General features: G+C 60.9%; 76 protein-coding genes, 1 pseudogene and 1 other annotated feature (1 of these 78 running past the window's edge). Of the genes and pseudogenes, 37 read left to right on the top strand and 40 right to left on the bottom strand.

Annotated features, from left to right (window positions below; genetic code table 11):
• A protein-coding gene (locus SALMUC_RS06325) for a MarR family winged helix-turn-helix transcriptional regulator (protein ID WP_020042124.1) crosses the window boundary here: on the bottom strand, positions 1-407 show its 5' portion. Its footprint begins 115 nt before the window's first position; the window shows 407 of its 522 coding nt (coding positions 1-407); the start codon lies at positions 405-407; the stop codon falls past the left edge of the window.
• 540 nt (positions 408-947) lie between these two features.
• Here SALMUC_RS06325 and SALMUC_RS06320 point away from each other — a divergent pair.
• Positions 948-1,280 (top strand): GYD domain-containing protein, encoded by a 333-nt coding sequence (locus SALMUC_RS06320; protein WP_037371429.1) that lies wholly within the window; start codon positions 948-950, stop codon positions 1,278-1,280.
• 459 nt (positions 1,281-1,739) lie between these two features.
• Here SALMUC_RS06320 and SALMUC_RS06315 read toward each other — a convergent pair whose 3' ends face one another.
• The 11 genes from SALMUC_RS06315 to SALMUC_RS06275 form a co-directional block, all read right to left on the bottom strand.
• Entirely contained in the window at positions 1,740-2,090 is a 351-nt protein-coding gene (locus tag SALMUC_RS06315) for a hypothetical protein (RefSeq protein WP_020042126.1), read from the bottom strand.
• A gap of 24 nt (positions 2,091-2,114) precedes the next feature.
• Entirely contained in the window at positions 2,115-2,387 is a 273-nt protein-coding gene (locus SALMUC_RS06310) for a hypothetical protein (protein WP_020042127.1), read from the bottom strand.
• A gap of 26 nt (positions 2,388-2,413) precedes the next feature.
• A complete protein-coding gene (locus tag SALMUC_RS06305) occupies positions 2,414-2,626 on the bottom strand; it encodes a hypothetical protein (RefSeq protein WP_020042128.1) in 213 nt (70 codons plus the stop codon).
• 13 nt (positions 2,627-2,639) lie between these two features.
• Positions 2,640-2,792, bottom strand: a complete 153-nt coding sequence (locus tag SALMUC_RS29540; RefSeq protein WP_020042129.1) for a hypothetical protein — start codon at positions 2,790-2,792, stop codon at positions 2,640-2,642.
• A gap of 40 nt (positions 2,793-2,832) precedes the next feature.
• Positions 2,833-3,207: a hypothetical protein gene (locus SALMUC_RS06300; protein ID WP_020042130.1), complete on the bottom strand. Its 375-nt coding sequence runs from the start codon at positions 3,205-3,207 to the stop codon at positions 2,833-2,835.
• Between the two features lie 2 nt (positions 3,208-3,209).
• Positions 3,210-3,434, bottom strand: coding sequence for a hypothetical protein (locus SALMUC_RS06295; RefSeq protein ID WP_020042131.1), 225 nt, complete (start codon positions 3,432-3,434; stop codon positions 3,210-3,212).
• Positions 3,434-3,697, bottom strand: a complete 264-nt coding sequence (locus SALMUC_RS06290) for a hypothetical protein (protein ID WP_020042132.1) — start codon at positions 3,695-3,697, stop codon at positions 3,434-3,436. The genes SALMUC_RS06295 and SALMUC_RS06290 overlap by 1 nt, the downstream gene beginning before the upstream one ends.
• Positions 3,694-4,011 (bottom strand): hypothetical protein, encoded by a 318-nt coding sequence (locus SALMUC_RS06285; protein WP_020042133.1) that lies wholly within the window; start codon positions 4,009-4,011, stop codon positions 3,694-3,696. The genes SALMUC_RS06290 and SALMUC_RS06285 overlap by 4 nt, the downstream gene beginning before the upstream one ends.
• Positions 4,012-4,020: 9 nt before the next feature.
• Complete coding sequence (locus tag SALMUC_RS06280) at positions 4,021-4,230, bottom strand: hypothetical protein (RefSeq protein ID WP_020042134.1); 210 nt, start codon at positions 4,228-4,230, stop codon at positions 4,021-4,023.
• 22 nt (positions 4,231-4,252) lie between these two features.
• Positions 4,253-4,399 (bottom strand): hypothetical protein, encoded by a 147-nt coding sequence (locus SALMUC_RS29535; protein WP_021119917.1) that lies wholly within the window; start codon positions 4,397-4,399, stop codon positions 4,253-4,255.
• A gap of 71 nt (positions 4,400-4,470) precedes the next feature.
• Positions 4,471-4,761 carry a hypothetical protein gene (locus tag SALMUC_RS06275; protein ID WP_020042136.1) on the bottom strand — a complete coding sequence of 97 codons (291 nt, stop codon included), beginning with the start codon at positions 4,759-4,761 and terminating at the stop codon, positions 4,471-4,473.
• 167 nt (positions 4,762-4,928) lie between these two features.
• On the opposite strand from SALMUC_RS06275, the gene SALMUC_RS06270 reads away from it, so the two are divergent.
• Positions 4,929-5,300: a hypothetical protein gene (locus tag SALMUC_RS06270; protein WP_020042137.1), complete on the top strand. Its 372-nt coding sequence runs from the start codon at positions 4,929-4,931 to the stop codon at positions 5,298-5,300.
• Positions 5,301-5,337: 37 nt separating this feature from the next.
• Here the strand turns inward: SALMUC_RS06270 and SALMUC_RS06265 are convergent, their stop codons facing one another.
• The 13 genes from SALMUC_RS06265 to SALMUC_RS06205 form a co-directional block, all read right to left on the bottom strand.
• Positions 5,338-6,750 carry a phenylacetate--CoA ligase family protein gene (locus SALMUC_RS06265; RefSeq protein WP_245584675.1) on the bottom strand — a complete coding sequence of 471 codons (1,413 nt, stop codon included), beginning with the start codon at positions 6,748-6,750 and terminating at the stop codon, positions 5,338-5,340.
• Positions 6,751-6,882: 132 nt separating this feature from the next.
• Positions 6,883-7,683 (bottom strand): metallophosphoesterase, encoded by an 801-nt coding sequence (locus tag SALMUC_RS06260; RefSeq protein WP_020042139.1) that lies wholly within the window; start codon positions 7,681-7,683, stop codon positions 6,883-6,885.
• Positions 7,680-7,979 carry a hypothetical protein gene (locus SALMUC_RS06255; protein WP_156883394.1) on the bottom strand — a complete coding sequence of 100 codons (300 nt, stop codon included), beginning with the start codon at positions 7,977-7,979 and terminating at the stop codon, positions 7,680-7,682. Before SALMUC_RS06255 ends, SALMUC_RS06260 begins: the two co-directional genes overlap by 4 nt.
• Positions 7,980-8,144: 165 nt before the next feature.
• Entirely contained in the window at positions 8,145-8,558 is a 414-nt protein-coding gene (gene parS / locus SALMUC_RS06250; protein WP_020042141.1) for a type II RES/Xre toxin-antitoxin system antitoxin, read from the bottom strand.
• Between the two features lie 120 nt (positions 8,559-8,678).
• Entirely contained in the window at positions 8,679-9,083 is a 405-nt protein-coding gene (locus SALMUC_RS06245; protein WP_020042142.1) for a hypothetical protein, read from the bottom strand.
• A 79-nt stretch (positions 9,084-9,162) separates the two neighbouring features.
• Complete coding sequence (locus SALMUC_RS06240; RefSeq protein ID WP_020042143.1) at positions 9,163-9,555, bottom strand: hypothetical protein; 393 nt, start codon at positions 9,553-9,555, stop codon at positions 9,163-9,165.
• A complete protein-coding gene (locus tag SALMUC_RS06235; protein ID WP_020042144.1) occupies positions 9,542-9,835 on the bottom strand; it encodes a hypothetical protein in 294 nt (97 codons plus the stop codon). The genes SALMUC_RS06240 and SALMUC_RS06235 overlap by 14 nt, the downstream gene beginning before the upstream one ends.
• Positions 9,832-10,104 carry a hypothetical protein gene (locus SALMUC_RS06230; RefSeq protein ID WP_020042145.1) on the bottom strand — a complete coding sequence of 91 codons (273 nt, stop codon included), beginning with the start codon at positions 10,102-10,104 and terminating at the stop codon, positions 9,832-9,834. Before SALMUC_RS06230 ends, SALMUC_RS06235 begins: the two co-directional genes overlap by 4 nt.
• Entirely contained in the window at positions 10,101-10,283 is a 183-nt protein-coding gene (locus SALMUC_RS06225; protein ID WP_020042146.1) for a hypothetical protein, read from the bottom strand. Before SALMUC_RS06225 ends, SALMUC_RS06230 begins: the two co-directional genes overlap by 4 nt.
• Positions 10,283-10,567, bottom strand: a complete 285-nt coding sequence (locus tag SALMUC_RS06220) for a hypothetical protein (protein ID WP_020042147.1) — start codon at positions 10,565-10,567, stop codon at positions 10,283-10,285. The genes SALMUC_RS06225 and SALMUC_RS06220 overlap by 1 nt, the downstream gene beginning before the upstream one ends.
• 4 nt (positions 10,568-10,571) lie before the next feature.
• Complete coding sequence (locus tag SALMUC_RS06215) at positions 10,572-11,435, bottom strand: hypothetical protein (protein WP_020042148.1); 864 nt, start codon at positions 11,433-11,435, stop codon at positions 10,572-10,574.
• Between the two features lie 20 nt (positions 11,436-11,455).
• The gene (locus SALMUC_RS06210; protein ID WP_020042149.1) at positions 11,456-12,013 is read right to left on the bottom strand and encodes a hypothetical protein; all 558 of its coding nucleotides are present in this window, start codon (positions 12,011-12,013) and stop codon (positions 11,456-11,458) included.
• Between the two features lie 47 nt (positions 12,014-12,060).
• The gene (locus SALMUC_RS06205; protein WP_156883393.1) at positions 12,061-12,993 is read right to left on the bottom strand and encodes a hypothetical protein; all 933 of its coding nucleotides are present in this window, start codon (positions 12,991-12,993) and stop codon (positions 12,061-12,063) included.
• Positions 12,994-13,054: 61 nt separating this feature from the next.
• Here SALMUC_RS06205 and SALMUC_RS06200 point away from each other — a divergent pair, with 61 nt between their 5' ends.
• From SALMUC_RS06200 to SALMUC_RS06180, 5 genes are all read left to right on the top strand, one after another.
• Positions 13,055-13,312: a hypothetical protein gene (locus SALMUC_RS06200; RefSeq protein WP_156883392.1), complete on the top strand. Its 258-nt coding sequence runs from the start codon at positions 13,055-13,057 to the stop codon at positions 13,310-13,312.
• 452 nt (positions 13,313-13,764) lie between these two features.
• Complete coding sequence (locus SALMUC_RS29530; protein ID WP_021119907.1) at positions 13,765-14,022, top strand: hypothetical protein; 258 nt, start codon at positions 13,765-13,767, stop codon at positions 14,020-14,022.
• 62 nt (positions 14,023-14,084) lie between these two features.
• Positions 14,085-14,140 (top strand) — a sequence feature (sul1 is cis-regulatory element that is thought to sense ions involved in sulfur or methionine metabolism; They are found in Alphaproteobacteria).
• A 74-nt stretch (positions 14,141-14,214) separates the two neighbouring features.
• Positions 14,215-15,711 carry a SulP family inorganic anion transporter gene (locus SALMUC_RS06190; protein WP_020042153.1) on the top strand — a complete coding sequence of 499 codons (1,497 nt, stop codon included), beginning with the start codon at positions 14,215-14,217 and terminating at the stop codon, positions 15,709-15,711.
• An 11-nt stretch (positions 15,712-15,722) separates the two neighbouring features.
• Entirely contained in the window at positions 15,723-16,574 is an 852-nt protein-coding gene (locus SALMUC_RS06185; RefSeq protein WP_020042154.1) for a universal stress protein, read from the top strand.
• Positions 16,575-16,796: 222 nt separating this feature from the next.
• Positions 16,797-17,210: a universal stress protein gene (locus tag SALMUC_RS06180; protein WP_020042155.1), complete on the top strand. Its 414-nt coding sequence runs from the start codon at positions 16,797-16,799 to the stop codon at positions 17,208-17,210.
• A gap of 135 nt (positions 17,211-17,345) precedes the next feature.
• Here SALMUC_RS06180 and SALMUC_RS06175 read toward each other — a convergent pair whose 3' ends face one another.
• From SALMUC_RS06175 to SALMUC_RS06155, 5 genes are all read right to left on the bottom strand, one after another.
• Positions 17,346-17,762: a hypothetical protein gene (locus SALMUC_RS06175; protein ID WP_020042156.1), complete on the bottom strand. Its 417-nt coding sequence runs from the start codon at positions 17,760-17,762 to the stop codon at positions 17,346-17,348.
• Between the two features lie 62 nt (positions 17,763-17,824).
• Complete coding sequence (locus SALMUC_RS06170) at positions 17,825-18,763, bottom strand: hypothetical protein (RefSeq protein ID WP_020042157.1); 939 nt, start codon at positions 18,761-18,763, stop codon at positions 17,825-17,827.
• 338 nt (positions 18,764-19,101) lie between these two features.
• On the bottom strand, positions 19,102-19,800 hold the full coding sequence (locus SALMUC_RS06165; RefSeq protein WP_020042158.1) for an RES family NAD+ phosphorylase: 699 nt from the start codon (positions 19,798-19,800) through the stop codon (positions 19,102-19,104).
• Entirely contained in the window at positions 19,794-20,207 is a 414-nt protein-coding gene (locus SALMUC_RS06160; RefSeq protein WP_020042159.1) for an MbcA/ParS/Xre antitoxin family protein, read from the bottom strand. The genes SALMUC_RS06165 and SALMUC_RS06160 overlap by 7 nt, the downstream gene beginning before the upstream one ends.
• 199 nt (positions 20,208-20,406) lie before the next feature.
• Complete coding sequence (locus SALMUC_RS06155) at positions 20,407-21,294, bottom strand: PGN_0703 family putative restriction endonuclease (RefSeq protein ID WP_020042160.1); 888 nt, start codon at positions 21,292-21,294, stop codon at positions 20,407-20,409.
• Positions 21,295-21,489: 195 nt separating this feature from the next.
• Between SALMUC_RS06155 and SALMUC_RS06150 the strand changes: the two genes are divergently transcribed.
• The 4 genes from SALMUC_RS06150 (at position 21,490) to SALMUC_RS06135 (ending at position 25,349) form a co-directional block, all read left to right on the top strand.
• Positions 21,490-22,698, top strand: a complete 1,209-nt coding sequence (locus tag SALMUC_RS06150; RefSeq protein ID WP_020042161.1) for a Fic family protein — start codon at positions 21,490-21,492, stop codon at positions 22,696-22,698.
• Between the two features lie 106 nt (positions 22,699-22,804).
• Positions 22,805-23,173 (top strand): hypothetical protein, encoded by a 369-nt coding sequence (locus SALMUC_RS06145; RefSeq protein ID WP_020042162.1) that lies wholly within the window; start codon positions 22,805-22,807, stop codon positions 23,171-23,173.
• 85 nt (positions 23,174-23,258) lie between these two features.
• Positions 23,259-24,482: an AAA family ATPase gene (locus SALMUC_RS06140; RefSeq protein WP_020042163.1), complete on the top strand. Its 1,224-nt coding sequence runs from the start codon at positions 23,259-23,261 to the stop codon at positions 24,480-24,482.
• A 114-nt stretch (positions 24,483-24,596) separates the two neighbouring features.
• Positions 24,597-25,349 carry a DUF5131 family protein gene (locus tag SALMUC_RS06135; RefSeq protein ID WP_020042164.1) on the top strand — a complete coding sequence of 251 codons (753 nt, stop codon included), beginning with the start codon at positions 24,597-24,599 and terminating at the stop codon, positions 25,347-25,349.
• Between the two features lie 105 nt (positions 25,350-25,454).
• Here SALMUC_RS06135 and SALMUC_RS29525 read toward each other — a convergent pair whose 3' ends face one another.
• Entirely contained in the window at positions 25,455-25,601 is a 147-nt protein-coding gene (locus SALMUC_RS29525; protein ID WP_156883391.1) for a hypothetical protein, read from the bottom strand.
• Positions 25,602-25,724: 123 nt separating this feature from the next.
• Between SALMUC_RS29525 and SALMUC_RS06130 the strand changes: the two genes are divergently transcribed.
• The gene (locus SALMUC_RS06130; RefSeq protein ID WP_020042165.1) at positions 25,725-25,916 is read left to right on the top strand and encodes a hypothetical protein; all 192 of its coding nucleotides are present in this window, start codon (positions 25,725-25,727) and stop codon (positions 25,914-25,916) included.
• A gap of 29 nt (positions 25,917-25,945) precedes the next feature.
• On the opposite strand, the gene SALMUC_RS06125 is transcribed toward SALMUC_RS06130, so the two are convergent.
• Genes SALMUC_RS06125 through SALMUC_RS06115 form a run of 3 tightly spaced genes read right to left on the bottom strand, consistent with a single transcriptional unit; the run spans position 25,946 to position 27,138 of the window.
• Positions 25,946-26,323: a hypothetical protein gene (locus SALMUC_RS06125; RefSeq protein WP_020042166.1), complete on the bottom strand. Its 378-nt coding sequence runs from the start codon at positions 26,321-26,323 to the stop codon at positions 25,946-25,948.
• Positions 26,324-26,340: 17 nt separating this feature from the next.
• Positions 26,341-26,739, bottom strand: coding sequence for a hypothetical protein (locus SALMUC_RS06120; RefSeq protein WP_020042167.1), 399 nt, complete (start codon positions 26,737-26,739; stop codon positions 26,341-26,343).
• A gap of 9 nt (positions 26,740-26,748) precedes the next feature.
• Entirely contained in the window at positions 26,749-27,138 is a 390-nt protein-coding gene (locus tag SALMUC_RS06115) for a hypothetical protein (RefSeq protein WP_020042168.1), read from the bottom strand.
• Between the two features lie 181 nt (positions 27,139-27,319).
• Between SALMUC_RS06115 and SALMUC_RS06110 the strand changes: the two genes are divergently transcribed.
• The 12 genes and pseudogenes from SALMUC_RS06110 to SALMUC_RS06065 all read left to right on the top strand — a co-directional run bounded on the left by SALMUC_RS06110 (position 27,320) and on the right by SALMUC_RS06065 (position 33,656).
• Complete coding sequence (locus SALMUC_RS06110; protein WP_020042169.1) at positions 27,320-27,508, top strand: hypothetical protein; 189 nt, start codon at positions 27,320-27,322, stop codon at positions 27,506-27,508.
• Positions 27,509-27,563: 55 nt separating this feature from the next.
• Positions 27,564-28,349: a hypothetical protein gene (locus SALMUC_RS06105; RefSeq protein WP_020042170.1), complete on the top strand. Its 786-nt coding sequence runs from the start codon at positions 27,564-27,566 to the stop codon at positions 28,347-28,349.
• 58 nt (positions 28,350-28,407) lie between these two features.
• Complete coding sequence (locus SALMUC_RS06100) at positions 28,408-29,217, top strand: hypothetical protein (RefSeq protein ID WP_020042171.1); 810 nt, start codon at positions 28,408-28,410, stop codon at positions 29,215-29,217.
• Between the two features lie 27 nt (positions 29,218-29,244).
• Positions 29,245-29,409 carry a DUF1737 domain-containing protein gene (locus SALMUC_RS29520; protein WP_198014505.1) on the top strand — a complete coding sequence of 55 codons (165 nt, stop codon included), beginning with the start codon at positions 29,245-29,247 and terminating at the stop codon, positions 29,407-29,409.
• A 119-nt stretch (positions 29,410-29,528) separates the two neighbouring features.
• Entirely contained in the window at positions 29,529-29,966 is a 438-nt protein-coding gene (locus SALMUC_RS06095) for a hypothetical protein (protein WP_020042173.1), read from the top strand.
• Positions 29,967-29,976: 10 nt separating this feature from the next.
• Positions 29,977-30,681: pseudogene (locus SALMUC_RS31775) on the top strand (DarT1-associated NADAR antitoxin family protein).
• 347 nt (positions 30,682-31,028) lie between these two features.
• Positions 31,029-31,532 carry a hypothetical protein gene (locus tag SALMUC_RS06085; protein WP_020042176.1) on the top strand — a complete coding sequence of 168 codons (504 nt, stop codon included), beginning with the start codon at positions 31,029-31,031 and terminating at the stop codon, positions 31,530-31,532.
• Between the two features lie 56 nt (positions 31,533-31,588).
• Positions 31,589-31,807 carry a hypothetical protein gene (locus SALMUC_RS06080; protein WP_020042177.1) on the top strand — a complete coding sequence of 73 codons (219 nt, stop codon included), beginning with the start codon at positions 31,589-31,591 and terminating at the stop codon, positions 31,805-31,807.
• Between the two features lie 37 nt (positions 31,808-31,844).
• A complete protein-coding gene (locus SALMUC_RS06075; protein ID WP_020042178.1) occupies positions 31,845-32,303 on the top strand; it encodes a hypothetical protein in 459 nt (152 codons plus the stop codon).
• 27 nt (positions 32,304-32,330) lie between these two features.
• Complete coding sequence (locus SALMUC_RS29510) at positions 32,331-32,501, top strand: hypothetical protein (protein ID WP_020042179.1); 171 nt, start codon at positions 32,331-32,333, stop codon at positions 32,499-32,501.
• A gap of 3 nt (positions 32,502-32,504) precedes the next feature.
• On the top strand, positions 32,505-33,107 hold the full coding sequence (locus tag SALMUC_RS06070) for a hypothetical protein (protein WP_020042180.1): 603 nt from the start codon (positions 32,505-32,507) through the stop codon (positions 33,105-33,107).
• Positions 33,108-33,140: 33 nt separating this feature from the next.
• Positions 33,141-33,656, top strand: a complete 516-nt coding sequence (locus SALMUC_RS06065) for a hypothetical protein (protein WP_020042181.1) — start codon at positions 33,141-33,143, stop codon at positions 33,654-33,656.
• Between the two features lie 4 nt (positions 33,657-33,660).
• Here the strand turns inward: SALMUC_RS06065 and tnpA are convergent, their stop codons facing one another.
• Positions 33,661-34,077, bottom strand: a complete 417-nt coding sequence (gene tnpA, locus SALMUC_RS28715) for an IS200/IS605 family transposase (protein WP_245584687.1) — start codon at positions 34,075-34,077, stop codon at positions 33,661-33,663.
• A 1-nt stretch (position 34,078) separates the two neighbouring features.
• Here tnpA and SALMUC_RS06060 point away from each other — a divergent pair, with 1 nt between their 5' ends.
• From SALMUC_RS06060 to SALMUC_RS06035, 6 genes are all read left to right on the top strand, one after another.
• Positions 34,079-35,392, top strand: a complete 1,314-nt coding sequence (locus SALMUC_RS06060; protein ID WP_021119900.1) for an RNA-guided endonuclease InsQ/TnpB family protein — start codon at positions 34,079-34,081, stop codon at positions 35,390-35,392.
• A gap of 2 nt (positions 35,393-35,394) precedes the next feature.
• The gene (locus tag SALMUC_RS06055; RefSeq protein WP_156883390.1) at positions 35,395-35,877 is read left to right on the top strand and encodes a hypothetical protein; all 483 of its coding nucleotides are present in this window, start codon (positions 35,395-35,397) and stop codon (positions 35,875-35,877) included.
• Between the two features lie 81 nt (positions 35,878-35,958).
• Positions 35,959-36,723 (top strand): hypothetical protein, encoded by a 765-nt coding sequence (locus SALMUC_RS06050; RefSeq protein WP_156883389.1) that lies wholly within the window; start codon positions 35,959-35,961, stop codon positions 36,721-36,723.
• Positions 36,723-37,025, top strand: a complete 303-nt coding sequence (locus SALMUC_RS06045; RefSeq protein WP_020043703.1) for a hypothetical protein — start codon at positions 36,723-36,725, stop codon at positions 37,023-37,025. The genes SALMUC_RS06050 and SALMUC_RS06045 overlap by 1 nt, the downstream gene beginning before the upstream one ends.
• Positions 37,026-37,143: 118 nt before the next feature.
• Positions 37,144-37,665, top strand: a complete 522-nt coding sequence (locus SALMUC_RS06040; protein WP_020043704.1) for an acyloxyacyl hydrolase — start codon at positions 37,144-37,146, stop codon at positions 37,663-37,665.
• 348 nt (positions 37,666-38,013) lie between these two features.
• Entirely contained in the window at positions 38,014-38,241 is a 228-nt protein-coding gene (locus SALMUC_RS06035; protein ID WP_020043705.1) for a hypothetical protein, read from the top strand.
• Between the two features lie 55 nt (positions 38,242-38,296).
• On the opposite strand, the gene SALMUC_RS06030 is transcribed toward SALMUC_RS06035, so the two are convergent.
• The 3 genes from SALMUC_RS06030 to SALMUC_RS06020 all read right to left on the bottom strand — a co-directional run bounded on the left by SALMUC_RS06030 (position 38,297) and on the right by SALMUC_RS06020 (position 41,766).
• Positions 38,297-39,433 (bottom strand): hypothetical protein, encoded by a 1,137-nt coding sequence (locus SALMUC_RS06030; RefSeq protein ID WP_021119898.1) that lies wholly within the window; start codon positions 39,431-39,433, stop codon positions 38,297-38,299.
• A 367-nt stretch (positions 39,434-39,800) separates the two neighbouring features.
• Positions 39,801-40,688, bottom strand: coding sequence for a helix-turn-helix transcriptional regulator (locus SALMUC_RS06025; RefSeq protein WP_037371295.1), 888 nt, complete (start codon positions 40,686-40,688; stop codon positions 39,801-39,803).
• 145 nt (positions 40,689-40,833) lie between these two features.
• Entirely contained in the window at positions 40,834-41,766 is a 933-nt protein-coding gene (locus tag SALMUC_RS06020) for an IS5 family transposase (protein ID WP_021119896.1), read from the bottom strand.
• A gap of 110 nt (positions 41,767-41,876) precedes the next feature.
• Between SALMUC_RS06020 and SALMUC_RS06015 the strand changes: the two genes are divergently transcribed.
• The 6 genes from SALMUC_RS06015 (at position 41,877) to SALMUC_RS05990 (ending at position 47,632) form a co-directional block, all read left to right on the top strand.
• Positions 41,877-42,842: a CBASS oligonucleotide cyclase gene (locus tag SALMUC_RS06015; protein WP_020043206.1), complete on the top strand. Its 966-nt coding sequence runs from the start codon at positions 41,877-41,879 to the stop codon at positions 42,840-42,842.
• Between the two features lie 9 nt (positions 42,843-42,851).
• Positions 42,852-43,364, top strand: a complete 513-nt coding sequence (locus SALMUC_RS06010) for an HORMA-1 domain-containing protein (protein WP_021119895.1) — start codon at positions 42,852-42,854, stop codon at positions 43,362-43,364.
• Positions 43,364-44,308, top strand: a complete 945-nt coding sequence (locus SALMUC_RS06005; protein WP_020043204.1) for an AAA family ATPase — start codon at positions 43,364-43,366, stop codon at positions 44,306-44,308. Before SALMUC_RS06010 ends, SALMUC_RS06005 begins: the two co-directional genes overlap by 1 nt.
• Before the next feature lie 9 nt (positions 44,309-44,317).
• Complete coding sequence (locus SALMUC_RS06000; protein WP_020043203.1) at positions 44,318-45,847, top strand: SAVED domain-containing protein; 1,530 nt, start codon at positions 44,318-44,320, stop codon at positions 45,845-45,847.
• An 85-nt stretch (positions 45,848-45,932) separates the two neighbouring features.
• Complete coding sequence (locus SALMUC_RS05995) at positions 45,933-46,598, top strand: DUF6088 family protein (protein WP_021119894.1); 666 nt, start codon at positions 45,933-45,935, stop codon at positions 46,596-46,598.
• Positions 46,595-47,632: a nucleotidyl transferase AbiEii/AbiGii toxin family protein gene (locus tag SALMUC_RS05990; protein WP_020043201.1), complete on the top strand. Its 1,038-nt coding sequence runs from the start codon at positions 46,595-46,597 to the stop codon at positions 47,630-47,632. The genes SALMUC_RS05995 and SALMUC_RS05990 overlap by 4 nt, the downstream gene beginning before the upstream one ends.
• Before the next feature lie 31 nt (positions 47,633-47,663).
• Here the strand turns inward: SALMUC_RS05990 and SALMUC_RS05985 are convergent, their stop codons facing one another.
• Positions 47,664-49,133 carry a PIN domain-containing protein gene (locus SALMUC_RS05985; protein ID WP_020043200.1) on the bottom strand — a complete coding sequence of 490 codons (1,470 nt, stop codon included), beginning with the start codon at positions 49,131-49,133 and terminating at the stop codon, positions 47,664-47,666.
• Positions 49,134-49,392: 259 nt separating this feature from the next.
• On the bottom strand, positions 49,393-50,226 hold the full coding sequence (locus SALMUC_RS05980; RefSeq protein WP_245584686.1) for an EamA family transporter: 834 nt from the start codon (positions 50,224-50,226) through the stop codon (positions 49,393-49,395).
• Between the two features lie 177 nt (positions 50,227-50,403).
• Between SALMUC_RS05980 and SALMUC_RS05975 the strand changes: the two genes are divergently transcribed.
• The coding region (locus SALMUC_RS05975) for a LysR family transcriptional regulator (protein ID WP_156883388.1) at positions 50,404-50,645 on the top strand (242 nt) is incomplete at its 3' end.

The raw sequence follows: 50,645 nt of genomic DNA, 5'->3' as shown, positions 1-50,645 counted from the left end.
ATGTCCCGGACTGTCGCTGCGAGCTCGTGCCCGGCGTCGGTGATGTACAGGCCGGAAGCTCGGCGTTCGTTCGGGGATTCCACCTTTTCGACCAGCCCGTTCTTCAGCATGTGACTGACGATCCGGCTGATGCTCGGGCGGTCCCGGAGCGTTGCCTGGGCGATGGCCGATGGCCGGATTCCAGGATGGCTGTCGATTAGCAGCAGGGCCGTGATCTTGCCCGTTCCCCGGGCGACTTCGAGGCTCTCCAGGCGAGCATCGAGATCAACCGACAAGGCATAGTTGACGGACCGGACGTAGAAACTGAGAAGATCTTCGAGGCAGTCGAGGTCTTCGATACCAAGCGATTTCAGGCTTTCGCTTGGCCTTACGCCGGAGGCGCTTGAGGGGGGCGTGTCGGTCGTCATGCAGATACTGCACGCTACAATGGTTGCGATTCGCAACAGTTGTTTTTCTTAACTGTCATCCAGCTGAGATGTTCTGGCGAAAAAGTCAGATCTTGTGCATGACGTGGCGACGTTTGATGGGCCGGACGGCGATGCTCGCAATCCGAATGCAGGCTGGACGGCCGCGTGTCGGCGTCGCGCATGGCTGCTCGCAAGGCGACAGCAACGCCGACAGTCCTACCGGTCGCTGCGGATGCTCAAGTCTCGCGGCGACTGGGAAGGGCATCTGAGGGAGGACGGTGTCTGGACTTTCTGTGCAGGTGCGAAATGGCTGGGTGGCGCATCGCCTCGACACCCTATTCATTTCAGCGTCGCCGCCAGTCGGATCCCAACCTAAAATCGAACACGGGACCGAGAGCTCTGACACGCTCGCGCTCCGTGAATTCAGAAGTTCCCGTCAAGAAAATGTGGTAGGATTTTGTCAGGCACACATTGGCCTGCTCAACCGAAGTGGTTTCGGTTGAAAACGAATATTATTGCGGTTTCAGCATGGAGGAGAAGATGCCGAGATTTATCATTTCTGGGAATTACACGGCCACTGCAATGAAAGGGATGATCGACACCCCCAGCGACCGCGAGGCCGCGACCAGGGCACTGGTCGAGGCAGCCGGTGGCAAGCTGGAAACCTTCTATCTGACAACGGGTGACAACGACTTTTCCTTGAAAGTCACCATCGACGACGCGTCTGATTTGTTGGCCGCGTTGATGGTCGCCGGCGCAAGCGGTGCAGCAAGCAATCTCAAGACCGTGCGTGCATTCACTTCGGAAGAGTTCACCGAAATCCAGAAGAAGGCCGGCAGTATCGCGAAGGCTTACAAGGCGCCCGGAAGCTGATTGAAGGAAGCTCCACGAATGACGTGACTGAGAGTGGCTTGGTGAGCCGCCGCTCACTGAGTGAGCGGAAATCACGGCTGACGTACCGTCATCTTTGCGTGTGGCGGGCAAGGGATCTCGAGCTGCTTGCGCCGCCGTAAAGCGCCATTATGTCTGAAGGCGTCCGGCCGCCAAAGCTCCTCCAGAGGCGACCGGACTGAGGCAAGATGGCGCCCTCCCCCGGCGGCATCTCACGATTGGTCGGCCCGCCTTGCTCCTCCCGGCGGGTCGGCCTGCAACTTATGGTGGCACCAGACACGACTCGAGCCATCGAGTCCAGAGTCGATTTCACGAGAGCGTGAGGACGACTGCCGACAGTCTTCGCCCAGCGCACCTTGGTGTCAGTCGGGGTCGTATTCCTTCTTCGCCGACTGGCTTTCGACCAGGTCAGTCCCCCTGTCGTGTGTGGATTGGCCCAAGTCAGCGCCCGAACCGCATGCTGACACCGCCGCCGAGGTCGACATGACCAGGATCCGCTGTCTCGAGCGGGCCGATCACCGAGCGGATCCTGGCGTACTTGTCGCCGGCCATGCGGATGTCCTCCCAGTGCTCGACCAGGGTGGCCCAGTACGCGTTGACCTGGGCCATCTCCGGGAGCCGCTCCCGGAGCTCGGGCACGGCCTCGAGCAGGCTCTCGCAGCGCCGAAAGTCACCGCCGTCGTGTGGATAGGCGCCGCTGGTTGGCATACCCAAGAAATGGCGCGCCATCGTTTCGGCCGAGGCGCCGGTCGTCCCGCTCAGGGCCCATTTGGCGATTGCTTCGTAATCCATTGAATTCCGATTCCTTCTTCCTGATCAGAGGCCGGGGCCCTTGGCGCCTGGACGAGGTCCTGCGGTCCCATCCTCCCCGGTCAGGTGCCCGAAAACAGTGTCGATGGAGATCCCGGGGTAGTGCCGGCGGGCACTGTCGATCACCGCCTGCTTGCTGTCGCCATAAAGACGGTCACAGATCGTGAAGCCGGACAGGTTCCCGCCGCCATCCTCGGCCGGGTGGTAGCCGATCTCGGCAGTCCACTGGCCATCAGAGGCGCGAATACGTGCGGTCTCGGCGAAAGCGGGTGTCGTCATGATTACAATCCTTTTATCTGATGCGGTCAGTATCGCGGCAGTTCGTTCTTGGCCTCGGCCGCCGTATCGTACAGTCGCGAAACTGGAAGAAGGCAGCTGCCCTCGACGTCGGCGTCCTTCCTGAATTTGCGGGTGGCGCGCCGGATCTCTTTCTTGGAGAGGTCGATGTCTGTCCAGGCAAGTGGTTGGACGGTTCCGTCATCCAGTCGCAGGCAGAGTACCCTGGTTTCCTTGGTCATCGGATTGGTCCTTTCAGGTCCCTTTTTCTTCGTGCTGCTTGGCCGCGAACCACCCGAGGCGGAAGGCGTCGGAAAGCTGGCTCGGCGTGTCCGGCGACAGGCCATTTCTGAGGAGTTCGTCACGCAGTTCCGGCGGATTCCATTCGGGTTTGTTGTGAAAGCTCATGATCGTTGTCCTTCGTGCGGCTGGACGGCGTTTTCGAACATCAGAGAGCGGCTCCGGCCTGAGCCTGGATGATGTCTTGGAAATGATCCGCGGCCGGCCGCAAGCGCTCGATCAGGGCGCCATCTTCCACGAGATCGACGACCCCATCGTAGCCGACCTCGTCCCAGAGCACTTCGAGCGCATCCGACCAGGCTTCGTGCTCCTCATCATCGTAGGCCGGAAACCCTTTCGGTTGGGTGGCCTCGATAACCTTGAAAAATCGCGCCCAGCCAAGCTCATCCGTCGCGTCGAGGTCGAAAGCAAGCCGCAGGTCCTCGGCGCAGGAGTTGCGCCCGATAGCCTCGCTTGTGCTGCCCGCCGCGAATTCCCATTCGGCCACCAACCCGCACAGCTTCTCGCGTTCCTTCTGGCGCATTTTCAGGATCCTTCCTCGGGCTTGGTTAGAAACGGCGGCAGATGCCGCGGATGAATGGCGCGCTCTTCGGGAACCCACCCATCGGCATCCTGCTTCGGAAAGTGCCCATGCCAGGTGCCAGTGCGGCATTCCGAGCAGATGGCGTCCTCGAAGCTCTTTGCGCACCAATACCAACCGACGGCGGTGTTCTCGATGGCATTGCAGTTCTGGCAGGCAAAAAGAGGCATTAGTAGGGTTCCTTCGCTAGGTTGCCCGTGAGCCCGAGCGGAAGCTCGTCGATCAGGCTGTCGACCTCCCGCCATGCAAGGATCGGGGTCGCGAAGTCGAAATGGAAAAGGCCGTCGATGACGGACAGGTGGCCATTGGAGATCTCGAAACCCTTCGAAAGCGCCAGGCGGCTGCCATGACGCTCCTCGGCAAGCCACAGGAGAACCGCCCGGTCCTTGGGAACCGGCTTGTCCTTCGTCGGGATCCAGGGGCTGTTGCTCATCCTTTCGACCCTTTCGGCATCGTAGGCTGATCCGCATCCTCATCGAGATCCGCTCGGTCAATGGTGACCGTGGGACGTCCGTCAGTCGCGGTCAGATTTCGTTTCAAGCGAGCGATGAGTGTCTGCATGTTGGTCTCCTTCAGGGCCGAAAGGATGTCCTTGCCCGGATCGCTGATTGCGCGCTGACGGTGTTCCGGGTCCAGCAGTGCCAGAATGCGCTCGTGCACGTCCCGGTCTTCCTCGCTTTCGTCATGGAAGGCGGCCGCGGCGCGACGGATTCCGATCTCGTAGCCGGTCTCGAGGCTGGTTTGCATGATCTGCTTTTAGCGAGCCTCAAATTCCTGGCGAAGCGAGGCTTCCCGTTTTGGCGCCACCTCGTCGAGCATGCGAGCCATCTCTTTCAGGATATCCCGGAAGCTCGCGGCACCGGTGGCATTCCAAGTTGCCTGCTCGTCGAACTTCGCGGCGATATCCAGCTTGCGCGCGAGCGGTGCAACGAGATCTTTCCAGGTTTTGGCGGTGTTTTCTGTCATCGTTATTCCTTCCGCATCAGGATCAGATCCCGAACAGGGACCACGCAAGCCGTGCCAGAGAACTGTTCGGACGCTTGAGACTGACCAGGCGCTGCTGGCGCTCGATCTCCGAGATCTCTCCGCGCTCGAACTTGTCCTGAATTCGCCGCACTTCACGCGACTCGAGCACGGCGCGTCTCTTCTTGCGCATCCTGCGGGACAGGACGGAACCACGGATTGCCGAACCAAGCATCGGCGCGCTCAAAGGTCGAACAGCGTGATCGCGAAGCGCTTCATTGTCTGAGCGCCCAACGGCGCCCATGCCTTGAAGCCCTCCTTGCGGGCGGCCTCGGCGACCTCGTGCGCGGAGAACTCGATGACGAAGCTGTCCATGCGACCGGCCAGCCGCTCGAGATCGTCGCGCTGGGCGGTCTCATTTTCCGAGAACCAGCAGCACGCGAAATGGGTATTCCAGGTGGCATCGTTGGGCCGCAGCATCCAGGCATAGTTCTTGTTTCCGGCGCGACCGCCTTCGATGCGTGAGATCTGCATTGGAAGCTCCCTTTGCTTGATAGAAGTGTTAACCGCATAATGAATAGATGGCAAGGCTGGCCGCATTTAATCCTTCAGGTCGTGCGCAATTTCTGCCATGAGACCGGACAGGGAGCAGATCATGACGTCGATCAAGGAAGAGCTTTTGGAAGAATACATCGGCCGCGATGATGATTACTGGGGGGATCGTGCCGAACGAGCACTCCGGCGCCACGTTCCCGAATGGCGCCGGTCTGTACTGCACCGGGTTCGCGCTCGAGATCCAGGAAAAGCTCGGCGACCGCGTGGCCGTCTACGGCTTCTTCGCCGAGGACAACCCGGGGACGGTCTGGGATCGCCTCGCGAATGGCCATGATTTCGCGGTCATCGACGACCGGTTCATCGTCGACCCCTGGGTGTCCGACATGGAGCAGGAAGGGCAGGGGGTCTATGATCTGGAAGACGACGACGACACCGCCGAGATCGCACGCCTCTATGGGGCCCGGGCGAACTGGGACGTCGTGTCGCCGGCGCCCACTCCGGGCAGGCCGGGGCCGTAGGTCCGTTGGCTGGTGAGAACGGCCACCCAAGCCGCCATCATGTCACTTTCCGTGCATCGGAACTCTGCAGGGGCAATATTTCGTGGAACTTGCCGCTTGGAGTGAATTCCAGCGGGTCTCGACTTGCCCGCACCGCGACGTTCTCCAGGCGGTTTTCGGCGAAAACCCGTTTCACGGAGGCAATGACCTCTTCGAAGACGATCTCTGCCGATGCCGCCTCGGCCGCTTGTACGCGCACCTCGAACTCCGTTTCGCCTGTTTGGACCAACTGAACGCGCTGGGCATTCTCGTGCTCCAGCTCGAAGACGAGCGGCGACAGCGTTACTTCACCGACACGGACGAGCGTGGCCTGTCGCCCTTCCACCTCGAAACTGTGAAACGGTGATCCACAGGGGCACGCGTCCTGAAAATATCGGACACAGTCCCCGAGATCGTACCGGATGAAAGGCTGAACTTCGTTGGCGAGAACGGTTAGGAGCACGGTCGCTGACAACGTTCCATCGGGAACGGACTGCATCTTTTCGTCGACCGCTTCTAGGATGACCCAGTCTTCGTTCACGTGTTTCCGCCCGTGGCTGCAGGTGAACGCGAGCGCAAGGCACTCGGTGCACCCATAGAAATCAGCGATACCGTACTTCAGAGATGGAAAGGCCTCCGTGACCCTCTTGCGGAGATCGTTCGTCAGCGTCTCGCCTCCTGTACTGAAGAGTGCCGGTTCGATCCGCAACCGACCGTTTTCCTTTTCTCTGGCAAGAATGGTCAGCATGCTGGGGTAGGTCACGATCCAGGCAACGTTCGGGATCGCATTCAGGGTGCGAATGAGCCTTTCAATCGGCTGCTCCGCCTCGACGAAGGTCAGCCCCAATCCCTTCGCCAGTGCTGGATTGAGCCTTTGCATCAGCTTGTTGAACCCGTTGCCGGCAAAGTGACCGTTCCCGCCGGTGATCGTCACCCTCACGCCAAGCCTCCGGACTTCGCGGATGAGCCTCCAATGGTACCGCTCGAAGCGTGCCATCATGATCCCGTAGTAGTATTCCACGAAGGACGAGGGCAGAACGATAATGGCCGGTTCTCCCGATGTCCCCGAGGTCTGGAAAACGGCGACATCGTCAATCGGCACTCCCACATTTTCGAAGTCTCGGAGGTGCTCGCGGGCCCTATCGAGAGGAAGCGAGCGGATCGTCAGCCAGTCATTGAATTCCCTCATGAGATCGGGTTTGCGCGTCACCGGCAGATCGGCCAGATTGATCTCGCTTGATGGCGGCAGATCCGCGTAGAGCCTGCGGAACAACGGTGAGGCGCTCCGAGCCTTTTTCACGAGACGCCGGAGATTGCGACGTTGCCTGGCCTCGATACGCGGTCGCCCGCCCCAGCCTGTCCAAAGTCCGTCAGCGAAATATCCCAATGCTTTCAGAACGCTGAAACGCATATCTGCTACGATCCCCTTCATGGCATGGCGTGTGACCGCCAATGAGGAAAGCATACCACGAAAATGGCAAGCCGACTGCCGGCAAATCGGGCAGGTGCTGGCGTCTGCGTCAGCTGCTAGAAAACTCTGAAATTAGCGGGCCATAGATCCTGATCAGACTTCGAAGACGAACTGCGGCGGTTGGCCTTCGAGGTCGCGTTGCCCCGGGTAGCCGACCGACACGTTGGCCAGATCGCATCCGGAGATCCTGAAATTGGCAGGCGTGTGCGTGTGGCCGAAGAGCCAGCGCCTCGGTCCGTACCGTTCGATCACTTCGCCGAGGTCAGACGCGTAGGCGGCGGAAACGTCGCTGTCCGGGGTCGAGATGGCGTCGGGATGCGGTGCATGGTGCGTGACCACGGTTGTCTCCCCGATGAACCCGTCAGCCAGCTTACCCTTGAGCCACGAAAGCTGTCGTTTGTGCAGGTCGAGGAGGTCTTCTGGTCGGATCCGCCGGTAACCGTCTCTGCTGATCCTGATTTTCCTGAAATCGTTCATGCGCTGCTTCACATCGTACATGTTGGCATAGACGAGGTTTCTGCCGCCCAGCGCGTAGTCCGTCCACAGAGTGCATGCCAGGACGCGGCGGCTGTCGTCGATCCTGATTTCTGCATTCTGCGCGAAATGACACCCGAGGTCATCGCAGGCCGCCTTCAGCTTGTCTTCCCGGTCGAGGTGATGCCCGTAGTAGTCATGGTTCCCCGGGATCACGTGAACCCGGTCGGGATCGACCCGGTCCAGAACCGCGGGGAGCATCCGGTGCCACTTCTTGGCACCGTTGTTGGAGATGTCGCCGGCCAGGACGACAATGTCGGATTTCCAGATCTCGGGATCCAGGTGCTCGAACGGATCGAGGTGGGCCTCTGCCCAGAGATCCAGGTGCAGGTCTGCGATGGCCGCCAGTTTGGTGGTCATAAGTCGAAGACCAGCACGGCCAGTTTCCGGGAGAATTGCGCGCCGACCGGCGCAAGGCCGTCCCAGCCCTTTTCCTGAGAGGCCTCGAGTACCGACTTGGCGTCGAAATCGACCAGCTCGCCGCCAACCTTGGCATGCAGGGTTTCCAGATCGTCACGACCGGACAGGAGGACATCCGAGCTCTCGGTCCACCATTGCACCGCGTAGTAGCCGTAGGTCTTTTCGGCGCCCGGCATCAGCATCCGTGCGTAGTTCCGACCTTTATAGCCAACGTGGATATTCGAAAAACTCGGCATTCCATCACTTCGATCCGTGTTAACATTTTGGTAGCACACCAAAGAACAAGATCCCAATAGAAAAGAATAGATCATCAATGTTGACAATTCTTACGGAGTGGTCGTTGCCAATCTTGGATCCAGTGCGAGGCGCTCCTGAACTTCACCTTCCATGACGTCGCCCACTCACGCGTAGACGCCGTACTCGAGGCGCGTGAGGTGATCCTCGACTGCTTCGCGGCCGGCGTGCGTTTTCAGCAGGTCGATAGGCTTTCGGTGGTCGAGAGCCATCGCCGGCGTCTTCAGCCACTCCTCTGCTTCTTCACGGCCACCCATGAGGTCTTCTACCCGGCCGAGGATCTCGGCGAACTGCCAGACACGACTGCTCTGCTCGGCGTCGAGCGGATCGGATTCCGACATCGCCTGGAGCGTGCGCAAGCTGATCCCGATCAGGTCCTCGATGTTGCCTTTCAAGAATGGAACGGACGACACAAGGTGACGAAGCACCGGCGACGGAAGTCCGCGCGACAGCAGGTCGTGTGCTTCGAGCGCATTGTGGACCCGCAGCTCCGGCAGAATGTCACCCCCGAGGACCTGCACGGTTCGGGCGACGTCGGGATCGACAGTTCGACAGTTAGGGTCTTCGCTTGCGTGGTCACGGGATCCTCAGCGCCATTGCGACAAGTGACAAAGAGAATTTTACACTCATCGCAATGGCTTTCAACGGTCACGTAGGCCTTCACGGACATCCGCCACCCGAACTGATGAGCGCTGACAGAAGTCGCGGAAACTGATCGGGATCGCATCCGAGACTTCCTGGAAATGCCTGTAGCGCGCCTGGCTCCGGCCGGTGGCAATGACGTCGGAGGCATGGCCGTCGAAGGTCACCACGAATTTGCGATGCGGATCGCCGATTTTCTCGAGGTATGCCGCCAGCGCCGCCCGGCCGCAGTCGGTGACATGAAAGGCTTCGCTATCACCCAGCCACCGCCGGCCGTCTGTCCAGTAGGGTGACCGGCGAAGCTCCTCCGCCTCCGGTCCCTCGTAGCTGGTCAGGAAGCCGTTTCGGTCCGTTTCCTGCGTCGGGTCGAGCGGCCGGCCCAGCGCGTGGTCGATGCGATCCATTTCGGGGTCACAAAGTGTCCGGTTAATGTACATCTGGCGTCCTTCTTCCGTTTCAGGGTGCGCCCGCCCGGGCGATGCATCAGATCTCGTTGACATCCCGCAGGTCGTACCGCGGGTACGCGTGCCTGGCTGGATCTTCCAGGATCTTGCCGGTCACTGGATGGGTTATCGGTTTGTTGTTCAGAACGCGATCTGACACCTCTGGAGCGAGGTCGACGTCCCTATCGTCACTTCGGAGCACGATCCGCGCCCTGAAAATCGCGCACCTGCAACTGGACAGGAACACCGCCGCGGACACTGTCCTCGTATCCAGCTCGTCTCTGCCGGCGAGCTCCAGCAGGTCACCGATGGTGTAGGTCTCACGCTCGCCAACTCCTTCGACAATCGCGAGCGCGTCCGGCAGCCACGGCGTGTCAGCGTACAGGTGTTCGGCCAGGCGAGCCCGGATCGGATGGGTTTCAGGAATGGCCATGATCCGGCACCTCCTCTTTCTTGCGGATCGAGATCTCGAGGGTCGTCGGGTCGTACCCGCGCGCTTCAAGCTGAGCGAGAATGCTGTCCGCCATCTGTCCGTCGAGCTCCATGCGGTAGCGGGCGCCGAAATCCGGCTCGCACACCCGTTCGGTCAACGCGCCCAGGAGCAGGTGGACATCTGCCTTTGCCGTTCCGGGCCCATGGCAGAAGAACAGGTCGCCCTCTCGCTTGCCGTGCTTGATCTTGAGCTGGCCGGGGGCCGCACTTGGATGGCTCACGATTTGTCCTCCTCGAGGTCGTCTGCGATCTGTTTCATGCGCACGAGGTCCAGCACCGAATGCCAGATCAACCAGCGGATCGTTTCCGCCGCGCGCGGGCAGGCCTCGTCGGCTTCGGCAATCACCGCTTTCAGGTGGGTATAGTTCCTCGCCTGGTGTTTCCCGACAATGGCCGGGCCTTCCGGGCGCGCGTCAACGACGGCCTCGAGTCCTTCCCGCTCCAAAGCCAGGTCTCGGGCCAGCATTTCCTGGAAATCGTGAATTTTCATGATGCTGCGCCTCCGGTGAACAGATCCCGGGTCGCCTCACCGAGACTGCGACCGATCCCGGCGCCGTAGAGCGCATCCAGGACCTCGAGGACCATCAATGTCGCAACGGCGATCCAGATGCCTTGCCAGGACCGGTGGCGATCCATGAGCCAGGCACCGAGAAGAACCCCTAACACCATCAGGTCTCCCTCCCGACGGTCGTGGCCGCCATGCTGTTACTGGATTGTTCACAGCCACTCATGTCCGGACTCTTTCTTTTTCGGGCGATGAGGAAGCCGATGAACACACCGCGGATCGTGACCCCGTACCAGCGGATCACGCGGCTCTCCTTTGCGCGCGGCGCGTCGTGGGCTTGCCATTGGTAGCCGGACGTCCCCGCGGGCTTGAACCAGTAGCCATCGTGCATGAACCGCAGGACGCCGGGACGCTTGGGTTTTCCGAGATGAAAGGTCACCATGGCCATGTCCTCAGAACTCCGCGCCCTGCGCGGTGGGCTCGATTGCGAATGCGGGTTCGATGAGGTGAAGGTTCTCGGCGATGGCGCGCGCATAGGTGCGCGGGTCTGCAAAGAATGTATCGAGATCCCCCGGCCGCCCCGCGGTAACCGACTCGATATACGCGGCGGGGCCAACGTCCGGGTCATCGCACAGGCCAACATCGATAGCCCCGGAGGCGAGCGGAAAATCAGAAAGGAGACCGTTCGCGATCTCTCTCTGGAGAGCGAAGGCATCCGTGTCCCCGGGTTCGAGTTCACTCCAAGGAAGACGTGACTGCCGATCCCGATTTTCGGGGTCAAGCACGTCGAGCGGGGTTTCGCTGCAGTGTCTCACGGGGCTTTCCCCGGCGATTACGCCGCCCACCACAAGAAACCTGCGCAAGTATTTCAGATCCCGGTTTGACTGGACGAGGACATCGTGATCGTAGCGGTCTGCACCGATAGCAGTTGCATGGCTTTCAAAGCGATCTCCCGGCTGGCAGAAGCGAACCCGCTCGACCGGATCGCGCATATTGCGAAGAACGGCGCCGACCCCCTGTCGTGCGAGGCGATCCATCTCGTCAGCAACCGCGTGCCGAGAGACGATCCGTGCATCGTCCAGCGCGGAGAGTACGGACGGATCCGAATAGGCATGGACGCATTCTGCGATCCGACTGACCCGGTTGCGAAAGCGGTCGCGTCCCCACAAAGGCCGGTCGCCCGAGTGCTCATGCAGGGTTGCAAAAGGCTCAATGATGTCTCCGAGTTCTTCCACCAGCGCGGCGTAGAGCATGGAGTCTGCGAGGCGGACATCGGCTTCCGTCTCGAAGGGAGGAATGTTGTAGTCGATCTTCATTGAAAAATCCGCTTTCGAGATCAGTGCGGGGCCCGGCGCACGGGCGTGATCATTTTCGACCAGCTTTTCCCGCGAAGGTGCGCGAACTCGTCCCAGACGTCCTCGGCCTGTTGGTAGAGCGTGGCGATCTGGGTCACCGTCCGGCGATTGAACGGGATCCGTTTGTCGCCGTGGCCAATGACGTCGTAGGTCCCGTTGGCATGGAATTGGACCTCTCGTTTTTCCCCGCTGGCATCCACCACGATCCCCGCCACGACGGGCACTGTAAGACCGAGATCGAGAACCGCGATGACCGCGGTCGGACAGTTGCCTTCATCCAGGGTCGTCCGGAGGCGTTCCTCGAAGGGTTGTTCGGCCTGATCCTTTTCCGAAGTCGAAAGGACCGTCCTGGCAACCCCTAGGGGACCATCGAGATCCCAATCCCAACTGATCGCGGTGACCAGGTTTCTCAGCGCCTCCTCGAGCGTTTCGATGCGATCCGCCGCGGCCTTGCAGTCTGCGCAGCCCGATGTCTCCGGATCCTGGCTTTCGGCGCGTGGCTGGAGATAAAAAGAATCTGGAATTTGGAAAGCGGCCATGGGAGTCCTTCTTGTCTCGATTGGTAGCTTGCTGGGGAGGGGCGTCGTCACGAAGATCGGGACAGGGTGCCCAGGAAGGCTGATTGGGCGGCGTAGATGCTTCCGTCGCGCTGCCACAGCTCGCTTTGAAAGGCCTCCCATGCCGGTTTGAAATCGGCGGGGTGGTGGTCGTCCCGGAAGGCATCGCTCAAGAGCCTCGCGGCATGGGCCACGTCCGCGACGGCAGCAGTCGGCTCGGCCTCGCGCTCCGGCGCTTCCTTTTTCAGGATGTAGTCGGCGTGCCTTTCGAGATCTTCCCATCCTTCGCCGGTCCAGAAGTCGCCAAGGTTTTCCCAGACCTCGAGCGCATCGTATGTCAGTTCGGTGAGCCAATCCATGACAGGGCTGCGAAACTCGATGCAGGCGAATGCTGCGGTCAGGATGGTGACACGCCCGTCTGGCGTGAAGGTCATCGCGAAAGGATTATCCTTTGCATCGGTGACGAACGCGCAGACGATGGGCTCCCCGTCATGCTCGAACAGAAAGGCACGGTTCCTCTGGTAGCCGCGGTTTGCCAGGTCCTGAAGCCTGCGCTCGGCATCGGTTGCGGAAAAACCACTCACGCCGATTGCTGTCCGATCCACGGACGCCGAAGCGCCAGGGGTACGGTCGACCGACTGGCGGTCAGCCGAAACCCGCGATTGCTGCACTGCGTTCTGAGCGGTTTTGACAGCGTCTTCTAGGTCTTCGTCGCGGCCGACAGAGGAAATCATGATTTCGAGCGCGGAATTCAGGGTGTCGATCCGGTCAGCCGCAGCCAGGAGTTCCTCCGAGCCATGGATGGCGCCTGTTGCCTCCGCGGTCTGACGGAGAAGGGACGCCGAGGTGTGCCCATCCGTGGAGCGACCCTTGCGGATCATGTCGGGAATACTTGCCATGATTTCTCCTTTGCGGGCGCCGGGCTCGTCTTCCCATGGATTATTAAAGAATAGTGAGGTCATGTCAACTATTCTATTCATTTTGTCGTTGCGGCACGTTGAATAGGGGCGTATGACTTTCTGCATGAAGAATTTGTTCAAGGATATCCGCCGTGGCTCCGGCTATCTCCCGGAGTATGGAACCCACCCCGGAGTGTGGTTCGCCGTCGTGATGACGCTGATCACCGGTATTGTCGGCTTCGAGCGCGGGGTCGGAGGCGGACTCATTGGTCTTGCCGTCGGCGCTGTCGTCTATGGGTCGATCTTTATCGTCGGCGCGATCAGTCGCGCCAGGGCCCATGATCGCCTCATGGGAAAGCGCGCGGCGCGCGAAACATCCTGAAAATGGGGGAGCGACACATGGCGGGCCAATCGAACACGTTGGACCAGGGCATCCTGATGGGAGACGATCTCCCCGAGGTGGATCCTGAAACCGGGGTTGCCATCGATGCCGAGCCCGATGCGGATCGTTGGGTCTCCATCCACGCGGTGCGCCGCATCCGGCAGCGTCTCGGGCTACCGAAGAAGGCCGCCCAGCGCGAGGCGGAGCGGGCCCTCGCGGGCGGGTGCCTGGATGACTTTCGGGCCGCTTCCGACGCCACTTGGACTGGCTGCGATCCCGCCACGGCAACGGCGCCCACTACCGGGTCACCAAGAATGCCATCTTCGCGTTCCAGTACGGGGTCCTGGCGACGGTCATGCCGCTGCCCCGTCAGCACCGCAAGTCCGCGGTCCAGCAGCTCAATGATCTCGAGAGGGCCCGAACTCACCAACAAGCATGGGAGGCAGAAAATCATGTATCCTGAAAACGAAGCACAAAGGGCCGACAGGCAGCAGCACCTGAAAGAGCTTTGCGAACCGCTTGGCCTCGAGGTCGACGGTGACACCGTGACGGCTCGCATCGGCGACAAGGCGATCCAGGTGGATGCTTCAGCAGTCAACACCCACAAGCTCGTGCCTTGCCTGATGTATCTTGCGCGGACGAATGGCGGCGCGCCGAGCAACAGGTTGCGCACACTGGCATTCGAAGGCGGCTCTCTGTCTCGAGGCTGAGAAATCTGGATCCGCTGGCTTGAGTTCCATCGAAGAATCCGGTCTACGCAAGCCAGATAGCGCAAGGACCCGGTGAGAGCCCGGGTGGCTCTTCCGGCCGCTGATCCGCCGGACAACCTCTTAGACAAGCCCAAACTGAAATGCCGGACCGTCTTGCGAAAGGCGCACCGACACAGGGTATGGACTGTTCATATGATCTCTATTTCCGACTACCGACAACAATGGTTCGGCAACATCCGTGGGGATGTGCTTGCCGGCATCGTTGTTGCTCTGGCGCTGATCCCCGAGGCCATCGCCTTTTCCATCATCGCCGGCGTGGATCCCAAGGTGGGCCTCTACGCCTCCTTCTCCATCGCCGTCCTGATTGCCTTCACGGGCGGCCGGCCAGGCATGATCTCGGCAGCGACGGCGGCCACGGCGGTGCTCATGGTGACGCTCGTGCGCGACCATGGCCTCGAATACCTGCTGGCAGCGACGGTTCTGGCAGGGCTCCTGCAGATCGGTGCCGGGCTTCTGAAACTCGGGCGCTTCATGCGCTACGTGTCGAAATCCGTCATGACCGGCTTCGTGAACGCGCTGGCGATCCTGATTTTCATGGCACAGTTGCCCGAGCTCAACTTTGCGAACGAGGGCGTGACCTGGCTGACCTATGCGCTGGTGGCCGCGGGCCTGGCGATCATCTACCTGTTTCCGCGCATCACGACATCGGTGCCGTCGCCGCTGGTCACGATCCTCGTGCTGACCGCGCTGGTGGTCGTCATGGGCTGGGAGGTCCGTACCGTGGGTGACATGGGCGAACTGCCCGACACGCTGCCGGTCTTCCTGATTCCGGACATTCCGCTGACCTTCGAGACGCTCGTAATCATCTTCCCGTACTCGGCAGCGGTGGCGGTTGTCGGGCTCCTGGAAAGCCTGATGACCCAGAACATCGTCGACGACCTGACCGACACGAAATCCAACCGGAACCAGGAATGCATCGGGCAGGGCATCGCCAACACGGCGACCGGGTTCATCGGGGGCATGGCGGGATGCGCCATGATCGGCCAGTCGATCATCAACGTGAAATCCGGCGGCCGGGGACGCTTGTCGGCTTTCACCGCCGGTCTCGTGCTGCTGATCCTCGTGGTCGGGCTTGGGGACCTCGTCGCGCGGATCCCGATGCCGGCCCTCGTGGCCATCATGATCATGGTGTCCATCGGCACCTTTTCGTGGTCCTCCATCAAGGCGCTCAAGGTGCATCCGCGGTCGTCGTCTATCGTGATGCTCTCGACAGTCGTGACCGTGGTCTACACGCACAACCTGGCCATCGGAGTGCTGGTTGGGGTCCTGCTGTCGGGGATCTTCTTCGCGGGCAAGATCGCGCAGCTGTTCCGGATGTCCTCGACGCTTTCGGCCGACGGGCGTGAACGCACCTACGTGCTCGAGGGGCAGCTCTTCTACGGATCCACGGAGGACTTCGCGGAGGGGTTCGATTTCGGTGAGGCGCTCGACCGCGTCGTCATCGACGTGAGCCGGGCCCATATCTGGGATATCAGTTCGGTCCAGGCGCTCGACATGGCCATCCTGAAATTCCGCCGGGACGGTGCAGATGTCGAGGTGGTGGGCATGAACGAAGCCTCGGAAACGCTTGTCGATAAGCTCGCCATCCATGACAAGCCGGGCGCAATGGACGAGCTTTTGGGACACTGAGGGAGGACGACATGGACAAGATACTCGCACTGCTGGACGGATCGCAGTATTCCGAAAGCGTCTGTCATCACACCGCCTGGATCGCCAAGAAACTGAATGCGGGCGTGGAAGCCATGCACGTTCTCGGTCGTCGCGAAGGGGCCGCCTCATCGGACCTTTCCGGGGCGCTTCGCCTGGGCGCGCGAACGGCTCTTCTGGAAGAGCTGACCTCCATGGATGAACAGCGGGCGAAACTCGCCCAGGCCAAGGGCCATGCCATCCTCGAGGACGCGAAGGCGATCCTGGAGGCGGACGGCATCACCGAGGTGACCCCGCGCCTCCGCAAGGGCGACCTTCTGGAGGCGGTGCGCGCCCTCGAAGGAAGCATTCGTGCAATCACCATCGGGAAACGCGGCGAGGGCGCCGATTTCGCCTCAGGTCACCTTGGATCGAACCTCGAGCGGATCGTGCGCGCCTCGTCCGTTCCGGTCTTCGTGGCGTCGCGGGAATTTCGCCCGATTTCGAAAGTGCTCGTCGCCTACGACGGCAGCGCCAGCGCCAAGGTGGCCATCGAGCGCATCTGCACAAGCCCGGTGTTCAGCGATCTGGATGTCTGCGTGCTGAGCGTGTCGCAGGACCCCGCGCGCGCAAGCAAGCTCGCCGACGAAGCGGTCGCACGCCTCCGCGCGGCCGATCTCACGGCATCCGCGCGCACTTCGTCGGGCGAGCCCGAGGACGCCCTGAACAAGGTGGTTCAGGAGGAAGGTTTCGACCTCCTGGTCATGGGCGCCTATGGCCACAGCCGCGTCAGGAGCCTCATCATCGGCTCCACGACCACGGCCATGATCCAGTCGGTGAAGATCCCGGTCCTGCTGTACCGGTAAGGCTCCGACGCGGCCACCGGTTGGCCGCGTCTTCCTCCTCGGGGAAGCGGGCGGCGTCGGCGCCCGGCCCTGTCTCCCGGAGGCCGCGATTTCGACAAAACGCATTCCCCGCCCGACGATCCCGGATTGACAGGTTCGCCGTCGCAGAGCATTGCCCGCGCGCGATTCCTCGCGACCCGATCCTGCCCCCTGATTCCGACCATTTGAGACAATGGAATTCGCATGACCCGCGATACGAAACTGATCCTCTGCCCCGTGAACCTGAGGCACCTGAAATGGAACACCGGCGCCTACGAGGAGGCCGTTGCAATGGCCCGGCGCCGCGACGCCAAGCTGATCGTGGCCACGGTCGCGCCTGAAATGGAGCGCAACCTGAATATCCGGGATTCCGGCGCCTACTGGGGGAACGAGCTGAAGAAGTTCATCACCCAGAACCCCGCCGAGGGCGTGGAGCTGGAGACTATCGTGCGCAAAGGTTCCGTGCACCGTCAAATCGTGAAACTCGCCGCCGAGCGAAACGTGGACTTGATCGTCATGGAGGCCGCGAACCCCAAGATCCAGGACTACCTGCTGGGAACCACGGCCAGCCACGTCGTCACCCACGCGAAGTGCTCGGTCTACGTGGTGCGGGGGTAACGGCCGCAAGCCCGTCCCATTGGTCCAGACGGCCGGGACGGGCGATTTCCCAATAGAGCCAGGCTGGAAGGCGGGCCTTTATCGAGCGAGGTCACCAAGCCCAAGTCAGGGCCCGCGTCCGCCAGATGCGTGAGATCACATCCGCATCCAGACCGGAAGCTCCGGCTGCTCCATCTCTGGGCGGGGTTCGGCATCCGGGTGCGGCTCTTCACCAATCAGGGCGTCGATCTGGGCGAACATGTACGTCTTCTCGAACTCGTCGATTGTGAAGGCAGGCTTCCACTTCACGAGCGCGAGGTCCCGAACTTCCCGAAGCGTCTCGGTCGCGTTGTGAATTTCGGTTTCGATGTCGCCAGTGCCAGCGGACGTGATCAGTGCCTGGGTGGAATCGATGAGTCGCTCCTTGAGGTCCGCGTCGGCCCGGGTGTCAGGCTGCCAGCCGAACAGCCCTAGATTCCGGGCCAACTTGGTAAATTCGATCACCTTCTCCAGGTGCTCTTCACGTTCCTTCTCTCCGCGGGACGCCATGTTCGCGTCTTGGTCATGTGTCATGTTTTTCCTCCAATGACTTTTCAGGTTTTCATTTCTGTTGGCGGTTGCAGATATCCGCTGCTTCAAGGTGTCGGTGCGGACGCTTCTTCAACCCGACGCGCGATCTCGTCTTCTCGGAGGAGATAGGACGTTGCGGCCGCCAGAACGTAGGCGCGCTCGGTCTCCGGGTCGGCACCAGGCGTTGCCGGATCCCAGGGCGCGCCGGCGGCGGCCGTGGAATTCAGGAGATCCCTGAGGGCCTCTGTGGCGTCCTGGCGGGCCTGCGGGTGGGGGCGTGATGCCTGGGCCGCATCCAGCTTCCGATAGAGTTCGATTTTTTCCAGCGCACTGATGGGGTCGGTCGGCATCCAATCATCGAAGGAGCACGCCCTGATTTCACTGATCGCGTCGTGGATGTCGGCCGGCGGGACCGACCGCACCCGGTCGAGATCAGCGACCATCCAAAGATCGTCCGAAAGGGTCGCCAACATCTTTGAAAATTCAGGATCCTTGGTCCAGGCAACCGGGCGGCTGATCAGGTCCGGTGTATCGGACCAGGAGTCTTCCGCGTGCTCCGAAATCTCCGGTACATAGGTTTCACGCAGCGTGGTAGCGGTCTCGAGGAGCGCCACATCCGCCGTCGACACCAGGATGGACCCGAACTGGTCGGCCGTGAGGTCGAGCACGAGATCTTCGTCATCGTTCACGAGCCAGGTGTGCGGGATCGATTTTACACCGTCGTCCGCTACTCCCAGGCCACGGATATCGAGGATGTCGAGCGGTAGGTCAGTGTCGCTCTCGTCGACCGGGACATCGCCGCTTTCGATCCGCCACCCCTCGAAGCCCAACGCCTCGAGCACGATCAGCCCAAACACAGAGCTCTCGCGGCAGCAATGGGTCGACGGAATGGCAGGTGCAGGTGAGATGGGGTCCAGCTCGGCATGGATCGCTGGCCAGCGTGGTGCGAGGAACTCTCGAACCCCGGCCGCGATCCGGGTGAGCTGCTCAGTTCTTTTGTCCACTTTCCTCTCCTGTTCGGTAGCGCCCGTACCATGTGCGTGGAGTGGCGCAGGGAGCAATTCCGAACCGGACTCCAAAGCGGACATGGCCGGAGTTACGATGGTGGAATTCGGTTAACAAGCATCTGGCATAAAGTAATAAATTTTACCGGAGTTACTTTCTCGAACCGGCCCAACAAGCGGAACGCGAATGCGACCCCCGGCACCTCGCGGCGACCGTATCGAGCTGCCGGACAAGGCTCACTCGCTTGCTTGTTGGCAGCGTTCAGTGCCGGAGAGCACGGCCCGCGCGCGATTCATCGCGCCCCGCCACTTCCCACCTGACACCGAGCCGGTCAATTTCAGACGATTTCGAAGAGTTCTCGGGTGTCGTGCTTCCAGATCCGATCCACGCGCGCCCCGTCCCAGTGGTACATGTAGTGTGCGCCTTGTACCGGGATAGTGACGACATCCGGCCAGAACACGCCGATGCAGCGACCGCCCGGATGACGGACGCTTTCCCAGGTCACGCCGTCGCTGCCGGCGGCGCGGAGCGCGGCACCCTCGACCTGAGATGGCCCGTAATTCACCGGATCCCGGACACCCGGAACGGCATCGACGTCGTCGAGTTCATGGTCGATAGATCCGACGAGAACGCGGAAATTCGAGGTCCAGCCGGGCTCCTCCGCGGTGGCCGCCATCAGCACTTGGTGATGATGGATGGTCTCGGCCAGAGCTACGGTCTCGCTGTCGCCGGCGTAGTGGATTCCGTAGCTGCCATCGGTGAAACGTCCCGGCCGAAGGGTTGAGCAGTGGACGAAGGGCGCCATGACCCAGCTCGCCCCGCCCCCGGCAACGCGGCGGACCGGTGGGACCTTCGAAAGATCGCCTGCTGATGCACGCATCGCACCATTCACTTTGGCGTCTGAGGCCGTGATCGCCTCCCAGTCCGCAGGGTCCGCGATATCCTCGAACAGGTCAATCGGCGGATAGATCGAGCGGATGGTCCGGTATGTTTGCGACCAGTCGACCCGGACTGGGGTCGCGGCTCCGCTCACCATGCGCCGCGCTCCGCATTCAGCCAGTCGCGCAGCGCGATCAGGTCCGTCATCTCGCCGCGGAGCATGAGATCGAGCGCCGAGTGCCCCTCGAATGCGGCATTGGGCTTACGGATCCAGGCGTATCCGCGCCCAGGATCGCGGAAAAGATAACGAAGCCCCTTGTGGATCCCGATGAGCAGAGCCATCCGCAGCCGTAAATCGCGGTCGATCCGGCCGATCTGCCCATCCTTCCAGCGCGCCCAGGTGCGCTTGGACATGCCGCCCAGGAGCGTGCATGCCTGCGCATCGGTGAGCTGCCAGGCCCGAAACAAGTTGACGGTTGTCCGTGCGAGGGCGGCCGCTTCGTCGTCGGTGATGACCGATATGGCGGGCGTGGCGGGGGTCGAGGTGACGAGCTGCATATCCATGGATTCCTCCTTTGGCGGTAACATACCCACTATTTGCCAAACGGCAATTCAAGCCTGCAGATTATCCCCGCTGGACCTTATGGAGAGGCTGATCACATCGGCAAAGCCTTGCGGATGTCATTGTGCTTCTTTGAAAGAACCTGCCAACCGGACTCACGAGCGGACGTGACTTGCACTCGAACAAGGCTAAGACGACGGTTCAGAGAGCGACCGAGTACCGCGCGCGTAGGTCCCGGAGGTGTCGGTCAATCCAGTCGGCCGGCCCGCTCTCCTGCCAGGACTGCCAGAGCTCCGGGTAGCTCATGGCCGTGAAGGCCGGTCTCGTTCCGGCGACGCGCTCGGCGAAGGCCGCGACCTCTTCCCGATGCTTGGCAAACACCGCGCTCTGTTCAGGATTTTCGGGCTCCCAAAAGAGGTACAGGAGCGTCACCTCCTGGTCCGGGAAGGTCCGCGCCAATCCGAATGCGTGCTTCACGAGCTGCGCCGCGTCGAGCCACTCGTAGCTCTCCGGAGCATCGATTAGCCGGAGCATCTCCTTATAGTAGCCGCCGTCCCGCCGGGCATCACGGATCTGCTCGACATAGGCCGTTGAGAATTCGGCACGATGCCGGGTCAGGAACTCGGTCAGCTTGGATTCAATGCCGACAACGCGGTCGGGGCCCGAGAGCACCACGTCGAGGTTCGGCGCCCGCCCTCCGCGCAGGCCTGTCGGGCACTTCCGCTCGAACTCGAGACCCGTGAAGCCGGCGCCTGACGACGGCAACGCAAGGTCGTCGATCCAGCGCCGAAAGGGCGCGAAGCAGTTGACGGCGAGGGCCGAGGAGGAATGGGCCGCCCGGAACTTGGTTTCCAGTTCGTTGCCGTCTCCGGCGGTCAAATCGGCTTCGAAGTCCTCGACCGAGACAAGCGGCAACAGCACGTCGCGATAGGAGGCGGCATAGCCTTTGTTGTCGAGTTCGATGTCGGGTCGTTCGTGTGCCAGGGCATCTCGCAGAGCCTGCGTTGCCAGAGTGCGTGGGGACGTTCCGGAAAGCGATTCACTCGTCATGCGACCACTGTAGCCGGTGCCCGCTTCCAACGCGCTCATTTCTTGCGGCGTGAGGACCGGGGCGTCCGCGACGACGCGGGCCTATGATCCGGCACAGGAAGCGGAACTCGATGCGGAAGAGTCCTGCGATGGAAATATTGGATATCTCTTGCAAAGTCATGCTATATAATCATATTTCACGTCAGAAGCGAGTTCAGGACACGGACTAAAAAGCGGAACTCAGAAAGGTCCAAGATGGCGGCGGGAAGCGACAAGGCCCTGCAAGATGACGGAGAGACGTCTTTCGACATCGAGCCTCTGATCCCGGAGGAAGCATCCAGGCATCGAGGCCATCTCAACGATCTGGCATTCGAACTTGCGAGAGACTCTGCCGAGCTGAAATCGGCACTGCCGGCCGCGGTCCGTCAGCCCCTGAGCGGGTTGGTTCGTTCCATGAACTGCTATTACTCCAACCTGATCGAGGGCCATAGCACGCACCCGGTGGAGATCGAACAGGCATTGCACGAAGACTTCAGCGAGGATCCTGAGAAGCGGGACCTGCAAGTGGAGGCCATCTCGCACGTGCGGTTACAGGAATGGATCGACACCGGTGGGCTGCCTGACCACCCACTGTCGCCGGTCGCGTTGCGCGAAATCCATCGTCGTTTTTGCGAAGGCCTGCCGGACAACCTGCTCTGGCAGGAGGACGCGGATGGCAATCGTGTGCGCACGACGCCAGGTGAGTTTCGAACCGGGTACGTCAAGGTCGGGAGGCACGTTCCGCCCAGCCCGGGAGCGATCTCGCGGTTGTTGGTGCACATGCACAAGATGTACCGAATGCAGGGCTCGGTCGGGCAGGTGCTGGGAGCAGCATGCGCGCACCATCGGCTCGTCTATGTCCATCCGTTCTCGGACATGAACGGCCGTGTCTCCAGGATGGTCGCGCATGCCATGCTTCTCGAGTCCACGCGGTCCCAGGGCCTGTGGTCTGCGTCACGCGGGCTGGCCCGCAATGTCGACAACTACAAGTCCCGTTTGGCGGCCGCGGATGCGAAACGCCCGGGCGGAGCGGACGGACGAGGCGCGCTGTCCGAAGATCGCCTGGCGGAGTTCGCGACGTTCTTCCTTGAGTGCTGTCGCGACCAGGTCGCCTTCATGGAAAGCCTGATGCGGCCTAGGGAACTTAGGGACCGGATCGTGAACTGGGCGCAGAAAAACGAAGCGCGCGGCGCCCTGGTGAAAGGCAGCGACAGAGTTCTTCGCGCCGTTCTCATGGAAGGCGAGCTGGAACGCGGCGCGGTTCCTGAAATGCTTTCGGTGAGCGACAGGCAGGCCAGGAAGGTGACATCGCGCCTGATCGATCTCGAGGCCCTTCAATCTGACGGACCGCGATCACCGTTGCGTCTGCACTTCCCGGCGTCGCTTGCCTCGGAATGGATGCCGAACCTGTTCCCGGAGCTCTGACGCGATCCGGGAAGGACCGGTCGTCCGGCCACCTTGCAAGCTCGCTCCATCTGCATTTTCGTGAAATCGAAACCCCGGTGAAACCATATCCTGCAATGATGCCTCCATGAAGATCCTCGCTGTTTACCGCTATGCTCCGAAAGGCGTTTTCGTGCTTGCTTTTGCCGGCGGCCTGAGCGCGCTGGGCGGGATTCTTGTCCAGCTGGTCACGCCCTACCGCTCGGACGGGATGGACGCGGTCATTGCCGACATCTTGTGCTACGGGGTTGCCGCGTTCTTCGGACTCTACGCTCTCGGCGCGCTGGTGGAGAACGTGTGCCGGTACATCGCAAAGGAGCCACTGCTTCCCCCGGGCGCGTACGGTGGTGAGATCGAAAGCCCGCGGAATGTCTGGCAGATGGCATCCATTCTTTTCTGGATCTCTGTGCAGGCCGGTTTCGCCTTCGGTTTCATCATGCTTGGCAAGGTGCTTTGACCGGGTAGCTCGGCGTGAACCGGTTCAGTCTCGACAATTGGCTGTCTGCCATCTATTCTTTCCGTGAACGCAAAAGGATAGAATAATGCCGCGCCCGTCGCACAGCCACCTGAGCTCTCTCGTTCCGAGAGATCCGGATTTCGACATCGCCTGGAACGAGATCGAGGCCGTGCTCTCGCGCGAATTCGAGGACATGCGGGCGACACCGCAGGACCCTCGCTACCACGCCGAAGGTGACGTCTTGACCCACACAATGATGGTCGTCGAAAGCCTGGTGTCGGACGCCACCTGGCGCGGGCTTCCCGAAGACCGCCGCGAAATCATGTTCTGGGCGACCATCCTGCACGATGTCGGGAAGCCCGCGACCACGCAGCACGAGGAGGACGGATCGATCACCTCGAGGGGGCACTCCCGCGTGGGGGCCGACATCGCGCGCCGGTTCCTGATGGAGGCCGGGTCACCGTTTTGGTGGCGCGAAGAGGTCTGCGGGCTCATCGAGCACCACCAGGCGCCGTTCTGGCTCATGAAGCGCGGAAATCCTGAAAAGAAGGCGATCTCGATCTCCTACGCCTGCAACACGGCGGACCTATGCCTGCATGCACGCCACGACATCCATGGCCGCATTTGCGAAGATCCTGAAAATGTCCTGGAGAACATCGACATCGCGGAGATGCAGTTCGCGGATGCCGAGTGTCTCGGGGCGCCACGGACGTTCCGGAACGACATGAGCCGCATCGAGTACTTGGCCCGTCCGGATCGCTACGTCGACTACGTGGCCCACGAGGACTACCGGAATTACGTGATCCTGATGTGCGGGCTGCCGGGCGCCGGGAAGGACACCTGGATCGCGGGAAATGCACCGACCTGGAACCAGGTCTGCCTCGACGACCTCCGCCAGGAGATGGGGATCGCGCCGGATGACAACCAGGGACCAGTCGTTCAGGCCGCCAAGGAGCGCGCCCGGGAGCACCTGCGCAGAAGGGAGCAGTTCGTCTGGAATGCGACCAACGTGACCCGCCAGAAGCGCTCGGAGTTGCTGTCGCTCTTCCGGGGCTACGGTGCGCACACGACAATCGTCTACCTCGAGCCGGACCTGGAGACCATTCGCTCGCAGAACCGTGGCCGGCCGGACCAGGTGCCCGACAAGGCCTTCGGGCGCATGCTGTCGAAGCTGGAGCCGCCGCGGGTCGACGAGGCCCATTCGGTGGCCTGGGTCGTGGACGGCGGCTTGCATTTCCGCGGCGCGCTCGGGGTGACGCCCTGCCTCGATGAGAAATCTGAACTCATGGAGAGGCTGGCCGGGCCGTGAGGCGGATCCGGTAGGCGACGGAGTAAGGATAGGTCCGCGCCGAGTGTGCCTGCTATTGTGAAATCTTCGATTTTGTTGTATCGAGCGCCTCTATTCATCGAAAGAGAAGACATCATGGCCGAGAACAGCGGCATCGAGTGGACCACTCACAGTTTCAATCCATGGATTGGCTGCACCAAGGTCAGCGCAGCCTGCGACTTCTGCTATGCAGAGGCCTGGGACAACCGTTTCGGTGGCAACCGGTGGGGACCGCATGCGGATCGCACCCGGACCAAGACCTGGGGAAAGCCCATCAAATGGAACCGGGAGGCCGAAGGTGCCGAGGAGCGCCCGCGGGTCTTCTGCGCGTCGCTGGCCGACGTCTTCGACAACCACAAGTCCATCCAGGATTCGTGGCGCCGCGAGCTGTGGAAGCTGATCCGGGACATGCCCAACCTCGACTGGCTTCTGCTGACCAAGCGGCCTCAGAATATCGCACGGTATCTGCCGAGCGACTGGGGAGACGGCTACGACAATGTCTGGCTGGGCGCGACAATTGAGAACCAGACCGAGTTCGACCGGCGGGCCCACCACCTGACGGCCATTCCCGCGAAGGTGCGTTTCCTGAGCATGGAGCCTCTGCAGGGCGCCGTGGACCTGCGTGGTGCGGAAGGCCTCGACTGGATCATCAGCGGTGGTGAGAGCGGACCGAACTACCGTCCGGCGGATCCCGATTGGTTCCGGAGCCTGCGGGACCAGTGCGCCGATGCCGGCGTGGCTTTCCTGTTCAAGCAGTGGGAGGGCATCGATCAGCCGACGATCAAGGCGAAGGGCAGGGAGCTCGACGGTGTCATCCACGATGGCTATCCGCTTCCCAGAGCCGCCTGACCAAGGGTACTGACGGCTGCGTGCGGCGAGCAAGTAGTGGTCAGCACCCCAAGGCTGATCTCGTTTGGCAGCGCTCGAAGTGGTTAGCCAGAAGGCATCGGGCAATCATGGCCACAGATGCCAAACCGCCACTGCAACAATGACAACGCCTCCGAAGATCAGAAAGCGAATAGCGCCTTCAGCGCCGCCAAAGTAGCCACATCCCGGCTCTCTGGCGACGAGGATGTCCTTCAGTCCTTCTAGGAATTTCATGAAAATACTCCAGCGTCAACTCGAGGATTTGCGTACCACGTTCGACTTGGGGGCAGGTTAAAAGGCCCGGCAGATCGCTTCACCGGGCCCTCTTTCGATGACCGTCGCCGAAATCAGGCGAGGATGAAGTCTTCCTCGGTGCCGGTGGCGGGCATCGCGGCCGCGGCGTATTTCGAGAAGAAGGACCGGCGCGCCTGGCTGGCGGAGAACCCCGGGAAAACGAGTGCCGATTATGCCTGCGAGATCGCGGAACTGCCGATGGAGATCAGCCTGCCGGACGGCGTCATTCCGGAATGCGAAGCCAACTTGGAGTAGCCCACCAAAGCCGCTGAAGGTCAGGGAGATCAGCCCATGCCCGGCGCCGGTTGCGGCTCGTCTTCGTCCACGAATGCCTTGGCCGCCTCGATTTGCTCCCTGAGGGTCCCGAGCAGGTACGCCTTGTCCTCCTTCTGGAACTCGGCGTCCGGATGCCATGTCGCTTCGACGGTGTCCGAGATCTCCTGGGCGAGGACGGTCATCCGCATGATGAAGAGGTCATCGTCCGAGGGGCGGGGCGCCTCGGGTGCGGTGCAGGCAATGACGCTTTCGGCGAGATGCTTCTGGTAAACGGAGTCCTGGCTCGTTTCAGACCGACAACGCGTCAGGCCGTCGTGGTAGGCCGTGCGCAGCATGGACCGCATGCTTTCGATCATCTTCTCTGAGCGGGTCTCGGCTTCAGGCATGGCGATCTCCTTCGGGGTCAGGATGGCGCGAACGGCGCGGTTTCGGGAGCGGGCTCCTCGAGATCCACCTCGGGCGGGTCGATGCCGGCGAAGATCTCGAGCGTGGTGTCGATGAGCACCACGCGCATCGCGACCTGGATGCGCTCGCCTTCGCGCGGGTCATAGGCATCGATGCCCCGGCGAAGCTCCTGCAGGTTGGCGATTGCCACGTCAATCCGGTCTCCAACCGGGAGGGTCGGGTCATCGACCAGGGCCAGGGCTTTGGTGATGCCCGCGTGCTTGTCTGCAAGGGACTCGTTTCGGAGGATCCAGTCCGCATCCTGTTGCTCCCGCAGTCCGGCAAGCGTGTCGCGCATTTCGGCGAGCCGTTCCTTGGACGGGAATTCAGAATAGTGCTTTCGAATGTCGTCGACCATTTCGATCCCTCACATGCCCGGGCCGGCCGGCGCGGCGTCTTCGTCAGTCTCCGGGGAAAAGCGAGCTATTCCGATCATCCGGTCGATCCGGGCGACCATGTCGCGCTGGGCGATCACACCGCGGGTCGTGTTGGGCTCCCAATAGATCAGCCCTTGGTCCCGGGCCTCGCGCAGAAGGTTGTTCGCCCGGGCAATGGGATCGTGCGTCCCGTCGCCTTCCGGCGTCAGGAATGCATCGATGCGCCCGATCATGTCACGCTGGGCGTCGGCGCCGCGGTCCGTGTTCGGCTCCCAGTATATCAGGCCCTTGTTGCGGACCTCGTTGAGCATCTCGCAAAGATCCCCCAGCCGTTCATTGTTCTCCTGCGCGGTCTCGATGGCGGTGATGTCGTCGGTCATGTTTCGGCCCCTTGCGTTCTGTCGACGTGATGCCCGCGAAGTGGTGTCCCGGGCGCAAGCGGCAAGGTCAGAACCGGGACCTCCGTGCGTGAAGGGAATTTAATCTATTAGTTATTCTTGTCTACTGTTAACTAATCTTTCTGCATCGTGTTCACCTATTCATGAAATCAGGAGAGAAGACATGCCCGAATCACAATCCTTCAAGCAGGCCGTCGCACGCGAGATCCGGACGCACCTGGGCCGCGAGATCGACCCCGCAAGCTGCGTGGTCAGCCAGCGCCTCGACACTTTCCTGTCCTCGACCCCCTGCGGTGCAGCCCATGTCACCCCGACCGAGGCGGCCGAACAGGTGATCTGCGGGGTTTCGTAAGCGGCGCGCTGGCGCTTTGCGCCCGTCCGTGCACCTCGGAGCCAGGAGGCCCCGAATGACAACTGCCAACCGCAACGCCCTTACCAGGTTCTTCGATGGCGAAGATACTGTCGGGATCAGTGTCCCGTCCGCGAATGCACCTCCCGGGCCCCGACCCATGGAACGGGTCGGCAAGGCACTCGGGAAAGTCGTTCTCGCCAGCGTCGTTCTGACAGGGTCAGCGTCCTACGGTGTCCTCGAGCACCGGATGTCCGAGTCCTTCAAGCCGGTGCCGGTCGAGGAGGCAATGCTGGATGTCGCCGCGGCTGTCGGGTTGGCATCGCCATCGACAACAACGAACGCCGAAATCCAGCGCCGGGCGAAGCTTGCCGATCCTGAAAAAGAAACGGCTCCCGAACTGGGGAGGATGGCACGCCTGGAACAGGCAGTGGACTGGTTCGAAAATCAGGATCTGTCGACCTTCGGCGTCCAGGACGCGCTTGCTCGCTGGGGCGTGCATGGGCACGGCCAACGCTACCACATCGAGAAGGTGCCGGAGTCGGGCGAGGAGATGCTGCCGTCTCCCTGGGCCCTGAAAGCCATGCTGGAGGATGTCGCCCAGCGCGCGGACATCACGGTGCCGGAGGCCGCGGATTTGATCGACGGCGAACTGCGCCTTTTCATGATTTCCGCAGACCTCTGTGAGGCAGGGCACGATGTGAACTGCATCGCCCGGGTCACCACCCTCTCGGGCACCGATGTCTCGCTAGAGATCAACGCGCGCTCCGGAGAGATCGGCCTGCGGCAGGAGTTTCAAGAAGAGATACCGGACGAGCCGGAGCTACTGGCGATGCGCCCATAGTTGACGCATGCGCCCGGAATGCAATTTCAAACCTGATTTTTAAGGAGAGATTCTGAAAATGGATATCGAAGACCTCACCTCCGAAGCCGACCTCGATACGGTCAATTTCAAACGCCACCGGAAAATCTCGGCCGACGAGCATGGGGAGCTGCGTCTTGTCGGGATGGAGCTCGGCGATGAAGAGCAGGACAACCTGATCACCTCCTCGGCGCTGGTGCTCCTGCCGGCCGACGAAGGGATGCCGCGCATGATCTGCGCCGGCAAGGTCGGATCTTGGATGAAGTTGGCCGCGGATGAATTCATCCTCGAACGCGAGCACATGAAGGTCGCCGGCGGTGAGCGCACGGTGACCTCCAATTGCTCGGAGGCGGTCTTCGAGGCGGCCGTCCGGCAGGGGTTCTCCCTGATGCAGCACCCGAACGGCGAGCTGGACTTCAGCAAGACAGATGAAGACCACCGGGTCTCGATCACCAATGTTTTCTGGAGCGGCGAGGAGGACGCGACCGCGTCTCATCCTGTCCAGGCCGGGCATGACATCTGGCGCGTGACCCGCGCCGAACTCGAGCAGGGGGAAGAGGTGGCTCACACGGTCGTCTGGGAAGGCTCCTCGCTGAAGTCCGCATTCAAGACCGCGTTCCAGCTCGGCCAGATCGATCCCGCTCTCGAGGTCGACGGGTCCCTGAAAAAGTTCCACGTCTTCGAGACGCGCCAGGAGTTCCTGGACGCAACCGGGGTCGGAGATCTCCCCCTGGACATGGCCATCGAAGACGTGGGCCCCGAGCCCGAGATGGACCCTGACGTCGATCCGGTCGAACTCATCTTCCGCGAAGAGCACACCCCGGCCGGCATCCAGATGGCGATGTTCTGAGACATGGACGCAAAGATGGAGACCACGATGGAGTACAAGATCCTCAAGCGGAATAGCCATTCCGAACTCATGGGGGACGTGAACGAGCAAATTGCGAAGGGCTTCGTGCCTCTAGGTGGAGTGGCCATGGACCGCTCGCATGGGGGCGCCTTCGCTCAAGCAATGGTGAAGCGACCGTCCGCCGCTGAATAAGACATCGGCCGGCAATCGGATGGCGATGATCCGAGAGTTGAGGCCCGCTTCAACGCAGAGGGCCGCGTCTGTGAGGGGCGCGGCCTGTATTTTTCGAAAAGCAAGGAAGACTAATCAGAATGCAACGCGAGATTATCCATGCGCCGTATGTCACCCAAGACAGGAAGCATTACCGCCTGATGGCAGGGAGCGGCCGTGACAGGAGTGACCAATGCCACCTGTTCCCGATCCGGGAAGGTTATGACCCCGACAACTACAATCGTGTTCTGAGCCTGATGGATTGTGAAGGCACGGATCTTCTCCACACGGATCTCTACACGCAGGTGCGGGCAAGCGCATACTCAGGAATTCGTTTGGTCGAGGCCGCCGAAGACAGTCTCGTACTGGAATCCGATGGGTTATGGTCCCCCGCACAGCGGATTTGGTCTATGGCGGCCATCAGGGACGATCTTTCAGAACGGGAAGCAATCCGCGCCGAGGTCGTCGAGCGCCTGTCGACCCTCGACATGGGGACATCCAACGACGGAACCCCCGAGGCACCGGGCCCCAAGTTCTGAAAGGTATCCAATGGCCTGTCGACCATTGTTCATGCCCAGCCTGAAGGGCGAGTGTCTCTCCCGGGAGATGGATATCGCGTTCGAGTGGGTGCCCGGCCGCGATCTCGAGCAGAAGCGGGCCTGCATCGTCTCATGGCATGCGGCCGCCCGTGAGCAGGCGGGGATCGAAAACATCCTGGAAATCTCGACGCGGTCTGAAAATCCGCTCGGTCGTAGCCTGTCTGCCTTCAACCTGGCGCTCTCCATCCCCGGCAGAGAAGATCCGGTCACCGTCGAGTGCGCCTACCAGGGCTCGAAGGTCTTTGAGCACGGCGGGCCATTCACGGATCTGCTGGGCGTCTCCTCCTGGGAGGCCAAGAAGGACCCGCGGCTGACATCTTCGGGCTCGATTACCTGATATCGGCTTGCCGGCACGGACTGGCCTCTGGAGCCCAGGACAGGCTTCTTCACCCACCTGTACCTCGCGGCGCTCGATCAGAACCCGGATAAGATGGAGGCCCTGGAGGACTACGACGGGTACACCGACATCGCCTTCAACCCGAAGACAGGGCTCAACTGCCAGGCCCGGGCCGCGGCCATGTACGTGTCGCTGGTCAAGCGTGGCCTGCTCAACGAAGCGTTGTCGTCTCCTGAGGCCATCCTGGCGCTCACGGCCGCAGACGAGGCATCGAAGGCGCCCAGCGCTGAGGCCGACCAGATGTCCTTCGGATTCTGAAAATTTTCGGGACTTGGTCCGGGATCATTTCCTACACAAAATAATTTCTGTGTAGGAACGCTGATAAGATCTGAATTCGAGCGCCTTACCCGGGGCGGAGCCTAAAAATCCGCTCAGTTGTAGCTGCCGAATATGCGACCGGCCGCCGCAAGCGTCACGCAGTGCTCACAGCTGGGTTTGCATAGAAATCCGATGGTCTATTCTTTAATGTTGACGGTTATTGGTGAATAAAGGATAGTTGGGACAGCAAGCAAGGAGTTTTCCATAATACCGCCGTCGCAGATCGCCCCGACAGCCTGAAGATCCAGCAGCCGCTGAAGCAGCGCATCATCGACGAGATCCGTCTCATGGGCATGGTCATGCATCGCCTGCAAATGGCGCACCGCAAGCAGTTCCTGTCGACGCGCATCGACGGCAATCCGGTCTGCGCCTGGCTGGGCTTCGAGATCAGCCTGCGGTTCTGGGGTTTCGGGGACGACGGCAACAAGGAGATGTGGGAGGCCAACCACCAGACCACCTACATCGACACCCTGTTCAGCCCGTCCGGCACTCTTTGGGTGTCCACCAGCGACAGCTTTCACACCCAGAACTGGAAAATGACCGGGTCGCACTGGCCGCACTACATGGAAAACTGGGAGCAGGAGCCACGGGATGTCCTGTGGGAGAAGGCCGACAACCTGCTGCCGAAGGACTACTGGGACCGCGCGTCCCGGACGGATGCCATCGACATGATTGCGATGCCCACGCGCCTGCCGGCCGAGCTCGTCGTGGTCGAAACGAAAGCGGGCACCGATGAGCGGGGCCGCGAGACCGACATCGTGAAGAGCCTCGAGCCCTACGAGACGTTCTGAGCGGGAGATCCGGACCACCCGCTCGAACGGACACCAATTCAAAGAGGATGGACCGTATGCCCTGCGAAATCACCAAAGTGCGCTACCGGCAGAAGAAGAAAGAATACGAGGCCACCTTGGTCGAGTACGACGAAACCGGAAAAGAGCGCAGCAGGATCGTTGCCAACTCCAAGTCCACCCGGCGCCTTAAGGAAATGCTCGCTCCGGCCAAGCCGACGAACCTGTCGCGGATCGACGCCCTGCTGCCCGCCGCCGCGGGCGCGGAGCAAGCCTGACCTGCTCTGCCGAACCCAGAAGAGAAGGACTGAAACCATGGAATGGATGCGCTGCAGGGAACACCGCCCGCCGAACGAGCCAGGGGAAATCAGGGTGCGTGTGACCGAGGAGATCCTGGGCCTGGTCATGACGCCTGAATGGACCACCGAAATGCGGTTGTGCGGGATGGGTTTCGGCGAAAGCGAGTGGTGGCCGAACGAGCTGTGCCACTGGAATGGCTCCCGACGGAGGTTCATCGCCGACTACGAATGGCGCCCCGTGCTGGACGGCGATCCCAAGGGCATCATCTGGCACGGCCTCGACATGCTCGACTGCCCGTTCACCGGCAAACAGCCGGAAGTCGGCTACCTCGGTCGATGGATCGGGGCTCCGCCGAACAGAGCGGAATGGCTTTCCCTCAGGTCCCATCTCGTTGATCGCAATGGCTTCATCGATGCTGCCAGGATGCGTGACGCATGGAACCAGCGCGTTCCGCAACCGCAACCCGCACAGTAACCACGAACCCGAAAGGAAGAAGAAATCATGCAAACAGCACCCGAGAAATGGCGCGAGGCCGCCAGCAAGCTGCGCGAGATCAGGGCCATGCTGGATGAATGCCCGACGCAAAGCTCCGATGGCCACATCGAGGCGCTCCTGGAGGCCGCCGACGATCTTGAGGCCGAGGCCGCGGAATACGAACAGGAAGACGCCTGATCGATGGGCATCCGCATGCACCTGGCCATGGGCTACGGCCTGGATCTCGGCGAAGCACCGTTTCTGGATTCCGCCAGGCTAGACATCGACCATCTCGAGGAAAAAGCTCTCTTCGATCTCTGGGAGTCGCGCACGCTGGCTTTTGCAAGGACATCGGGCGAGCTCATGGAGAAGATGATCTTCAAGCAGCAGATGGCGGAAAGCCTGGCGGACATGGTTGTCTTCGATGCCGAATTCGGGCTCGAGGACAAGGTTCTGCTGCAGCCTGCCGGAACGTTCCGCAGGTGGTCGCGCTATGGGGATCTTCTCGATGCCTACGCCTACGAGGCGGAGACGGGTATTGATCCAGAAAATCAGATTCCGACCTGGACGCCCGTCTCGGACTGGCTCCACCCGTACCGCGGATTCATGGTGCCCGATCCATCGACCGAGATCGGCATCCGGAAAATCGAGGATTACGGCCTGACCGAGGTGCCTGAGGAGGCCGTGCCTTGGGTGCCATGGCACCTGTTCTTTCTCATCCAGACGATCTTCGATCTGGACCATGCCGAGACCGTGTCTACGTTCCTTACGCTGCGGCCGCACATCTATCGGTACCAGAGCTGACATCGTCAGGAATTTTCAGGAAGAGGAACCTTCATGGGCTCGTTCAATGCCACCTGCGCCGTCTCCGGCCTGCCCGTTGAATACGACGACGAGGTTCGCCTGATCTTTCTTGCGAAGGCGCCGCGGTACGGCCGGCGGGGAGGGGGCCCGGCTGGGATCCTGATGAATGCCCACGACAGCTGGGCGCCGATCTGTTGCCCGATGAAAGGCAGGTACGAGGACTACGGGAAGGTGGCCGTCGCCGACCCCAAGGACCCGGTGGCGCTCGATTTCCAGTGCCTTCTGGCGGCCGCCCTTTCGGAGCTCGGCGAGGGCGCGAATGCCCACCAGGAACCGGCGACCGCCAAGATGGACATGTTCGACCTCTCCCTGGTTCAGGGCCTCTGCAAGAAAGATCGGGTCTTCGCCGAACCGGTCGCCCACCTCAAGGAGCGCACTGGTCCGGTGCCGGTGGGCTACATGCTGGTGCACGAAGACGTCTACCAAGGCCGCCGCCAGTGCTCCATCCAGAGCGCGCAGCGCTTGGGTGGAGGTGAAGGCGGTTATTGAGAACTTATTCCGGATTGTCTTGGTTTTGAACATACTGTTTGACCACGGAAAGCGGGGCTCCTCCGCAGCTAACTATGCAATACGACCGGGACCAGAAGACAGGCTTCCAGTAGTATTTGGATAACTGCTCGGGGAACTCCCGCCGTATGATCCGAGAGGATGTCGTCTTCAGGGAGTTGACGAACTTCGACAGGTCAAGCGTTGGAGGAAGGGACAGAAGCAAGTGGAATTGATCCGCCTCACCGTTGAACTCGCGCAACGATCCACCCCAGTTCGTCGCTCTTCTGGAAGATATCTGTTCGAGCCTCGCGAGTATGTCTGAATTAATCGCCGGCCGCCGGTACTTCGTGACCAGGACAAGGTGGTAGTTGAGCGAATAGATGCTGTGACGTAGCTTGACAAAAGACTGATCCGAGAACATAATGGGAACAATGGCGCGTCGGAGAGTCACATACAAGGTTTATCCTAACAAGCAGCAGGAAGAGCTGCTTGAAAACACCCGCCGGATGCACTGCGATCTCTATAACGCCGCTCTCGAGGAGCGGATCACCGCTTACCGCAGACGCGGAATCTCGGTCAAGAAGGCCGACCAGGAAAAGTCACTGACGCAGATCCGCCAGCAGGACCCCCTTGGATACGGCGCCATCAACGCCCAGGCATTGCAGGGAACGCTCAAAAGACTGGACGAAGCGTTTCAACATTTCTTTCGGCGGGTGAAGGAGGGACGTGAGGCGCCGGGATTTCCCAGGTTCAAGGCTGGCCGACGCTTCAAGGGGTGGACCTACAAGGCGCATGGGGACGGATGGAGGGTCTTCCCAGGCGCGGACTGGAAGCACGGACGCCTTCGTCTGAGCGGCATCGGGACGATGCAGATCAGGGGAAAGGCGCGAACCCAGGGAGCGCCCAAAACCTGTACCATCACCAAGAAAATCGACGGGTGGTACGCGTCCGTCGTGATCGAATGTCAACCTCGTCGAGACCATGATCAGGACGCCCACGACGCAATGACCATGGACTGGGGGCAGGAAACCTATGCCACGCTGGTCTGGGGGATCGAGGACGACGAGTACGAGGAACTGGCCAACGAGCGGTTCTGGCAAAGCGAAAAAGACAAGATCATCGAGAAGAACCGGGAACTGTCCCAGGCGATCCTCGATGAATACAACGCCTTGCCGAAAGAGGAGAAGAAACAGTGGAAGAAGCCGAGTAAACGCCACCGCCGGAAACGGCGCGAGCTGGCCCGGGCCCATCGTCGATTGTCCAATCGACGCAAGGACCGTAGCCACAAGACCAGCGCCTACATTGCGAAGCGCTGCAAACGCTTCGGCACAGAGAAACTGACCGTCCAGAACATGACGCGGTCAGCAAAGGGATCCGTCGAAAATCCTGGCAAGAACGTCAGGCAGAAGGCGGGAAACAATCGGGAGGCGCTGGATACCGCGCCTGCCGATCTTCTGAAAATGATCCGTTACAAAGTGGAAGAGACTGGTGCGGATTACATCGAGATACCAACGCGCCAGGTAAAACCATCGCAACGATGTCCCGTTGCATGGACCTGTGAGAAAAAGGAGCTGGGCGACCGGAAACACCGGCTCCCGGACGGGCGTGTCATCGGTCGCGATCACGCGTCCGGAGCCACGCAGCTGCGTTGGATGCTAGCAAAATCGGGACAGTCAATCCCGTGGGTCGGGTGCAGGCCTCTGGATTCTCCAGGAAACTCTCACCCAGAGCCGTAGGCTTGGGTGGAGTAGTTCATCAGGCGATGGTGGCCGGCTACTACACCTGGGAGGACGAGTATCGGCACATCGAGGACATCGTCCGCGAGGCGCCGGCCATGATCGACCGGTTTCTCGAGGATCGCGAGGCTGGCATCTCGGATCGTGGAAAACATGGATCAATGACACCGATCCTGAATCCCACCGAGGGCGTTTTCAGCCCATCGGGCGTTCAGGTCGGGATGCACATGTATCCCGGGCTTCTTGTGTCCGGATGGCGGGATCGACGCACCACAGAGGACGACCGGCAATCGAAACTGAGATCCGTCATCGAGGCGGAGCTCTTCGACGGCTCCATGAATGCGCTGGGCCGTCACTACGCGCCGCAGAACAACAGCGGCCAGGATGTCGAGTGGGGACTCCACGAAGAGATCGCGCAGATCACCCTGAAGCACATCCAGGAGCGTCGGCACGATCTCGAGGATGTCGACGAGCCGGCACCGTGACCCGCGCAGGCGCACCCGCGAAAGACGATTTCACTGTGCTTGGGACGATGGTAGACAGTGCCTGAACTGGACGAGATCGACATGACCCAGAATGCCGCCCCCGAGCTGTCCCTCAGGGCCTACGCGACACCGGAGGACCTGCCGGAGTCCCTGCGCAAGTACTGCCAGTCACCGGAGGAGACCGGGACGAAAACATGGTGGTTCAAGCACCCGTTCTATGTCTCCTGGTTCCCGGTAGCGACACCCTGCGATATCGGCGAGCTTATCGACTTCAGGCAGCAGCATTACGAGGCCGAGCTGAAGGCGCGCAACTGGGGTGGCGTATTCGCCGGCGTGGAACGGGCCTTCCGGCTGCCGTTCCTCATGGATCTGGTCTCGAACGGCGAATTCATGGATGCCGAGGAAGATCCGCGGGAAGCCGCCCGGTTCTGGAAAGTGGCAAGAGAGCTCTGGTCCGACGGGGAGGAAGACGAAGACAACCCGATCTGGACCCGGGTGATGACCTGTGGTGTTCCGCACCGCGGCTTCATGACCCGCAGCCGGGATCGGCGCGCACTCCGGGAGATGCCGGAGAACGTCAAGCTCTACCGCGGCGTCCAGTTCGAGCAGTACGAGCGTCCCGATCCCAAGCGGGGCGCGAACGCGGGCTGGGCCTGGTCGTTTTCCGAGGAGACGGCGACCTGGTTTGCGCGGCGTTTTGCCGAACCCGGCGACACGCGGTTTCTCGTGACCGCCGATGTCCCTAAGAGCCGGATCGCCGCCTATATAACCGGGAGAGGAGAAGAAGAGGTCCTGATCGAGCCCGGCTCGGTCGACCCGGCGAGCATGAAAGTGAAGGCAGTCTGATGTTGGACGATCCTGAAATCACACCGCACTCGGAAGGCTGGAAGCCGGCCGGGCACAACATGATGGACGGGATCAGCCGCTGGACGCGCGACGGTGACCTGCTCGTCGTCGGAATGGGCGACGCCCTCAGTAACGGAGAGGGGAGCCCGTATGCCGCAGGCCGTGTCCGTCTCTATCGGTTTAGCGAGCCGGCCAGGCACTTCGACGAGATCGAAGAGGCCCTGCGCGCGGCAAACGAGCCCCGGCGCGCCTTCAAGGTGCAGTTCTCCCTGATCCCGGCCGCGGTGAAGCGGAAGAAGTGACCCGGAAGGCGCCCTGACAGGTTTCTGGCCACGGGCTCTCTTCAGATGACGTGGGTGACAGTCTGGACTTCGAAAACCATCTGCGCGATGCCTTCCCCAGAGAACGCTGGAGACTGACATGGCCGATGGCACCTTCGCCGCGCTGCTGCTGATTGCAGGGCTGACCGACATGGGAACGAACTACTGCCGAACCGCCACCGGGTGCCTCGGTGCCGGGGACCAGGGATCCCGGGTCGCGTTCTCTGCCGGCACGACAGTTTCTCGGCGGGCCGACGAAGGCCCGGAAGGCTACCTGCGCTACGACTTCGGGCGCACCATCGGACCTTTCGGCCAGGCGCTGGGCCTGTCGCTGGGCGAGGAGAGCGGTGCCTGGGTGGGCTACGGGCTGACCTGGAAGACGTTTCTCGGGACCAGCCCGTTCTACACCGAACTGCACGCGATGCCGGGGCTCTATGCCGCGGGGGACGACTTCGACCTCGGCGGGTCCGTGGAATTCCGGTCGGGCATCGAGTTCGGGTACGAGGCGCGCAACGGGTGGCGCTACGGGGTGAGCTACGATCACCGGTCGAACGCTGGCCTCTACGACGAGAACCCGGGGATCGAAAGCGTGCAGTTCCGGGTCAGCATGCCGCTGAGGTGAAGCGCAAGCGGGGAGCCCGTGAGTGTTTCCTGAACGTGCAGTGTCGTCCATTCGACAAGATGGTGTTCACATCTCGGAACCTCGATGGAGGCGTACTGGTTTCGCACCTCCGGCCTACTCAGAACGGTTGGATGCAACGCCCTCTGCAGGAGCAAACTCATGTCGCGCGATACCTGGATGCTTATCGTTGCTATCATGGCCTTGGTGGTCATTAGCTTCGTGTCCGTGCAGATGAGCTGACAGTGAGCGCCCGGGGCAGACATGGCGGGAGGTCTTCTTGCCCGCCCTGCATTGTGGGAGAACTGGACCCCGCGCCCCGGGAGAGTCCTCAATTTCAGGATCCGTGTCATGACCGACGCTGAACGACGCCTCCGGACAGACGGATGGATCTCCGTACAGCCCGACATGTTCGACGCCCAGCGCCAGTCTCACTGGGTCAAGGGCGACTTGGAGCTCGTGCTCGAGAAGGGCGTCTATTTCCTGATGGAGAGCAAGCGTGTTATCTCCGAGAGCGAGGACGTCAGGCTGATCATCGAGAAGTCGCACGAGGTGAAGGTGACCGCGAAGGGAAGGTGAAGTTTGGAGTGTCGTGAGTCATTTCAATAATGCCGTGTCGACGACGCTGGCTGACTCAGTCATTGCTATAATGCAGCAGACGCACTTCGCCGGTATCAACCTGGACGGCATAGATACGGTAACCCCCGGTGACTGGATTGCTGCTGCCGCCGCGCGCGACAGCTTCGAGAAGGAGCCATCCGTTGCTGAACACGTGAGGTGTCAGTGGAGGTCCGTGTTCGTTGCCGTAGTCGAATAGATCGGTCAGTCCGGGAAAGCCCGTGGTCGGGATGAAGATCGAAGAACGACTTCCGTCCAATCCGAAGATCTTGATTTCGCCTGGTCGTGAGAATGCGCCGGTGGCAATCAGCAAACGGTTCTCCGGATCATAGAGTAACCCCGCGGCGTCATACTCGTCGAGGTTGGTCACGACCGCCCATGACCCGGTCTGCACATCGACAGAGTAAAGGTATCCCTCGTCGCCGTACGTGACGCAATAGATCATCTGCGAGCCCGGGTCGTACACCGCCGCTGCCGGCAAGAGGACATCAGTGACATCGGGTGCGACCGCAAACCGGCGTGTGCCTGTCGGGCTCGAAAGGGTGATCCCATTCTCATCGAAAACCAGAGTGAATTCTGTGCTGTCACCCCTGTTCCGGTCCCAGTCGCGGATCTTCGGCGGCAGATCGTCGCTTTCGCCCAAGCGCTGCGAAAGGTAGTCACGCGTGAGACCGGCGGTTCTCGTGTCGATGTAATCCACCCTCACTGGCACATCGGTTGCCTTGTGTACCCCCTGAAAGCTGCTTAGGCGCTCTGTTGCCATAATGTCCGTCACGCTGTCGACCAGCGTTCGGAACTCACGCCCCAGTGGGCGAAAAGCCAAGGGCAGCCCAGAGACCTGTACGCCAGCCACCGGGATCCCGTTAAGAGTGACCTCGCTGTCTCTTGGGCCAGGGCCGCTCCTGATGATTTCACCGATGATGGTTCCGGTCGTTGCTTCGATCTTCCAGTGCAATTCGCCATTGTCCAGCAACACAAGGCCGATCTCCACGCCCCGGCGATCTACCATTATCCGGGCCTCTGGCAAGGCATAGTAATCTTCAGTCTCGTGCCCGTCGCCGACCGACACGACATGGACCTCGCGCTCGGCCAATGCTGGACCGGCAAGTCCTGAGAGAAGGCTGACAAGCAATATTTTATGCAAATTGAACATCGGTGTCCTGTGTCTCATGGAGCGAATGGGCACTAATTGACCGAGGTGTGCGTTTAACAGGACCGCCATGCATCCTATCGCAAAGGCCCACTGTCGTCGAGACTGGCTGCCCAAGGCATTGCGCTCATCGTGTGCCTGTTCAACGTGAAAGGCCGACCTTCGCAGGGGCTCGCCGCTGCGGCAGCATCGCGGAGCGGGGTGCCTTCGGGAGAGCGGGCGGAAAGCGGTCGTTCGCTGCAAAAGCAAGTGAATCTATCGTGGTCACGGAAAGAAGACGTTCAAAGACTCGCAAATAGCGCTGAGGATGTGCTTTCAGAACCAATATATAATTGGGATCTCTTCCTTTAACAGCGGTCGAGGGATGCCCTTAGGCCTCGGCGCACAGCTCCTTAGATTTCTCGCGTGCTGTGACGATAGCTTCCTCTACCTGAGAGAGATTTTTGAGGTGAATCTGCGCGCGTGCCGGTTCAAGGACATCTATATCCAGGTTCAGACGCTTGATGAAATAGTATGCCAACGACAGGCGCATCTCAATCCTCCGCACCCCATCGCGCATGTCGTAGTCGCACTGGATTGCTTCGCTCTGTGCCTCGCTCAAGCCCGGATGCGGGCATAACAGGAGTTCTATCTTGTTTTGCCAAGCAAGGTCATTCTCCGGGTCAAAGGACTCTGGTCTCAGTTTGCCAAGTCGCTCGATCCGTGTCAGGACGAAATCGCGGAACTCCTTTCGTTCACAGCAATATGCACGCGCGTGCCACCTATGACCGTCAAAGGCTAAGGCGTGGGGCGCGATATCGCGCCAGCGCGTACTTGTGAGGGACCGGTAGTGAATGGAGACGGCCTTCTTCGACCGAATGGCCGTCAGGATTTTCTGAAGAACATCGGCACGCACATCGCGAACGATCTCTGGAGCAACATCCACGCTGGGCAACTGACTGAACGGTAGGTCCTCGCGTTTTACGACGCCGTTGACCAAAGCCCGTAGCTGCAAAAGGAGGCGGTTGGCCGACACCTGTAGGAAACGCGGCTTCATTGGTTTGGTCGCGACGAAACGCTTCTCTGTCGCATTGTAGGCGATGTTCTCGCCTGCGACTTCGCGGTAGTTTCGCAAGTCCACTGATGCTTGTGGGGTGGAGATACCGAAGCGGTCCTCAAGATCGCTTCTGTTTAGGTGACCTTCCCAAAAGAGCCGCCACTCGATGAATTCAAACCTAGGAGCGAGGTTGCGGCTCGGAGATGGCACATCATCTGTCATGGTATACCCCTATCGGTTCTTGACAGGTATAGCAGCTATACCCATATAGTTTCAATAGTGTTGATGCGAGTCGGCGGGAGGAGCCTCGGATGGCATTGTTGCAGAAAGGCGGCTTGAGGCGTGACTTCCCCTTTCCCCTTTAGTTTCAGGCCACGCGGACGATCTCGGCGGTGCCGAGGGCATTAAAGCGATTGATAAGGGCGACCCGGATGTGGATTTCGGCGGTTTGCCGATCAGGATCCCGTGCGGCGATGCGCTCGCCGAAGGCCTTCAGGCATCGCATCCTGGCCTCCACGCGGCTGCGGGCGTGGTATCCCGTCCACCGTTTCCAGAACGCCCGACCGTAGTGACGTGTGGCGCGCAGGGTTTCGTTGCGGGCCCGGGCGGCTGGGCAATCATCCTTCCACGGTCGGCCATTCTTGCGGATCGGGATGATCGCCGTGCCACCGCGTGCGTTGATGGCACCGTGGCAGCGGCGGGTATCGTAGGCGCCATCCGCGGTCACGGTGCCGATGTCCTCGTCCTCGGGGATCTGGTCGAGCAGGTCCGGCAGGACGGGGCTGTCGCCGTCCCGGCTGGGGGTGAACTCGACCGCGCGGATGTCGGATGTGGCGGTGTCCATCGCCAGATGCACCTTGCGCCATTGGCGTCGCCCCTGAACACCGTGCTTGCGGGCCTGCCACTCGCCATCGCCGAGGAACTTGATGCCGGTGCTATCCACCAGCAGGTTCAGCGGCCCGCCAGCACGGCGATAGGGGATCTGCACCTTCAGGGTCTTCTGCCTCCGGCTCAAGGTCGAATAGTCCGGAACGGGCCAGTCCAGCCCCGCGAGACGCAGCAGACTGGCGACCAGCCCGGCGGTCTGCCTGAGCGGCAGCTTGAACAGCACCTTGATCGACAGGCAGAACTGGATCGCCGCATTCGAGAACACCGGCGGGCGCCCAGGGCGGCCCTCATGCGGCGCGTGCCAGACCATCTCCTTGTCCAGCCAGATCAGCAAAGACCCGCGCTTGCGGAGCGCAGCGTTGTAGGCGGACCAGTTCGTCGTGCGGTAGCGGGCGGGCTTGGGCTTGCTCATGCTGCTCGTCTAATCGCATGGATTCCCGATGTGAATCCTTCACCCGCTGAGTTCTGCAACAACGCCGCCTCGGATCGAAACGAAGATGCCGCAGCACGAAAGGCTGGAGGATGAGCAGAGATCACGTAGGCCACCGCGAAATCGAGCAGTTTGCGACGGATCGGGTCAACCTTCCGAAGGAAAAGGCGAACGAGTACCGGGCCCAGGCTCGTAGGCTTCGCGAGAAGCTTGAGGGCTACCTCGACGAGCATCCCGACTTCACGCTGCGAAAAATGTTGCTCTCGGGAAGCTTGGCGAAAGGCACCGCGCTTCGGTCGCTGAACGACATTGACGTGGCCTGTTACGTCAGCGGAGCGGACGCCCCTCGCGATGTCGACGAACTCCTCAACTATATTGCCGAGCGCTTGCGCAAGGCATTCCCGAACTTCTCGCCGGATCAGGTTCAGCCGCAGACCTACTCGGTGACCGTCTCCTTCAAGGGGACCGGCTTGGATGTCGATATTGTTCCCATCCTCTACAGCGGTGATCCTCGGTGGTATGGCGATCTCGTGAGCCAGGAGGACGGTTCCTATCTCAAGACCAGTATCCCCCTGCATCTCGAGTTCGCTAGAAAGCGCAAGAAAGCTCAGGAGACACACTTCGCTCAGGTGGTACGGCTCGTGAAATTCTGGGCCCGCCGCCTCAAGAACGAGGATCCCGACTTTCGGTTCAAGTCATTCATGATCGAGATGATCATGGCCAGACTCTGCGACGATGGTCTCGATCTGAGCGACTATCCTGAAGCGCTTCAGCACTTCTTTACCTACATCGCGAGGAGCAGCCTGCGCGAGCGTATAGTGTTCGCTGACTACTATCCACCCTCCAGCGTTGGGTCGCTGGGCGACCCAGTTCAGATCATCGATCCGGTCAATGCCGAGAACAATGTCGCGCGTCTGTACACACCGTCCAACGCGAACATGATCGTTGAGGCCGCGCTTGAAGCCGGCGATGCAATAGATTCCGCGCTAGCGGCGCCAACAAAACAGGAGACCGTTGCCTACTGGCAAAAGGTCTTCGGTTTGACATTCCAGGTTTGAGGTAGAGCAATGTCCTACAGCCTTACAGTTTCCGAAAGCTCCACTTTCACGGTGACGCACGCGCGTCACATGGCGGCCAAGGTGGCGACGGACCTCAAGCGCTTGCAGCGTTTTTATGGGTCGCCCAGCGACACCAGCATCTCCAACTACGAATCCGAGGCGATCGCGCTGATGAAGGCTGGATATCTGAACTACGTTTGGTACGGGTTCAAACGCAACGGTCTCTGGATCGAACCGACGCTGAAATACACGGCGCAGGATCTTTGCAACGGATCGGTCGACGATGATCCAGGAAAGATCCGTCCAGGCGCTGATATCTCCGGCGCGTCCTTCGCCAGCTATCTGACCTACAGCCCCAAATGGCATGCTTTGAGCACCGCTGAGCAGGACGCCTTCGAACGTGGGCTGCCCTACATCCGAACCGGTGCTGCAGAACCGGCGGTCAATGGCTACCTGGCGAACGACAAGACTTACTCGTCCGGTGGGCGGGCACTTGAACGCGCAATGGTGCGGAGCTTCTGATGCAGACAACACCGAGCCTTGACGAGCTCTTCGGTCGACGCCTTGTCTATCCAGATTTCGAGCCGCAAGAGCGGCTTGCTCGTCTGGTTGGCCTTGATCAGCAAAAGGACCGGCTGACAAAAGTCCTTGGCCTTCTGGTAAACCCGGCCGGATTGACGGAATGGGCCGATCGGCATCATCCCGGCGCGACCGCGCTCTTGGACACAGTGCTGCGCAGACCACCACTGGTCGTGCTTGCCGGCGATGTCGGCTCGGGCAAGACCGAACTCGCCGAGACGATCGGCGATGCCGTGGCCCGACAAGAAAAGATCGAGATCACGCTTCTTCCATTGAGTCTGTCGACCCGCGGTCAGGGCCGGGTCGGTGAAATGACCCAGCTGATTTCGGCGGCGTTCGACTACACGTTGGAGGAGGCTGGCAAGCTGACGACGGGCAATGGGCGTAGCCGTGGCGCAGTTATCTTGCTGGTTGATGAGGCGGACGCCTTGGCCCAATCCCGCGAGGCGAGCCAGATGCACCATGAAGACCGTGCAGGCGTGAACGCGTTCATCAGGGGCGTTGATCAAATCGCCAATGCCAAGGCACCTGCAGCTGTTATCATGTGCACGAACCGCCTGAATTCTCTGGATCCGGCCGTCAAGCGCCGAGCGGCTGACATCCTGGAGTTTTCGCGCCCTGACGACACTCAGCGTCACTTCGTTCTCGCATCGCGCCTCGAGCCCCTTGGGCTTTCTCAGCAGCATCTCAAGGCACTGGTTGATGCGACCGGTATGGTCGACGGGAGAAAATACGGCTTCACCTTTTCTGATCTGACACAGCGGCTCATTCCCTCGCTGGTCCTCGACGCCTATCCATCTCGACCGGTTGATGGCGCACGCGCCGTCAAGATCGCACGCGGAATTAATCCGACACCGCCCTTCCAGGACACATCTACAAACGGTTGATGCAAAGCGATGACGCAGGCGGTTACGGCTCGACGCGATGGCGATACATTCCAGGCTCGCCAGTTTTGGCTTCGGGCAGGTCAGTTGCTCGACCCGGCAAGCCCAATTGTTCGTGTTGGCTTTGAAAGTGGTCCGAAAAGCTTCGACGACGTGTGGACGGAATATGCTTCCGGCCGGGAGCCGAAAGACGCGTCGGGCAATCCGCTGGGAAGAGAGCATATTCAGTCGAAATGGCACGCAACGCCAGGAACCTACGGTTACGCCGATCTGACCGATCCGGACTTCATCAACGCGAACGCCCGGTCTTTGCTGCAGCGCGCTCGCGACGCCCAACTACAAAATGCGCCTCGTGGTGCGGGCAGTCAGTTCAAACTGGTGACGAACTGGCACCTCGACCGCGGCGACAATCTCAATCCTCTTATCAGCCTGCGGTCCGGGTCTATCCGCCTTGATCGCCTCTTCGGGACGAAAACCGACAATAGTAAAGCCGGGCAGATCCGAAAATCTTGGCGAGACCATCTGGAACTCGATGATGACGAGTTGCGGCTGTTCGCCGGCACGTTAGCCTTCGGTCCTACGTCCGGGACCCTTGACGAGCTGCGCGGCTGGCTCGACATCCTATTTGCCTCGGTCGGATTACGCCGGGTCCCGGCTCACGAGAGCTCGTTTTTCTACGATGACCTGATCTTTCAGTGGATGGCGCAGGGCCGCCTTGAGTTCGATGAAAAGAGCTTAAGGGCGACTTGCACGGAAGAGGGTCTGTTCGGCGACCAGGAGGATCGACCCAGGGTGTATGGTGTGAAATCGTTCGAACACGCCTACGACCGGCTTGAGAACCGGTGTGACGATGTTTTGAATCTCGTACCGGCTTTCGACAAAAGATTCATTCAAGACGATGCGGATTGGTCGTCGCGCCTTTATCCGGAACTCGCCGCGTTTCTTCGCGACGCTGCGGGGGATCGACAAGAGCTGCGGCTGGCGCTTGACGCACATACGACCTTAGCGTTTGCCGCCGGGAGCATCCTCGATGTGAAATCCGGGCGCCACGTGGAGCTGGAGCAGCGAACGCCGAAGCGAGACGTCTGGAGCGCCGATGATGTTCCGGCGGATCCGAGTTGGCCAGGGCTGAAACAAACGGTTGTCGGTCTGAACCCAGAAGCTCCCGATATCGCCGTCGCCATAGGCATCACGCATGACATCACCGATGATGTCCGGCGCTATGTGGACGGTCACTTGCCTGATGCCGGGCGTTTGTTGGTCCTAGGTCCATCTTCGGGTCCAGGGTACCATTCTGTCGCGGCCGGACGGCATGCGTTTGAGTTGGCTCAATCGGCAAAGAACGCCATACGTGCAGCGTTGGCGGAAGCACCGCAGGAAGCTCACACTCACATTTTCATCGCAGCACCGAATGCGCTTACGTTCTTTCTAGGGCAGCAGTCACCTGTGCTCGGACGCGTTCGGCTCTATGAGTTTGATTTTGAGGGTGCGCGGGATCGGACCTATCGTCCTTCTTTGACCCTTCCTGTAACCACCTCCTAGGGCGGGTGCGTCGGCATCGCAGTGTCTGAAATATGTAGCAAACTTCGGACTCGCTTATGTCCGAAATATGCGGTAATCTTCGGACATGACGGATAGTACATCACCCGCAACTTTGCCCACTCAGATCCTTGACCGGATCAATGCCGAACCCGCGAAGGTTTGGACGCCGGGAGACTTTGCGGATACCGGTTCGCGCGACGCCGTTGACAAGGCCCTCCAGCGACTGGCCAAGTCCGGCGAGCTCCGCCGCATCGAGCGCGGCCTCTACGACAAGCCGCGACTCAACAAGCTGACCGGGAAACCGTCTGCACCGGACTACCGCGCCGTCATCGAAGCTGTCGCGCGGCGGGACAAGGCGCGCTTTGTCGTTGACGGCATGACCGCGGCCAACACTCTCGGACTGACAAACGCCGTACCCGCCAAAATCGAGGTCTTGGTCGATGCCCGCCTGAAACCCATCGAAATGGGCAACCAAAAAATCGTCTTCAAGCATGCTGCGCCCAGCCGTCTCTACTGGGCGGGTCGTCCTGGTATGTATCTTGTTCAGGCACTGCACTGGGTCCATGATGCCATGCAGGGCGACACCGAGCGCTCGAAGGTCGATCGGACCATTCGAAAGCTGCTCAACGATCGTGACGAAGGGCGAAAGCTCGCCGACGACCTTCGCATCGGTCTCTCGGCCATGCCGATTTGGATGCAGGACATCTTGCGTGGACCAATCATGTCGGCAGGTACGGCGAACGACACATGACGACAGACGCATTCTTGAACGTCATCCGTGCAGACCCTGCCGACCGAACTGATCTCTTCCTCACGACGGCCCGGCGGCTGGGAGCGCCCCTGGTCAACGTCGAGAAAGACTTCTGGGTGTGCTGGACGCTCAACACTCTTTACCATCGACTTCCGACGGGCGGCCCACGTCTTCTCTTCAAAGGCGGCACGTCGCTCTCAAAGGCTTACGGTCTGATCAACCGGTTCTCGGAAGATATCGACGTCACCGTCTTTAGGGATGACCTCGGGCACCCTGGCAGCACGGCCGAGATCGCGGCGCTTTCCAACAAGAAGAGGAAGGCTGCTCTTGACGCGATTGCAGCGGACTGCAGCCACTACATCACCAAAAAGCTTCTTCCAGCGGTTTCTGAGGCATTGGAGGCCGACACCGGTGGGATGGGGCGCGTCGAAGTCGATGACGGCGATCCAAGCGCTCAGACTTTGCTTGTTTGGTATCCGCGAGTGGATGCATCTGAAACTGGATATGTGCAAGCCGCAGTTAAGATAGAGTCGGGCGCCAAATCCGCCCTCGATCCGAACCGACCAGTCACGATCGTTCCCTACATCGATGCTGATCTCGAAGCATTGGATCTCAGAGTGCCAGATGTCACGACGATCCATGCCGAGCGCACCTTCTGGGACAAAATCGTCATTGCTCATGGCTTGCGCAGCTGGTTCGAACGGCGCGGCGAGCTTCGCCAGGACGGGCAGCGGATTTCGCGGCACTACTACGATCTCCACTCGCTCCTGACCTTGGATGTTGGTGAGTTAGCTGTCGAGGATTTGCCGCTCGGTATGGACTGTATTGAGCACGCCCGAACCTTCTTCAATCGACCGGACTACAATCTCGCTGCTGCGGCACCTGGATCATTTGCTCTTCGACCGATCGGCGACATGGTTGATCGCTTGGCTCGGGACTACGAAAACACCGAAGCGATGATCTTTGGCGATGCCCCCGATTTCGAGGATATCCTGTCGTCGATCGCTGAGATCGAGGATCGACTCAACGCTTGACTTGCTCAGTACGGCGTAGCCTTCGGATGACCTAAGTTTCCGAGCTGCGTCCTCGTTGAGTTGTCGCAGTGATCAGACCAAGAACAGCGTCATAAGTGGATCGGCTCTCGAACTCAATCTCGATAGGCAATCGCAGGATCTCAGGATCGCTCAGATTGGCAGCCTCGACGACAACCTCCAGCATGGCATTACCACGGTCGGTGCTGGCATCGAACGAATCGATGATGCAAAGGCACTCGAACTCTTCAGCGGCCCCACCATGGCGAAACTGCTCACAGGTTAGACTGAAGCTATCAACGTAAGAGTAGGGGCGCTCGCGATAGAAGAAATTGTTTGGATCTCGAGTTCGATCAACGTGCGGATTCAGGAGGTGTGATGGCGGAAACGGATCCCGTGGCATGAGCTGCTGTCCGAAGGCGGCAAAAGAGGACCCATAGGGGTCAAGCTTCTTCCACTTCCCCTGCGGCGGCGTCGGAGCTTCTGGAAAAGCGATTGGCGTCTCGTCCGAAGGCCGTTCCGATTGGCGCGGCGGCGGCATAATCGCGAGTGGACCATGCGCGGAAAACGAGATGAGCAAATCCTGCGCAGGACGCGTTCCTTCATTGATGAGCGAGATGACAATCTCAAACTGGCGATGAAAGGCTCCAAGGCCTTCATGTGCAGTTACCAACAGGTCACGGCATTTCTCTTGCCACGCCGGGTAATCAGCCTCCGTATACTTTTCGATGTCGCGGTCACTCGCAGTTTCAAACTCATACTGCACCATCCCGAGATTTAGGGCACTCCCGACCGCGTTGCGAGGATTTCGGTCTTTCTCGCGTTCGAAGTTTGTTTCCTTGGGATTGGCGTCCTCAAGTAGTCCCATCAACGTTTCAATTTGGTCCTCCTCCAGTGGTGCGAACAACGGAGCCACGAGTTTGACCGGCGTTTCGACATTGGCCGAAAGCACGAGGCGCGGCTCCTGCAGGCGAAGCCGTTCGACTTCAGCTTTCAGCTGGTCACGTTCCTTGTCTTCATCTGTACGCTCCGGTTCTCGCCGCCACTCATCCGGGATCGGTAGAATCCGCACACCAAGGGCTTTGGCTTTCCGCAGGGGACGGGTGTCGTCCGAGAATAGCGTAACGACAGCATCATACCGAGTGTCGGCGATAGATTTTGCGATCGCGACGAGACGGTCATCGGCGTTGCCCAAATCCAAAGTATTGTAGTTCTCCAGCCCAACGCTTGTGTCATCGAGCACGAGAACAACGCGAGGGTCTGCTTCCTGGATCACGTAGTGCTCTGCTCCAGTGATAAGCATCTCCCGGAATCGCTTCGTCCATTTGATCGCAGATCGTCTCAGTCGTCCACGCGACGATTTTTTGTGCTCGTCGAGTTCTGTCTGCACCTCTTCCGATACGACTAGGACGATCTCGTTCGTTTCTCCGAGGTTGGCCCACGGGAGGTTCTCCAGAGCCCGAAATTCGTGAAAGAGATTTGTGTCAACAACAAGCAGCAACATCGGGCACCTCAGGTTCGCGCAAAGATGGCCCATACTACTCGGCTGTGGCCCTGCGTTGCAGTTTTAGGATACCCAGTCATTTGCCGGAAGGCCATGCTGCACAATCAATGCAGGTCCGCTTTGGCGGGCTGCACCGCAGCGACGAACGTCGGCGGCCAATGTCTCCTTTGGGCCGCCTCCGCCGGGCAGGCCGTCTCAACAGAGCGAGTTGGCCGCTGCGGTGGCGCGGGTCCGCTTCGAACCCGGCTGAGGGTCCAGATCAGCAGCAATGATCTTTCAGTTCCTGTCGTCTGCCGCTCATGAGGATCGCGCTGCACGCGATCAGGGCGATCCCGAGGGCTTCCCGGGCCGTGGGAATGTCTCCGAAAAAGACGGCGCCAAAGACGGCCGCGAAGCCCAGGTAGGCGGTATCGAAGACACCGACAACCGGCGTCGGGGCCACCCGGTAGGCCGTCGCGACCGCCGTGGCGATCACCGCCAAGAGGCATCCGAGCACGAACGCGAGGCTCCAGTCCGCGAGCGTGAGCCTTGGCCAGAGCGCCAGAATGAAGCTCTCAGTGCCGCCCGGCCGAATGAGCGAGAGAAGCAGTAGCGCCGCGGCGGCCACGCAGACGAGACAGACGTTGAGCGTCAGGGCCATCGCACCCGGGCTTTCCGCCTGGCACCGGCTCCAGGTGATGAGGCCCGCCAGAGCATAGAACGCGGCAGCTGCGAGCGGGAGCAGCAGCAGAGGGGTGAACGTGTCGGCCGAGGGCGACACTGCCAGCAGCACCCCTGCAAGAGACATTGCCACGGCGGTCCATCCGTGTCCGCCGATCGTCATGCCCAGCAGGACGCGCCCCAGTAGCGCCATCCAGGCGGGCGCGGTGTAGTAGCACGCTGCGGCGAGGGCGAAGGACATGGCCGGTAGCGCTGCGTAATAGCTCAGCCACATAGCCGCGAGGCAGAGACTACGCGCCCAGACCCAGCCGCGGCGGTTGAGACTAAGGCTCGACCGGCCATGCATGGGCAGGAGCCAGGCGGCGAGCAGCACTGCGGCAACGGTCGATCGCAGCAGGACCAGCTGTGCCAGCCCGAAGCTGTCTCCACTCATCTTCACCAATGCGTCGGAGAAGGACAGAAGCGAAACCGCCGTGAGGATCGCGATGATGCCGTGCGTCGTCCCGTCAGGAGGCGGGCTGTGATCGATTTTCCATGCCATATGCGATGGAAACCACGGGTTGCTTCCTTCATAAAATGAGAATGGCGCGCCAATGCATGAGGATTTGGAATGGTTCGCCGCTCGTTGCCGCCGTTGTCTCGCCTTCCTGCCTTCGAAGCGGCCGCCCGACATGAAAGCTTCACCGCCGCCGCCGAGGAGCTCGGTCTGACGCAGACCGCTGTGACCAAGCAGATCGCCGCCCTGGAGGCGGATCTCGGCCTGCGGCTCTTCGAGCGTCGCAACAGGGCCGTCTTCCTGACCGAGGCCGGGCGCGCCTACGGACAGGTTGTCGGCGCGGCCCTCGCCGATAT

Origin of the sequence: Salipiger mucosus DSM 16094, from assembly GCF_000442255.1 — a bacterium.
Lineage (GTDB): Bacteria > Pseudomonadota > Alphaproteobacteria > Rhodobacterales > Rhodobacteraceae > Salipiger > Salipiger mucosus.
Note: the sequence above shows the minus strand (reverse complement) of the source record. Positions and strands in the feature narration are given on the sequence as shown.

Coding starts and splice junctions, on each gene's coding strand:
- SALMUC_RS06320 (WP_037371429.1), top strand. CDS start 948: ATGCCGAGATTTATCATTTCTGGGAATTACACGGCCACTGCAATGAAA.
- SALMUC_RS06315 (WP_020042126.1), bottom strand. CDS start 2,090: ATGGATTACGAAGCAATCGCCAAATGGGCCCTGAGCGGGACGACCGGC.
- SALMUC_RS06310 (WP_020042127.1), bottom strand. CDS start 2,387: ATGACGACACCCGCTTTCGCCGAGACCGCACGTATTCGCGCCTCTGAT.
- SALMUC_RS06305 (WP_020042128.1), bottom strand. CDS start 2,626: ATGACCAAGGAAACCAGGGTACTCTGCCTGCGACTGGATGACGGAACC.
- SALMUC_RS29540 (WP_020042129.1), bottom strand. CDS start 2,792: ATGAGCTTTCACAACAAACCCGAATGGAATCCGCCGGAACTGCGTGAC.
- SALMUC_RS06300 (WP_020042130.1), bottom strand. CDS start 3,207: ATGCGCCAGAAGGAACGCGAGAAGCTGTGCGGGTTGGTGGCCGAATGG.
- SALMUC_RS06295 (WP_020042131.1), bottom strand. CDS start 3,434: ATGCCTCTTTTTGCCTGCCAGAACTGCAATGCCATCGAGAACACCGCC.
- SALMUC_RS06290 (WP_020042132.1), bottom strand. CDS start 3,697: ATGAGCAACAGCCCCTGGATCCCGACGAAGGACAAGCCGGTTCCCAAG.
- SALMUC_RS06285 (WP_020042133.1), bottom strand. CDS start 4,011: ATGCAAACCAGCCTCGAGACCGGCTACGAGATCGGAATCCGTCGCGCC.
- SALMUC_RS06280 (WP_020042134.1), bottom strand. CDS start 4,230: ATGACAGAAAACACCGCCAAAACCTGGAAAGATCTCGTTGCACCGCTC.
- SALMUC_RS06275 (WP_020042136.1), bottom strand. CDS start 4,761: ATGCAGATCTCACGCATCGAAGGCGGTCGCGCCGGAAACAAGAACTAT.
- SALMUC_RS06270 (WP_020042137.1), top strand. CDS start 4,929: ATGATGATTACTGGGGGGATCGTGCCGAACGAGCACTCCGGCGCCACG.
- SALMUC_RS06265 (WP_245584675.1), bottom strand. CDS start 6,750: ATGAAGGGGATCGTAGCAGATATGCGTTTCAGCGTTCTGAAAGCATTG.
- SALMUC_RS06260 (WP_020042139.1), bottom strand. CDS start 7,683: ATGACCACCAAACTGGCGGCCATCGCAGACCTGCACCTGGATCTCTGG.
- SALMUC_RS06255 (WP_156883394.1), bottom strand. CDS start 7,979: ATGCCGAGTTTTTCGAATATCCACGTTGGCTATAAAGGTCGGAACTAC.
- SALMUC_RS06245 (WP_020042142.1), bottom strand. CDS start 9,083: ATGGATCGCATCGACCACGCGCTGGGCCGGCCGCTCGACCCGACGCAG.
- SALMUC_RS06240 (WP_020042143.1), bottom strand. CDS start 9,555: ATGGCCATTCCTGAAACCCATCCGATCCGGGCTCGCCTGGCCGAACAC.
- SALMUC_RS06230 (WP_020042145.1), bottom strand. CDS start 10,104: ATGAAAATTCACGATTTCCAGGAAATGCTGGCCCGAGACCTGGCTTTG.
- SALMUC_RS06225 (WP_020042146.1), bottom strand. CDS start 10,283: ATGGTGTTAGGGGTTCTTCTCGGTGCCTGGCTCATGGATCGCCACCGG.
- SALMUC_RS06220 (WP_020042147.1), bottom strand. CDS start 10,567: ATGGCCATGGTGACCTTTCATCTCGGAAAACCCAAGCGTCCCGGCGTC.
- SALMUC_RS06215 (WP_020042148.1), bottom strand. CDS start 11,435: ATGAAGATCGACTACAACATTCCTCCCTTCGAGACGGAAGCCGATGTC.
- SALMUC_RS06210 (WP_020042149.1), bottom strand. CDS start 12,013: ATGGCCGCTTTCCAAATTCCAGATTCTTTTTATCTCCAGCCACGCGCC.
- SALMUC_RS06205 (WP_156883393.1), bottom strand. CDS start 12,993: ATGACCTCACTATTCTTTAATAATCCATGGGAAGACGAGCCCGGCGCC.
- SALMUC_RS06200 (WP_156883392.1), top strand. CDS start 13,055: ATGAAGAATTTGTTCAAGGATATCCGCCGTGGCTCCGGCTATCTCCCG.
- SALMUC_RS29530 (WP_021119907.1), top strand. CDS start 13,765: ATGTATCCTGAAAACGAAGCACAAAGGGCCGACAGGCAGCAGCACCTG.
- SALMUC_RS06190 (WP_020042153.1), top strand. CDS start 14,215: ATGATCTCTATTTCCGACTACCGACAACAATGGTTCGGCAACATCCGT.
- SALMUC_RS06185 (WP_020042154.1), top strand. CDS start 15,723: ATGGACAAGATACTCGCACTGCTGGACGGATCGCAGTATTCCGAAAGC.
- SALMUC_RS06180 (WP_020042155.1), top strand. CDS start 16,797: ATGACCCGCGATACGAAACTGATCCTCTGCCCCGTGAACCTGAGGCAC.
- SALMUC_RS06175 (WP_020042156.1), bottom strand. CDS start 17,762: ATGACACATGACCAAGACGCGAACATGGCGTCCCGCGGAGAGAAGGAA.
- SALMUC_RS06165 (WP_020042158.1), bottom strand. CDS start 19,800: ATGGTGAGCGGAGCCGCGACCCCAGTCCGGGTCGACTGGTCGCAAACA.
- SALMUC_RS06160 (WP_020042159.1), bottom strand. CDS start 20,207: ATGGATATGCAGCTCGTCACCTCGACCCCCGCCACGCCCGCCATATCG.
- SALMUC_RS06155 (WP_020042160.1), bottom strand. CDS start 21,294: ATGAGCGCGTTGGAAGCGGGCACCGGCTACAGTGGTCGCATGACGAGT.
- SALMUC_RS06150 (WP_020042161.1), top strand. CDS start 21,490: ATGGCGGCGGGAAGCGACAAGGCCCTGCAAGATGACGGAGAGACGTCT.
- SALMUC_RS06145 (WP_020042162.1), top strand. CDS start 22,805: ATGAAGATCCTCGCTGTTTACCGCTATGCTCCGAAAGGCGTTTTCGTG.
- SALMUC_RS06140 (WP_020042163.1), top strand. CDS start 23,259: ATGCCGCGCCCGTCGCACAGCCACCTGAGCTCTCTCGTTCCGAGAGAT.
- SALMUC_RS06135 (WP_020042164.1), top strand. CDS start 24,597: ATGGCCGAGAACAGCGGCATCGAGTGGACCACTCACAGTTTCAATCCA.
- SALMUC_RS29525 (WP_156883391.1), bottom strand. CDS start 25,601: ATGAAATTCCTAGAAGGACTGAAGGACATCCTCGTCGCCAGAGAGCCG.
- SALMUC_RS06130 (WP_020042165.1), top strand. CDS start 25,725: ATGAAGTCTTCCTCGGTGCCGGTGGCGGGCATCGCGGCCGCGGCGTAT.
- SALMUC_RS06125 (WP_020042166.1), bottom strand. CDS start 26,323: ATGCCTGAAGCCGAGACCCGCTCAGAGAAGATGATCGAAAGCATGCGG.
- SALMUC_RS06120 (WP_020042167.1), bottom strand. CDS start 26,739: ATGGTCGACGACATTCGAAAGCACTATTCTGAATTCCCGTCCAAGGAA.
- SALMUC_RS06115 (WP_020042168.1), bottom strand. CDS start 27,138: ATGACCGACGACATCACCGCCATCGAGACCGCGCAGGAGAACAATGAA.
- SALMUC_RS06110 (WP_020042169.1), top strand. CDS start 27,320: ATGCCCGAATCACAATCCTTCAAGCAGGCCGTCGCACGCGAGATCCGG.
- SALMUC_RS06105 (WP_020042170.1), top strand. CDS start 27,564: ATGACAACTGCCAACCGCAACGCCCTTACCAGGTTCTTCGATGGCGAA.
- SALMUC_RS06100 (WP_020042171.1), top strand. CDS start 28,408: ATGGATATCGAAGACCTCACCTCCGAAGCCGACCTCGATACGGTCAAT.
- SALMUC_RS29520 (WP_198014505.1), top strand. CDS start 29,245: ATGGAGTACAAGATCCTCAAGCGGAATAGCCATTCCGAACTCATGGGG.
- SALMUC_RS06095 (WP_020042173.1), top strand. CDS start 29,529: ATGCAACGCGAGATTATCCATGCGCCGTATGTCACCCAAGACAGGAAG.
- SALMUC_RS06085 (WP_020042176.1), top strand. CDS start 31,029: ATGGGCATGGTCATGCATCGCCTGCAAATGGCGCACCGCAAGCAGTTC.
- SALMUC_RS06080 (WP_020042177.1), top strand. CDS start 31,589: ATGCCCTGCGAAATCACCAAAGTGCGCTACCGGCAGAAGAAGAAAGAA.
- SALMUC_RS06075 (WP_020042178.1), top strand. CDS start 31,845: ATGGAATGGATGCGCTGCAGGGAACACCGCCCGCCGAACGAGCCAGGG.
- SALMUC_RS29510 (WP_020042179.1), top strand. CDS start 32,331: ATGCAAACAGCACCCGAGAAATGGCGCGAGGCCGCCAGCAAGCTGCGC.
- SALMUC_RS06070 (WP_020042180.1), top strand. CDS start 32,505: ATGGGCATCCGCATGCACCTGGCCATGGGCTACGGCCTGGATCTCGGC.
- SALMUC_RS06065 (WP_020042181.1), top strand. CDS start 33,141: ATGGGCTCGTTCAATGCCACCTGCGCCGTCTCCGGCCTGCCCGTTGAA.
- tnpA (WP_245584687.1), bottom strand. CDS start 34,077: ATGTTCTCGGATCAGTCTTTTGTCAAGCTACGTCACAGCATCTATTCG.
- SALMUC_RS06060 (WP_021119900.1), top strand. CDS start 34,079: ATGGGAACAATGGCGCGTCGGAGAGTCACATACAAGGTTTATCCTAAC.
- SALMUC_RS06050 (WP_156883389.1), top strand. CDS start 35,959: ATGACCCAGAATGCCGCCCCCGAGCTGTCCCTCAGGGCCTACGCGACA.
- SALMUC_RS06045 (WP_020043703.1), top strand. CDS start 36,723: ATGTTGGACGATCCTGAAATCACACCGCACTCGGAAGGCTGGAAGCCG.
- SALMUC_RS06040 (WP_020043704.1), top strand. CDS start 37,144: ATGGCCGATGGCACCTTCGCCGCGCTGCTGCTGATTGCAGGGCTGACC.
- SALMUC_RS06035 (WP_020043705.1), top strand. CDS start 38,014: ATGACCGACGCTGAACGACGCCTCCGGACAGACGGATGGATCTCCGTA.
- SALMUC_RS06030 (WP_021119898.1), bottom strand. CDS start 39,433: ATGTTCAATTTGCATAAAATATTGCTTGTCAGCCTTCTCTCAGGACTT.
- SALMUC_RS06025 (WP_037371295.1), bottom strand. CDS start 40,688: ATGACAGATGATGTGCCATCTCCGAGCCGCAACCTCGCTCCTAGGTTT.
- SALMUC_RS06020 (WP_021119896.1), bottom strand. CDS start 41,766: ATGAGCAAGCCCAAGCCCGCCCGCTACCGCACGACGAACTGGTCCGCC.
- SALMUC_RS06015 (WP_020043206.1), top strand. CDS start 41,877: ATGAGCAGAGATCACGTAGGCCACCGCGAAATCGAGCAGTTTGCGACG.
- SALMUC_RS06010 (WP_021119895.1), top strand. CDS start 42,852: ATGTCCTACAGCCTTACAGTTTCCGAAAGCTCCACTTTCACGGTGACG.
- SALMUC_RS06005 (WP_020043204.1), top strand. CDS start 43,364: ATGCAGACAACACCGAGCCTTGACGAGCTCTTCGGTCGACGCCTTGTC.
- SALMUC_RS06000 (WP_020043203.1), top strand. CDS start 44,318: ATGACGCAGGCGGTTACGGCTCGACGCGATGGCGATACATTCCAGGCT.
- SALMUC_RS05995 (WP_021119894.1), top strand. CDS start 45,933: ATGACGGATAGTACATCACCCGCAACTTTGCCCACTCAGATCCTTGAC.
- SALMUC_RS05990 (WP_020043201.1), top strand. CDS start 46,595: ATGACGACAGACGCATTCTTGAACGTCATCCGTGCAGACCCTGCCGAC.
- SALMUC_RS05985 (WP_020043200.1), bottom strand. CDS start 49,133: ATGTTGCTGCTTGTTGTTGACACAAATCTCTTTCACGAATTTCGGGCT.
- SALMUC_RS05980 (WP_245584686.1), bottom strand. CDS start 50,226: ATGAGTGGAGACAGCTTCGGGCTGGCACAGCTGGTCCTGCTGCGATCG.